The sequence below is a fragment of the Kitasatospora sp. NPDC059803 genome (assembly GCF_042732255.1).
Classification (GTDB): domain Bacteria; phylum Actinomycetota; class Actinomycetes; order Streptomycetales; family Streptomycetaceae; genus Kitasatospora.
On sequence record NZ_JBHWIJ010000022.1, the window covers coordinates 1 to 51,045 of the forward strand.

Annotated in this window: 33 protein-coding genes and 1 pseudogene; 8 read left to right on the plus strand and 26 right to left on the minus strand. The window is 72.6% G+C overall.

From position 1 onward, the window contains the following. Positions 1-213: 213 nt before the first annotated feature. The 4 genes from ACFV6I_RS05840 (at position 214) to ACFV6I_RS05855 (ending at position 4,195) form a co-directional block, all read left to right on the plus strand. Positions 214-2,043, plus strand: a complete 1,830-nt coding sequence (locus ACFV6I_RS05840; protein ID WP_063346311.1) for a glycoside hydrolase family 15 protein — start codon at positions 214-216, stop codon at positions 2,041-2,043. Between the two features lie 250 nt (positions 2,044-2,293). Continuing rightward, positions 2,294-3,112 carry a ricin-type beta-trefoil lectin domain protein gene (locus tag ACFV6I_RS05845; RefSeq protein WP_380338680.1) on the plus strand — a complete coding sequence of 273 codons (819 nt, stop codon included), beginning with the start codon at positions 2,294-2,296 and terminating at the stop codon, positions 3,110-3,112. Between the two features lie 411 nt (positions 3,113-3,523). Continuing rightward, on the plus strand, positions 3,524-3,691 hold the full coding sequence (locus tag ACFV6I_RS05850) for a hypothetical protein (protein WP_380338683.1): 168 nt from the start codon (positions 3,524-3,526) through the stop codon (positions 3,689-3,691). Between the two features lie 324 nt (positions 3,692-4,015). Beyond that, complete coding sequence (locus ACFV6I_RS05855; RefSeq protein ID WP_079136183.1) at positions 4,016-4,195, plus strand: helix-turn-helix domain-containing protein; 180 nt, start codon at positions 4,016-4,018, stop codon at positions 4,193-4,195. Between the two features lie 238 nt (positions 4,196-4,433). Here the strand turns inward: ACFV6I_RS05855 and ACFV6I_RS05860 are convergent, their stop codons facing one another. Further along, entirely contained in the window at positions 4,434-4,949 is a 516-nt protein-coding gene (locus tag ACFV6I_RS05860; protein WP_063346310.1) for a hypothetical protein, read from the minus strand. 671 nt (positions 4,950-5,620) lie between these two features. Between ACFV6I_RS05860 and ACFV6I_RS05865 the strand changes: the two genes are divergently transcribed. Beyond that, a complete protein-coding gene (locus ACFV6I_RS05865; RefSeq protein WP_380338686.1) occupies positions 5,621-6,379 on the plus strand; it encodes a GntR family transcriptional regulator in 759 nt (252 codons plus the stop codon). Positions 6,380-9,168: 2,789 nt separating this feature from the next. On the opposite strand, the gene ACFV6I_RS05870 is transcribed toward ACFV6I_RS05865, so the two are convergent. The 4 genes from ACFV6I_RS05870 to ACFV6I_RS05885 form a co-directional block, all read right to left on the minus strand. Then, positions 9,169-10,473, minus strand: a complete 1,305-nt coding sequence (locus ACFV6I_RS05870; RefSeq protein ID WP_380338688.1) for a cytochrome P450 — start codon at positions 10,471-10,473, stop codon at positions 9,169-9,171. 4 nt (positions 10,474-10,477) lie between these two features. Next, positions 10,478-11,536: a cytochrome P450 gene (locus ACFV6I_RS05875; RefSeq protein ID WP_063346307.1), complete on the minus strand. Its 1,059-nt coding sequence runs from the start codon at positions 11,534-11,536 to the stop codon at positions 10,478-10,480. 134 nt (positions 11,537-11,670) lie between these two features. Beyond that, on the minus strand, positions 11,671-11,751 hold the full coding sequence (locus tag ACFV6I_RS05880) for a tryptorubin family RiPP precursor (RefSeq protein ID WP_224285092.1): 81 nt from the start codon (positions 11,749-11,751) through the stop codon (positions 11,671-11,673). Positions 11,752-11,949: 198 nt separating this feature from the next. Next, complete coding sequence (locus ACFV6I_RS05885; protein WP_380423671.1) at positions 11,950-12,570, minus strand: TetR/AcrR family transcriptional regulator; 621 nt, start codon at positions 12,568-12,570, stop codon at positions 11,950-11,952. An 87-nt stretch (positions 12,571-12,657) separates the two neighbouring features. Here ACFV6I_RS05885 and ACFV6I_RS05890 point away from each other — a divergent pair, with 87 nt between their 5' ends. Continuing rightward, the gene (locus tag ACFV6I_RS05890; RefSeq protein WP_380423672.1) at positions 12,658-14,145 is read left to right on the plus strand and encodes an MFS transporter; all 1,488 of its coding nucleotides are present in this window, start codon (positions 12,658-12,660) and stop codon (positions 14,143-14,145) included. A gap of 377 nt (positions 14,146-14,522) precedes the next feature. Here ACFV6I_RS05890 and ACFV6I_RS05895 read toward each other — a convergent pair whose 3' ends face one another. From ACFV6I_RS05895 to ACFV6I_RS05910, 4 genes and pseudogenes are all read right to left on the minus strand, one after another. Further along, positions 14,523-15,566 carry a UDP-N-acetylmuramate dehydrogenase gene (locus ACFV6I_RS05895; RefSeq protein ID WP_380423673.1) on the minus strand — a complete coding sequence of 348 codons (1,044 nt, stop codon included), beginning with the start codon at positions 15,564-15,566 and terminating at the stop codon, positions 14,523-14,525. Positions 15,567-15,578: 12 nt separating this feature from the next. Then, positions 15,579-16,613, minus strand: a complete 1,035-nt coding sequence (locus ACFV6I_RS05900) for a serine hydrolase domain-containing protein (protein ID WP_380423674.1) — start codon at positions 16,611-16,613, stop codon at positions 15,579-15,581. Further along, entirely contained in the window at positions 16,610-17,986 is a 1,377-nt protein-coding gene (locus tag ACFV6I_RS05905; RefSeq protein ID WP_380423675.1) for a hypothetical protein, read from the minus strand. The genes ACFV6I_RS05900 and ACFV6I_RS05905 overlap by 4 nt, the downstream gene beginning before the upstream one ends. Before the next feature lie 413 nt (positions 17,987-18,399). Continuing rightward, positions 18,400-18,540: pseudogene (locus ACFV6I_RS05910) on the minus strand (helix-turn-helix domain-containing protein); the annotation flags it as partial. 117 nt (positions 18,541-18,657) lie between these two features. Between ACFV6I_RS05910 and ACFV6I_RS05915 the strand changes: the two are divergent. Then, a complete protein-coding gene (locus ACFV6I_RS05915) occupies positions 18,658-19,206 on the plus strand; it encodes a flavoprotein (RefSeq protein ID WP_380374287.1) in 549 nt (182 codons plus the stop codon). A gap of 132 nt (positions 19,207-19,338) precedes the next feature. Here ACFV6I_RS05915 and ACFV6I_RS05920 read toward each other — a convergent pair whose 3' ends face one another. The 3 genes from ACFV6I_RS05920 to ACFV6I_RS05930 are packed head-to-tail and all read right to left on the minus strand — an operon-like array spanning position 19,339 to position 30,080. Continuing rightward, on the minus strand, positions 19,339-26,661 hold the full coding sequence (locus ACFV6I_RS05920; RefSeq protein ID WP_380423676.1) for a thioester reductase domain-containing protein: 7,323 nt from the start codon (positions 26,659-26,661) through the stop codon (positions 19,339-19,341). Between the two features lie 57 nt (positions 26,662-26,718). Continuing rightward, positions 26,719-27,576: a class I SAM-dependent methyltransferase gene (locus ACFV6I_RS05925; RefSeq protein ID WP_063346298.1), complete on the minus strand. Its 858-nt coding sequence runs from the start codon at positions 27,574-27,576 to the stop codon at positions 26,719-26,721. Further along, complete coding sequence (locus tag ACFV6I_RS05930; RefSeq protein ID WP_380423677.1) at positions 27,573-30,080, minus strand: lantibiotic dehydratase; 2,508 nt, start codon at positions 30,078-30,080, stop codon at positions 27,573-27,575. Before ACFV6I_RS05930 ends, ACFV6I_RS05925 begins: the two co-directional genes overlap by 4 nt. A 188-nt stretch (positions 30,081-30,268) precedes the next feature. Here ACFV6I_RS05930 and ACFV6I_RS05935 point away from each other — a divergent pair, with 188 nt between their 5' ends. Beyond that, on the plus strand, positions 30,269-31,492 hold the full coding sequence (locus ACFV6I_RS05935; protein ID WP_380374278.1) for a M20 family metallopeptidase: 1,224 nt from the start codon (positions 30,269-30,271) through the stop codon (positions 31,490-31,492). 107 nt (positions 31,493-31,599) lie between these two features. On the opposite strand, the gene ACFV6I_RS05940 is transcribed toward ACFV6I_RS05935, so the two are convergent. The 14 genes from ACFV6I_RS05940 to ACFV6I_RS06005 form a co-directional block, all read right to left on the minus strand. After that, on the minus strand, positions 31,600-32,277 hold the full coding sequence (locus ACFV6I_RS05940) for a VOC family protein (protein ID WP_380423678.1): 678 nt from the start codon (positions 32,275-32,277) through the stop codon (positions 31,600-31,602). Beyond that, entirely contained in the window at positions 32,277-33,380 is a 1,104-nt protein-coding gene (locus ACFV6I_RS05945) for an NAD(P)/FAD-dependent oxidoreductase (protein WP_380423679.1), read from the minus strand. The genes ACFV6I_RS05940 and ACFV6I_RS05945 overlap by 1 nt, the downstream gene beginning before the upstream one ends. Further along, positions 33,352-34,524, minus strand: coding sequence for a hypothetical protein (locus ACFV6I_RS05950; protein WP_380423680.1), 1,173 nt, complete (start codon positions 34,522-34,524; stop codon positions 33,352-33,354). The genes ACFV6I_RS05945 and ACFV6I_RS05950 overlap by 29 nt, the downstream gene beginning before the upstream one ends. Further along, positions 34,517-35,782, minus strand: coding sequence for a metallopeptidase TldD-related protein (locus tag ACFV6I_RS05955; protein ID WP_380423681.1), 1,266 nt, complete (start codon positions 35,780-35,782; stop codon positions 34,517-34,519). The genes ACFV6I_RS05950 and ACFV6I_RS05955 overlap by 8 nt, the downstream gene beginning before the upstream one ends. Continuing rightward, positions 35,779-38,109 carry a lantibiotic dehydratase gene (locus ACFV6I_RS05960; RefSeq protein WP_380423682.1) on the minus strand — a complete coding sequence of 777 codons (2,331 nt, stop codon included), beginning with the start codon at positions 38,107-38,109 and terminating at the stop codon, positions 35,779-35,781. Before ACFV6I_RS05960 ends, ACFV6I_RS05955 begins: the two co-directional genes overlap by 4 nt. Continuing rightward, entirely contained in the window at positions 38,106-39,566 is a 1,461-nt protein-coding gene (locus tag ACFV6I_RS05965) for a hypothetical protein (RefSeq protein ID WP_380423683.1), read from the minus strand. Before ACFV6I_RS05965 ends, ACFV6I_RS05960 begins: the two co-directional genes overlap by 4 nt. Before the next feature lie 8 nt (positions 39,567-39,574). Beyond that, positions 39,575-41,890 (minus strand): lantibiotic dehydratase, encoded by a 2,316-nt coding sequence (locus ACFV6I_RS05970; RefSeq protein ID WP_380423684.1) that lies wholly within the window; start codon positions 41,888-41,890, stop codon positions 39,575-39,577. Next, a complete protein-coding gene (locus ACFV6I_RS05975; RefSeq protein WP_380423685.1) occupies positions 41,887-44,397 on the minus strand; it encodes a lantibiotic dehydratase in 2,511 nt (836 codons plus the stop codon). The genes ACFV6I_RS05970 and ACFV6I_RS05975 overlap by 4 nt, the downstream gene beginning before the upstream one ends. A gap of 4 nt (positions 44,398-44,401) precedes the next feature. Beyond that, positions 44,402-46,189: a hypothetical protein gene (locus tag ACFV6I_RS05980; protein ID WP_380423686.1), complete on the minus strand. Its 1,788-nt coding sequence runs from the start codon at positions 46,187-46,189 to the stop codon at positions 44,402-44,404. Positions 46,190-46,203: 14 nt separating this feature from the next. Beyond that, positions 46,204-46,410 (minus strand): ammosamide/lymphostin RiPP family protein, encoded by a 207-nt coding sequence (locus ACFV6I_RS05985; RefSeq protein ID WP_380423687.1) that lies wholly within the window; start codon positions 46,408-46,410, stop codon positions 46,204-46,206. A 158-nt stretch (positions 46,411-46,568) separates the two neighbouring features. Continuing rightward, entirely contained in the window at positions 46,569-47,210 is a 642-nt protein-coding gene (locus tag ACFV6I_RS05990; RefSeq protein WP_380423688.1) for an NADPH-dependent FMN reductase, read from the minus strand. 86 nt (positions 47,211-47,296) lie between these two features. Further along, complete coding sequence (locus ACFV6I_RS05995; protein WP_063346287.1) at positions 47,297-48,127, minus strand: BTAD domain-containing putative transcriptional regulator; 831 nt, start codon at positions 48,125-48,127, stop codon at positions 47,297-47,299. Between the two features lie 1,075 nt (positions 48,128-49,202). Continuing rightward, on the minus strand, positions 49,203-49,604 hold the full coding sequence (locus ACFV6I_RS06000; RefSeq protein ID WP_380423689.1) for a helix-turn-helix domain-containing protein: 402 nt from the start codon (positions 49,602-49,604) through the stop codon (positions 49,203-49,205). 191 nt (positions 49,605-49,795) lie between these two features. Then, entirely contained in the window at positions 49,796-50,845 is a 1,050-nt protein-coding gene (locus ACFV6I_RS06005; RefSeq protein ID WP_380423690.1) for a LacI family DNA-binding transcriptional regulator, read from the minus strand. Positions 50,846-51,045: the final 200 nt, after the last annotated feature.

The window sequence follows — 51,045 nt, forward strand, 5'->3', positions numbered from 1 at the left end:
GCGCCGCCCGGGCTTGGGGGCGGGCGCTCTCGCGGTCGGGGGCGGGGGGGCGGCCCCCACACCCACGGCGGAAGCCGCATCGGCGGGGGCCCGCTCCGGTTGGGGCCCGCGAGGCCCGGCCGGTGCTCGGCCCGGCCCTCACGCCGACGGCGATCTACCATGGCTGGGAAGGCTTCGTCTCCAAGCCCGCGCCACAGCGGCGGGGAGGTCGGCATGGCGTTCGACACGACGGGGTTCGAGCAGGCGGACAGCGGCCGGTACCTGCCGATCTCCGAGCACGGCCTGATCGGCGACCTCCGGACGACCGCCCTGGTCGGCACGAACGGCACCATCGACTGGTACTGCTGTCCGCGCTTCGATGCGCCCAGCGTGTTCGGGGCCATCCTCGACGCGGAGCGGGGCGGATCGTTCGAGCTGGCCGCGGACGTCCCGACCCGCACCCGGCAGTTCTACTTCCCCGACACGAACGTGCTGATCACACGCTTCTTCGCCGCGGACGGCGTGGCGGAGATCCAGGACTTCATGCCCGTGGCCGAGGGGTCGCCCGAGGTCGCCCGGCACCGGCTGATCCGGCGGCTCATCTGCGTCCGGGGAATCCTCCCGTTCCGGGCGCGGATCGCCCCGCGTTTCGGCTACGGCGCCGAGGCGCACACCGTGTCCCTCGAAGGCCACGTCGCGGTGTTCCGCTCCCCGTCGCTGACGCTCGCGCTGACCGCCACCGCGCCGCTGGAGACCGACGGCCTGGACGTGTGGTCGCACTTCAAGCTCCTGGAGGGCGACTCCGTCGTGTTCGCCCTCGACCAGATCGGCGACGACGTCCCGGCCCGGTCGTGTCCGCGCGCCGAGGCGGAGGAACAGTTCGAGGCGACCGTCCGGTTCTGGCGCCACTGGCTGGCCGGGTCGCGCTACCAGGGGCGGTGGCGGGAGATGGTGCACCGCTCCGCCCTGCTGCTCAAGCTGCTCACCTACGCGCCGACCGGCGCGATCGTCGCCGCACCCACCACCAGCCTGCCCGAGCAGGTCGGCGGCGAGCGCAACTGGGACTACCGGTACATGTGGGTCCGCGACGCCGCCTTCTGCGTCTACGCCATGCTGCGCCTCGGGTTCACCTCGGAGGCCGAGGCGTTCATGGGCTTCCTCTTCGAGCGCATGCGCGACACCGCCGCGAACGGCCCGTTGCAGATCATGTACGGCATCGACGGTCGCACCGAGCTGCCCGAGTACGCGCTGCCGCACCTGGAGGGCCACCTGGGCTCCGCACCCGTCCGGGTCGGCAACGCCGCCACCGGCCAGCTCCAGCTGGACATCTACGGAGCCATGATCGACTCCATCTACCTGTACGACAAGTGGGGGCAGCCGATCAGCAGCGCCGGCTGGGAGGACGTCGGCATGGTGGCGGACTGGCTCTGCGAGAACTGGGACCAGCCCGACGAGGGCATCTGGGAGACCCGCGGCGGCCGCAGGAACTACGTGTACTCGCGGCTGATGTGCTGGGTGGCGCTGGAACGCGCGATCCGGATGGCGAACCGCCGCGGCCTGCCGGCCGACCTGCCCCGCTGGCGGCAGACCCGGGACGCGATCTACCACCAGATCATGCGGCGCGGCTGGTCGAGCGAGCTGGGCGCGTTCGTCCAGTCCCTGGACGACGGCGAACTGGACGCCTCGCTGCTGATGATGCCGATGGCCAAGTTCATCTCGCCCACCGACCCCAAGTGGCTCTCCACCCTGGACGCACTCACCAAGGGCCTGGTCTCCGACTCCCTGGTCTACCGCTACAACCCGGCCACCAGCCCGGACGGCCTGAGCGGCTCCGAGGGCACCTTCTCGATCTGCTCCTTCTGGTACGTCGAGGCACTGGCCCGCGCCGGCCGCCTGGAGGAGGCCCGGCTCGCCTTCGAGAAGATGCTCACCTACGCCAACCACCTCGGGCTGTTCGCCGAGGAGATCGGCCCGACCGGCGAGCAACTCGGCAACTTCCCACAGGCCTTCACCCACCTCTCGCTGATCAGCGCGGCCTTCAACCTCGACCGCGCGCTGGGCTGAGATCGCGTCAATTCGGCTGAATCCAGCCCCTGTTCGGCTCCCGTCCGACTCCTTTCAGACTCCCGTCCGGCGGGAACGAGCAGGTCGCGGATGAGCTGAGGTGAATGGCGACATCTTGTCGGCCCACATCCGTTGACGGCCCCAGGCGGCACTGCAATGCTCATGACCAAACCTGCGCAACATCTGAGCAGTGCCATCACCCTGTCATCACGGAAAGGGCCCAACCCTTATGCGCCGTACCGCTGTTGTCATGATGACCACGCTGCTGGCCTCCGCCGCGGCACTCACCGTCCCCGCCGCCGCCGCCCAGGCCGCATCCGCCGCCGCGCGCCAGGCCGCGCCCGCCACCGCCCAGGCCGCATCCGCCGCCGCGCGCCAGGCCGCGCCCGCCACCGCCCAGGCGGAGCAGGCGAGTTCGAGTGCGGCGCTGGCCGGCGGGTGTAACGCCATCGCCGCCGGCGGCGGCCAGGTCATCGGAACCTGTTCGGGCATCAGCCCCCTGCAGATCTGGCGCGTGCAGGCGCAGTGCCAGTACTACGTCAACAACACCGGCCCGTACATGCGCATGGCGATCGGCGGAGCCGTCGTCGGGAGCGGGATGAGCACCGCCATGTGCAACTTCGGCGACACCATCATGTTCCCGCAGGTCGTCTTCCTCGGGACGGTGCCGCCGCCGGTCGCCGGGCCGCAGGGCCAGATCAGCGGCTACGCGAGCAAGTGCATCGACGTCCAGGGCGGCGAGAACAAGAACGGCACCGCGGTCCAGATCTACGACTGCAACGGCACGAACGCCCAGAAGTGGACCGTCGGCGTGGACGGGACGCTGCGCGCCCTCGGCAAGTGCATGGACGTACAGGGCGGCAACACCGCCAACCACACCATGGTCCAGCTCTACGACTGCAACGGCAGCGGCGCCCAGCAGTGGAAGGCCCAGTCCGACGGCTCGCTGCTCAACCCGCAGTCCGGCCGCTGCCTGGACGACCTGGGCTTCGCCACCAACAACGGCAACCAGCTCGGCATCTGGGACTGCAACGGCGCCGACAACCAGAAGTGGAACCTCCCGCACTGATCCCCCCGGTCCCTCGGCCCGGCCGTGATCGCCCCCCACGGCCGGCCCGACGGGCCCCTCGAATCCCACCTCCGGAGCGACGGGGTCCGGAGGCGGGATTCCCGCCGGCAGCCCGGCTACTGCCGGCCGGTGGTCCAAATAGTTTCGCCTATAGGGCAGTTGCCTATGCCGGCGACGGCGGTGGTCGAACCCCGACCTGGAGGTCGACACCTTTTCGAAGGAGAAAGAAGCACGCGTTCGATTGAGCCCGTGCGGGCACCATGACGGTTTCCGAAGACCCGGATGTCTCCCCAGAGATCACGCCATGAGCCCGGATCCGGGCCCGTGACTGACCGAGCACCAGAACCAGCGGGATAGACGGCATGCCCCAAGGTCAACCGGGCGTTCCCGTCAACCAAGGACCACGCGAACGTGGCACACGGGACGAAGGAGCAGCACCACAAAGTCCTGGCCTCCACCGACGACGGCATCCCCCTCGACTACTGGGAGGACTGGGAGCTGTCGCCCAGGCAGCAAGCCGACCAAGATCCCCCTGATGCCGGCAACCCCCGCCCGGAGGCACGAGGCCGAAAGGCCTGATTCTCCTCCTGGGCCGTCGCCCCGGAACAATCCCCACGACCGCGGGCCGATATCAGCGTCATCCGGTCAAAAGGCAAGGACCGGGAGCAATCCCCGCGAGCGCGGGGCCGACCCTCGGCTACAACTACCAGGTCACCTCGGTCAGGAGCGATCCCCGCGAGCGCGGGGCCGACTACCAGGTCAGGAACCAGGTCATCGCCGCCGCGGAGCGATCCCCGCGAGCGCGGGGCCGACACTTCCTGACCTGCGGCGATTCGTGTCAGGGACCGTCAGTAGATTCAGTTCGATTGGGCAGGCGGCGTGTGAAGGAGTTCATGGGCCCGGATCCTCTCGCTCAGGCGACAGGCGGACCTCACGCAGGAGCGGCTTGGGCAGCGCGCCGGGCTTGGCCGGCGCACGATCGGGTGGATCGAGAACGGCCTCGCACCTGCGACGCTCGACCAACTCGGCGCCATCGCGCGGGCAATCGGCGTGCCACTCTGGCGTCTGGTCCGCGACGAGTAGCCCTGGCCGGCCATCGGGCCGGCCAGGGCCTTGACCTGCTGCTACTCGCCTCGAAGCGGCTCCATGACGAACCCGAGCCGCGGGGGCACAGGCTCGCCGTCGGGACGTTCGAGCAATGGCCCGAAAGCTTCGAAGTCCTGCTGCCGGTAGCACGCGACCAGGTCTGCGTACCGCGGATCGATCCACTCCATCGGATGCCTCCTACTCGTGTGCCGGCAGCGTACGCGTTCCGAGTCCGCTATTCAGCGGGCTTGGTGCAGGGCTTCTCCGGTTTCTTCATCGGCCTGATTGAACAGCTGGGCGAGTGCTGACAGCTCGCCGCTACGGTCACCAGGCTGTCGTCCGTCGGCGGCCGCCACAGTTCCTGGTCGACCTCGAAGCCCGCCTCCCGGATGGCAGCCTGGGTCTGCTCCATGATGTCCTGGTCGAAGTTGCCCGGGTCGAATCCCGGGCTGTGGTGCACGAACCGGCCCTCGCGCTCGCACAACTCGGCGTACGCCTCGGTGTGGACGAGGAACGCGTGCCAGCCCTCGTCCACGATCCTGGACGGCGCCATGGCCAGGTGGGGGCGGCGGGCGCCCACGACCACGAACGCGATGGCTTCCCGGGTGATCCGGGTGGCCATCGCGACGTTCATGCCCTCGTTGTTGGAGAGCACGGTGGAGATGACGGAGTCGAACGTTGCCGCGCTCACGAACTGGTCCGGAGCGGTCGGGGGCGGCGCCTGTGCCGGGGTGGGTTCGGGAGTGATCATGGTAGTGCTCCTCTCGGTGTGTCGAGTGGTGCAACCTCCTGGGCCGACGTCGTCGTCAGGCCCGCGAGGAGGCGGAGGGTTGATCAGGGCGTTTCGACCTGATCGCGAGGGGGATGGTTCGGGCCACCGGTGGGAGATCCGCTCGGCAGGTTGCGAACGCAGGGGCACCCCGACTGGCCGCAGAGGCATACCAGCACCCGAGCACCGCACTCGTCCCACAGGCCGCCGGGACACCCGTGGTGGGCGTTGAGTTGGCACTCGGCGCTGACGTAGCGCCCGGCCTGGGCTGTGTCCAGAGTGATGACGATGCCGGACGGGACGTCCGGTCTGGAGATCATTGCGGCTCCTCCAGTTCGGCCCAAACGACCACCGCGCCAGTTGCGTCCGTGGATCCCCATGAGGTGCAGGACTGCACGATGGCCAGGACATCAGCCCAGCGTTCGACTGATTCGTCGACAGGCGCGGGGACGCTCAGGCGCACTACTCCAGCGGTGGGGCGCGTAACGCGTACGTGGGCGCCTGTGGCCTGACCGAGCGCAGCCTTCACGGCTCCTGCGCACATGCCGATCTGCACCGATCCCCCAGTACATGTAAGGATTAGCTCTACACATACAGTAGGGCCTGGCCGCATACTCTGTCACCCACCGAGCACGGAACGTAGGAGGACATGCATGGCAGGCGACGCCGAATCCCCCTACCTCCGCATCGCAGACCACATCCGCGAACGGATCCTCACCGGCCAGCTCGCAGCCGGAGCCCAGTTGCCATCTCTCGCTGCACTGCGTGAGGAATTCGGCTACTCCCACGGCGTCGGCCAGAACGCCTACCGGCTACTCGAATCCGAGGGCCTGGTCGTCGCCCGCCATGGCCGCGGCTACTACGTCCGCAGCCAGGAACCGCCCACCGTCCTGGTACGCCGTCAACGCGTACCCTGCGGCGACGGCAGCCCGACGGAGGCCACCCTCGCCAGACAGGGTGTCGCCGGTACTTGGCGGCACGAATCTCAGCCTCGTGCCGCCGAGGCCCGCATCGCGGCCCGGCTGGAAATCCAGTCCGGCGATCCGGTGATGCACACGACCTACGTGTACCTGGCCGACGGAGACCCGGTGCAGCTCGCAGAGAGCTGGGAACCGATGGCCACCACTGGCGGCAGCTTGATCGTCCTGCCCGAGGCCGGTCCACACGCTGGTATCGGCGTCGCCGACCGCATGGCGATCATCGGTATCGACGTGGGCGTGCCCGTTGAGCGCGTGAGTGCCAGGGCTGCCACGCGACCTGAGGCTCAGACCCTCGGTGTTGCACCCGCTGTCCCGGTGATGGCAATCGAACGGACCTACTACGACCAGGCCACCGGGCGCCCAGTTGAGACCGCAGACATCGTGCTCACCTCGCGCTGGGTTGCTGAGTACGGGCGCGCCCCACGTTCCTGACCTGCATGGTCCGATGCCGGTCGCACGATGGCGGCATGGCCGGTACGCCGACGGACGGTCCTGGTGCGAGCCGGACGCGGACAGCGTGTGGCGGTGGACGCACGACACCCCGTAACGACGAAGCGCCCCCGCCCGGCCGAAGCCGAGGGGGGGCGGAGCGATCCCCGCGGGCGCGGGGCCGATAGGAGACCGGGATCGACGTCGAGGTGGCCACGGGAGCGATCCCCACGAGCGCGAGACCGATCAGGCGTCGACGGAGCTGCACCGGGCTGCCCGGGAGCGATCCCTGTGGGCGCGGGGCCGATGGCAGCGACCACGGCCGGAACGCGGAAGCCTGAGAGCGATCCCCGCGAGCGCGGGGCCGACCCCTGGAAGGTGCCGGTCGACTTCCGCAGCTCGGAGCAATCCCCGCGTGTGCGGGGCCGACACCGCGGCCTTCGCCTTGATGGTGCCGAAGGTGGAGCAATCCCTGCGGGCGCGGGGCCGACTGGGCCGCACTGTTCCCTGGAGAGCCGGTGCTGGAGCAATCCCCGCGAGCGCGAGGCCGGTTCCTTCTCGCTCGTGCAGCTCGGGTCGGGCCCGGAGCAATCCCCCGCGAGCGCGGGGCCGATATGTAGATGACGTACGCCCTCTTCCTCTACGGGGAGCAATCCCGCGAGCGCGGGGCCGATCCCCGCCTCCCCATGGGTCGGGGTGGCGGGGGTGGGGGAGCAATCCCCGCGAGTGCGGGGTCGACACTGCGTCAAGGACGCACCCGGGGACGTACCCCGAGTAATCCCCGCGCGTGCGGGGCCGACTCCTTGTGAAGCCGCTCACCGAACCCGCTGAAGGAGCAATCCCCGCGAGTGCGGGGCCGACCGCGTCACCGACCGGACGGGCGGCCCTGTGGAAGGAGCAATCCCCGCGCGTGCGGGGCCGACGTGATTCTCGGTGGTGACGCGGACGTGGACAAGGAGCAATCCCCGCGCGTGCGGGGCCGATCGCCACCAGGGCGGTGCCGGGTTCAGGGGTGCTGTCCGCTGTCCTGGAGGCCGTTCCGGTCGGTGGTGCAGGTGACGATTGCGGGGCGTTGGTAGACGGTTCGGCGAACTCGACGGTGTCGCGGCGGGCGTCGGGCAGCACCGTGGTGTGTTGCCAGTGGCGCGGGCCCGTGTGCCGGTCGAAGGCGGTTGGACACCGTCTTCGACCAGCCCTGGCAGGCTCGTGTCCACCTTGCTCGCACCCTCGACGAGACCAACTCCCGGTGGTCACCGGTGCGATGGGCTGGTCTCCTGAACCATCCCCGCGAGCGCGGGGCCGGTGATCGAGTGGGCATGTGGATCGGGCGGCCCGGGGAGCAACCCCTGCGGGCGCGGGGCCGATTTGTTGCTGCTCGTGGTGCTCGCGCTCGATCAGGAGCGATCCCCGCGAGCGCGGGGCCGATACTTCCTGACCTGCGGTGATTAGCGGCTGAGGGGCTTGATTGATTCAGTTCGATCGGTAGAAGTCCCGTCGAACAGTCGATGCGTTATTGTCATCTCTCCTTGCCCCAGGGCTGGTTGTCAGTGTCGTGGCCTGACTCCCCGAAGCGTACCCGCACGTGGAGATTGAGACGATGATTGAGGACCGCTGCCATCGGTACCTGTTCGAGGCCAGGGGCTGGCTGGGTGCGCTGTGGGGAAAGTCCGCCGGGCGGGCCTGGGGATCTGCCACGGATCAATCCCCACAAGTGTTTGGCCAACAGCGTGAGTTCGGCGATGGTGATGTGCTCCGCGGATCAATCCCCGCGAGCGCTGGGCCGACGAGACTGCGAGCAGCTGGGGCTGGGTCAGGTCGGAGCGATCCCCGCGACGCGGGGCCGACCACGCTGACGGCCACGAAGCAGAGTTCCGCCGGGAGCAATCCCCGCGTGGGCGGGGCCGACAGCGTCGCACAACTGGCCCCGGGGGACCTGCTTGAGCAATCCCCGCGAGCGCGGGGCCGATCTTCTCGGACGGGAACTCGGCGCCGACGCCGAGGAGCAATCCCCGCGGGCGCGGGGCCGGTGTGGGCGCGACCGGAACCAGGTGGTCGCCGACGGAGCAATCCCTGCGGGCGCGGGGCCGATCCGTACGGGGCGTCCGGATCGGTAAGAACCGGGGAGCAATCCCTGCGGGCGCGGGGCCGATGCTTTTTGACCTGGGGTGATTAGCCGCTGAGGGGCTTGATTGAATTAGTTTGATTGGTAGAGGCCCCGTCGAACGGCCGATTTGTTGTTGCTATCTCTCCTTGACCCAGGGCTGGTTGTCGGCGTCGTGGCCTGAGTTCTCGAAGCGTACCCGCGTGTGGAGGTTGAGGACCGTCGGCAGTGGTAGCCGTCCGAGGTTAGGGGCAGCCTGTTGCTGTCGTACAGGCTGGACACTGGGGCAGTGGCTGAGATTGTCCGGGGCCGCTGCCTGACGCTGGTGACGTGGCGGCGTCTGAATGGTCTTGCGGGGCCAGGTCTGTTCGGCTGGTTGTGCGGGATGCGCGGCTGAGGAGGTTGTCCGCTGGGCGGTGTTCTTGTGGGACAGGTGCGCGGTGGGCGCTGCCGGGCGAAGTGAAGTGGGGCGGGGCAGGTCGCCGGCTGCTACGGAGTGTTCCATGGGGAAGGTCGTAGAGCCTCAGCGCCGCCGCAGTGAGTCCTGGAAGTCGGCGCGTGGGAGCACGGTTATCAGGGGAGTTGCCACTTGCCGCGGTGGAGACCGTTCTGGTGTGTGGAGTTGGTCCTCGACGGGGTGCGGAGGATGGGCGGCCCCCACCGGCTTTGGGCGGGTGGGGGCCTGGCGGCGTCAGTGCAGCAGCACTCGCAGGCTGAGCAGCCCGCGGTGCCTCGGGTTCTCCTGCCACTGTGCGGGCTCGGCCGGGTCGGCCAGGCGTAGGGCGGGGAAGCGGCGCAGCAGTTCGGTGAACGCTACTTCGGCCTGGAGGCGGCCCAGTTGGGCGCCGAGGCAGTGGTGGATGCCGTGGCCGAATGCGAGGTGTCGGGTGGCGTCCGGGCGGGTGATGTCGAAGCGGTCGGGGTCGGTGAAGACGGCCGGGTCGCGGTTGGCGGCGAGCAGGGCGATCTGGACGAACTCGCCGGCCGGGATCGCGGTGCCCGCGATGGTCACCGGCTCGGTCGTGCGGCGCAGCGAGGCGATGCTGAACGGGCTCTCGTAGCGCAGGACTTCCTCGATCGTGCCGGAAAGCAGCGCCGGATCCGCGCGCAGCGCCGCGAGTTGCTCGGGGTGGCGGAGCAGCGCGTGGATGCCGTTGGTGATCAGGTTGACGGTGCTCTGGTGGCCGGCGATCGCGAGCAGGAACGCCATCGAGGTGATCTCGGCCTCGGTCAGCCGGTCGCCGTCCGCCTGGGCGGCGAGGAGTTCGGAGATCAGGTCGTCGCCCGGGTGGGTGCGCTTGTGGTCGACCAGGGCGCGCAGGTAGTCCGCCATGCCTTCGGCGGTCTCCACCGAGACTTCGCCGTCTGCTCCGCCGTCCGCTCCGCCGTCCGCCTCGCCGTCGTCCTCCGGGTCGGCATCGACGGCGTTGCCGCGGACTTGGAGGTTCTCCCGTTCGGCCTGCGGCGCGCCGAACAGTTCGAAGACGACCGCGAGTGGCAGCGGCAGTGCGAACTCGCTGATCAGCTCGACCGGGTCGGGCCCGTCGAGCTGGTCGAGCAGTGCGCCGACGTGGCGCTCGACCATCGGTCGTAGGGTCGCCACCTGCCGTGCGGTGTAGGCCTGTTGGACCAGCTTGCGCAGCCGGGTGTGCTCCGGGGGGTCGGAGTTGAGCATGTGCGACATCAGGTCGCGGCCCGGGCCGCCTTCGGAGTTCCCGACGTGTCGGGCGAACGCCTCGGTGACGGCCTTCTTGCTCAGCCGGGGGTCGGCGAGGGCGGCCCGGCACTCGGCGTGGCCGGTGACGACCCAGCCTTCGAGTCCGGCCGCGCCGCCGAACCGGACCTTGCGGGCGCCGCCCTCGGTGCGCCAGCGGCGGTATGCGGCGTGCGGGTCGGCGTAGAACTGGCCGTCGGCGAACTCCGGTTCGGCGGCGCTGTGTTCGGTAGCCCCGGGCTCGGAATCCCCGCGCTCGGTTTGTATGTGATCATCGTGCATGTGATCAGTGTGCACCGCGTGGCTTCAGGACGCGGATCTCGCTGACGCCGAGCAGGCCGAGCAGTGGCACCTTGGCGGTCCGCTGTTCGGGGTCGACGACCAGGCCGGCCGTACGGATCTGGTCCAGCAGCAGCTCGGCGAGCGGCATCACCATGTGCCGGCCCCAGCAGCGTTCGGAGGTGTGCCCGAACGGCAGGTAGCCGGGAGTGTTGTCCGGGTCGAGGTGGTCCCAGCGCTCCGGGCGGAACTCGTGCGGGTCCTCCCACAGGGCCGGGTCGCGGTGCGAGAGCAGCGGCAGGACGAGGACGTCGTCGCCGGCGCCGATCCGCGGGTCGATCGCGGGGTACTCGGGCGAGGCGCGGCGCAGGATGTTCCAGGACGGCGGCAGCAGGCGCAGCGACTCGAAGATGATGTTCCGGTTCGGCGTGCTGTCGTCGAACGGCGCGCCGAGCCAGAGCGCGTTCGCGACCAGGGTGGAGATGGTGAAGCAGACCGGTGCGGCGGCTCGGCGGTACATGCCGAGCGCGTACCGTCGGTCCTGGTAGTTGGCCGCTTTCGCGGTGAGCTTGCCGAGTTCGGTGAGGTCGTCGCCGGGCTTGGGCCTGCCGGGCAGTGCGGCGCCGGCCGAGATCACCAACCAGGTGAGCAGGGGCGTAAGTTCGAGGTTGCGGCTCATCAGGATCCGCAGCCGGCGCGGGTCCCGGCCGAGGATGAGGTCGCGCAGGAAGAGGTGTCCGGTGAGCGGCCACGGACCGGACAGGTCGATGTTCGGCGGCAGCGGAGCCTTCAGTGCCTCGCGCACGTCGCTGCCGATCGTCCGGGTCACCGAGGATGCCTCGGTGCGGGTGATCGAACGTCCGTGCAGCGGTTTGAAGGTGGGCCGTTCGATCTCGGTGGCGCGCCGGGCGGCGAGGATCCGGTCGGTGAGCTCGGGCCCGGCGACCCCGATTGTGTCGGGTTCGAGCCGGACGGCGTCCTTGCCCAGATGGTCCCTGAGCAGGGCCTCAAGTCGGGGGGAGAGCACGGTGGTTCGCGAACGGGCGGAGGCGGGGGAGAGGGCCATGTGATGTCTCCGAGACTTTGCCGGGAGCGGTCTCCGCCCCCGCCCCGGGCCCGATCTCCCGGCGGAGGCCGCGAGGGGGGGCAGGGGCGGGGGCGGATCAGCTGTTCAGGTACCGGAGGTACCGATCAGCCGGCTTAGTACCAGATGTACCAAGCGCTGGCCTTCAGGCTCTTCTTGGCGAAGGACGCGTCACGGATGGCGAACAGGATCTTCATCTTTGGGTCTCCCTTTCGTTACCAGGTGGCTGAGCGAATGTAAGGCCACTCTGCAGTCGCCCTACAGACGTAGACACGCAGCCGACTCCCCATCGGGTTCACGTTCGGGGGGAGTTCTTGTCGAGGGAGTTGGAGAGGTGGGGGGTTTGCCGGTGGATCTCCTGATTCGCCCCCCCCGGCGGCGGGCGATGGACGGTGTCAGTCGCGGGAGCAGTCCGCGCACCGCCGCGGGCGCAGCCCGTCGAGGATGATGGCCAGGTAGCGGCGCCAGTCGGTGACCCCGGCCTGTACGACGTGGCAGAGGCCGATGTAGAGCGGTGACACGTCAGCGACGGTCAGGTCCTCTCGCACCGAGCCCTCGGCCTGGGCGCGTTTGAGCACCTTGTCGGTGAGCTCGTTGAGTTCGGCGATCGCCGCCGCGTCGAACGTGCTGCCGCCGATCATCGCGGTGACCGTCTCCGCGTAGCCCCGGTCCTGTTCCTGCATGATTCCGCAGAACTCCAGGGAGCGGGCGAGGCCGTGCCAGGGGTCGGGGTCGGGGAGCACCTCGTTCCTGAGGAAGTCCAGGGTCTGCTGGAACCGGTGTTCCACGATCGCTTCAGCCAGCGATTCCTTGGTGGGGAAGTGGCGGTACACCGTCCCGACGCCCACCCCGGCCCTGCGGGCGATGTCGCCCATCTGGGCGTCCCGGCCGGACTCGGAGAAGGCGGCTCGGGCGGCGTCGAGCACCTTGAGCCGGTTGCGGGCGGCGTCGGAGCGCAGCTTGCCGCCGGTGGGTGTGCTGGAGCGGGAAGGGGGAGGGGAAGGGGTGTTTGACAAGGGGAACCGCGCCTCCGTATCGTCGCCATCCGGAACCGTGAGTCCGATTCCGGTTACCACTTTAACCCACAGGAGCGTATCCCTCCCATGGCCATGCCTCCCACTTCCTCCTTATCGACCTCGACCTCGACCCCCTCCCCGGATCCGCTCCGCTGGAAGGCGCTCGTCGTCCTGGCCGTCGCCCAGTTGACGGTGGTGCTCGACGCCTCGATCGTGAACGTCGCGCTGCCCTCGATCCAGCGGGACCTGCACTTCGCCGACTCCGACGTCCAGTGGATCGTCAACGCCTACGCACTCGCCTTCGGCGGCTTCCTGCTGCTCGGCGGCCGGACCGCGGATCTGCTCGGACGGCGGCGGGTGTTCATGACCGGACTCGGCCTGTTCGCCGCCACGTCGCTGCTCGGCGGTCTCGCCCCGACCGCGGGCCTGCTGATCGCCGCGCGGGTCGGGCAGGGCCTCGGCGCCGCGATCATCGCGCCAGCCGCCCTGTCCATCGTCACCACGACCTTCATCGAAGGCGCCGAACGCAACAAGGCCCTCGGTATCTGGGGCGCGCTCGCCGGAGCAGGCGGGGCCATCGGCGTGCTGCTCGGCGGTGTGCTCACCCAGTGGGCGGGCTGGGAGTGGGTGATGTTCGTCAACGTGCCGATCTGCGTCGTCGCCGCCGTCCTCACACCGAGGTTCGTCCGCGAGAGCCGCGGCCACGAACGCACCGGCATCGACTTCGCCGGCGCCGCACTGGTCACCGGCGGTCTCAGCGTGCTGGTCTACGCGCTCGTGGACGCCGAGCGGGCGGGCTGGGGCTCGGCCAGGACCATCGGGCTACTGGGCCTCGCGGCCGTCCTGCTGCTGGTCTTCGCCCTGGTCGAACTGCGCCTCGTCAAGCACCCGGTGATGCCGTTGCGGATCTTCCGCAACCGCAACCTCTCCAGCGCCAACGCGGTGTCCCTGCTGGTGGGCGCCGCGCTGCTGTCGATGTTCTTCTTCATCTCCCTCTACCTCCAGCAGGTGCTCGGCTTCTCCGCACTGGAGGCCGGACTGTCCTACCTGCCCTTCTCGGTGGCGAGCATCGTCGCCGCCGGCGCCGCCTCCCAGCTGGTGACCAAGGTCGGGCCCAGGCCCGTCCTCGCCTGCGGTCTGGCGCTCACCGCGGTGGGCCTCCTGCTGTTCACCCGCATCCCCGCCGACGGCACGTTCGCCGGGGACGTGCTCCTGCCCTCGGTGGTCGCGGCGCTCGGGCTCGGGTTCTCGTTCGTGCCCGTGACCATCGTCGCCGTCTCCGGTGTGACACCGCAGGAGTCGGGCCTCGCCTCCGGGCTCATCAACACCACCCAGCAGATCGGCGGCGCGCTCGGGCTCGCCGTGCTCTCCTCGGTGGCCAACGCCCGTATCAGGGAGCTCCTTGAGGGCAAGCAGGCCGGCGGCCCGGCCATGGCCGGCGCGATGACGGAGGGCTTCCGGCTCGCGTTCGCGGTCGGGGCGGGCTTCGCCGTGCTCGGCGTGCTGATCACCCTGCTGGCCGTACCCAGGGGCGAACGGACCGCACACGACGACCTTCCGGTCACGCTGGTCTGACGAACGGCGACGTCCGGACTCGCCACGGCGCTCACCCCGCCTCCACGGCCACGGGGTGAGCGCCCTGCGGACTTCCCGTAGCCGGGGGACAACTCCTCAGTCGTGAAGAAGGTCAGCGAAAGGCTGTAGGCCTAAAGCCTGTTCGTCGATCCTTCACCCCGATGGGCAGCAATCCGGCCTGCGACCTCGGTCAACCGGGACACTCGGACGATGTAGCTGACGGTAAGCCTGCTGATCAGATTCCAGCCCTCAGTGGAGGATCGCACTGCCTCATTTCGCGGGCCAAGAGCTGTTCGGCAATGTGCGCTCGGCCAGCCCAGCCACCTTGATCGACCGGCGTGTGACGGAGGTGGCAAGTAGCTGAGGCCAGCGGGAGATCAGGGGCCGGTGACCCACTGGCCGACGCGCGTCGGCTCGGGCTGGAGGATGATCCCGGTTGCAGCTGCGACCTGGGCGGTGAGGTCAGCGAGCGCCCGGACGAACGCTGCCGCTGTGGCCTCTCCGTGAGCGGTGACCGTGAGGGTCCGGCGTTCCGAGCAGCGCACGCCGTCGGCGACGGCTTGGCCGGGCCGGCAGCCGACATGCTCCAGGAGCCACCCGGCGCTGGCTCGGAGGCCGCCATCGCTGTCCTGGTGGACCGGGCAGCCGCGGTCGGACCAGCGCGTGGCCTGGGCGGTGGTGATTCGAGGGTTGAGGAAGACGGATCCGACCTGCCGGGAGTCCTGGTCGCTCGGGTCGAGGAAGAGGCCGCGCCGACGGCGGTTGGCGAGTACGGCCGCGGTGACCTCCGGAACGGTCGGGCGCGCGCCGACGGGCACGCCGAGCTCGTCCGCGAGCGGCTGGTAGGTGATCGGGGCCGCCGGCGTGTGGGTCAGGTGGAGCGAGGCGGCGAGGATGGTCCAGCGGCCGGGGGTTCGCTTGAAGCGGCTGCTGCGGTAGCGCAGGCGGCAGGACTGGGCCGGGAAGGTCCGCAGGCAGCCCATGCCCCAGTCCCAGACCGTGACGCTGTGGAGGGAGTCGGCGATCTGCTGGCCGTATGCGCCGGCGTTCTGGACCGGCGCGGCGCCGACGGTGCCCGGGATCCCGGCCAGGCACTCGATGCCGGCAAGCCGTTCGGCAGCGGCCCATTGGACGAGGTCGGTGAGCGGCTGGCCGGCCTGGACGGTGACGGCCACCGTGGTGTCGTCGAGCTTCTTGGCGGTGATGCCGCGGGTGTTCATGACCACGACGGTGCCGGGGTGGCCGGCATCCGCCGCGATCACGTTGCTGCCGTGCCCCAGGACGACGGGACCGTTCTGCTCCTGGGCGCTGAGCGCACGGGCGGCGTCGAGCCAGTCCGCGGGGTCGGACAGGTTGAGCACGGCGCCGGCGGGCCCGCCGAGCCGGAGGGTGGTCAGCGACGCGAGCGTGGCCTGGGGCACGGCAGGGTCCTCTCAGTCGGCGGCGACGGCCTTGAGCGCGAGGTTGCGGAGCGGGGCGAGCCGGGTGCGGTTGTTCTGGTGCTGGTAGACGGCGTTGGTGCAGATGGCCAGGTAGCGGCCGGTGTCCGGGGCGAGGTAGAGGCTGGTGCCGGTGAAGCCGTGGTGGTAGGCGACCCGGCCGTCGTCGGCGAGGATCCAGGCCAGGCCGCGGTGGAGCCCGGGCTCGATCTCGGCCTTCGGTTCCATGCTGGTGCGGAGCCAGGCACCCAGTCCGTGGCTGGAGGTGTACGCGGTGAGGAGCCGGTCGGCGAAGGTGGCCAGGTCGGCCGGGGTGGTGAAGACGCCGGCGTGGCCGGCGACGCCGCCGAGCAGGGTGGCGTTGTCGTCGTGCGGGATGCCCCACAGCCGCGGGCCGCCGGGGAGGCGCTGCTCGGTCGGGGCGACGTCGGCGGAGCGGCTGACGGGTCCGTAGGCGGTGTGGGTCATGCCGAGGGACTGCCAGAGGTCGGCGGCGAGCTCGTCCAGGCGGCGGCCGTGGAGGTGGGCGAGCGCGAGGCCGAGGAGGATGAACCCGCGGTTGATGTACCGGTGGCCGGCGCCGGGTTCGGCGATCAGCGGTTCGCCGCAGATCAGCTCCGCGAGGGGTTCGGTGCGGCCCCGGTACTGGTCGAGGCGGGTCTCGGGCTGCAGGCCGGAGGTGTGCGCGAGGATCTGCCCGACCGTGACGTTCGCGCCGGGCACCTGGTCCGGCAGGTCGGGCAGCAGGTGCCGCACCGGTGTCTCGGCTGTGATGCCGTCGGTGAGTCCGATCAGCGGCCAGGTGGCCAACACCTTGGTCAGCGACGCGGCGTCGTAGAGCGTGCCCGGGCCGGGCCCGGCGTTCCCGCACTCGGGCGCGATGACGCCGGAGGAGACGAACGCGGGCCGGCCGTTCCGGGCGCCGTGGGCGAGGACGCCGCCGGGCAGGGCGCCGTCGTCGACCAGCAGGTCGAGGCACTGCTGCAGCTCGGCGACGGTGTCGGGGCTCAACGGCTTGGTGCTGGTCACGGCATCTCCTGGTCGATCGTCAGGCTGGCACCGAGCGCGGCGAGTTTGGGCAGCAGGTCGCCGTAGCCGCGCCGGAGGTGGTACATGCCCCGGATCGTAGAGGTGCCCTCGGCCGCCAGCGCGGCGAGCACGAGCGCGGTCGCGGCCCGGATGTCCTCGCCCGCCACGTCAGCGGCGGCGAGCCCGGAGGGCCCCTCGACGGTGATCAGCTGGCCCTCCGCGTTGACGACCGCGCCGAACTTGCGCAGCGCGGCGAGGTGGGTGTCGCGTCGGCTGTAGATCCGCTCCTCGATCCGGGACGTTCCGGCGGCCTGGGTGAGGACCGCGGTCAGCTGGGGCTGGACGTCGGTCGGGTAACCCGGGTGGGGGCCGGTGGCCATCTCCGTCGCATGCAGCCCGGCCGGTACGGTGACCGTCGTTCCGCCGCGCTCGGCGGTCAGGAGGATCCCGGTGTCGGCGAAGACCGAGACCAGGCCTGGCGGGAAGCCGCAGGGCGGGAAGGCGTCGAGGTGGACGGTGCCGCCGGTGATCGCGGCGGCGAGCGCCAGTGTGGCGGCCTCCAGCCGGTCGGACGGGACCGGGAAGACGCCGCCGGCGATGTGGTCGGTGCCGGTGACGTGCAGGGCGTCCGCGCCTTGCCAGGTGATGCCGACGCCGGAGCGAGCCAGGAGGTCGGCGGATACGGTGACCTCGGGCTCGATGCTCGGCCCGAGGATGGACGACGTGCCGGGCGTGCGGGCGGCCAGCAGCATCGCGGTGACCGTCGCGCCCAGGCTCGGGCCCCACTTCTTGGTGCTGACGTTGGTGATGAACGGAAGGCGCTTCGTTCCGGGGAAGCGGGCGCGCACACGGCCCCGGTTGACCTCGGCGTCGGCGCCGGCGGCCTCCATGGCGGCCAGGTGCAGGTCGATGTACCGGGCGCAGAAGGCGTCGCCGCCGGGCAGTGGGAAGGTGACCTTGCCGGAGCGGGCCAGCAGGGCGGCGGCGATGACCGCGGTGGTCCGGATGCACCGTCCGAGGCCGTCGGGGGATGACCGGGAAGTAGGAGTCGGCGGGCCGGGTCTCGAACTCGCCCTCGGCGATGGTGGCTCGGGTGCCGGTGCGGTGAAGGATCTCCGCGCACACGCCGGTGTCGAGGATCGCGGGGGCGCCGGTGAGGGTGAGCGGCTGGTCGGCGAGGATCGCGGCAGCGTACAGGTGCAGGGCGATGTTCTTGCTGCCCTGGACGGTCGTCGTACCGTGCAGCGGGTGGCCGCCGGTGATCCGGAGGGTGAGCCGGTCGGGGGTACTGGCCGGCGCGCAGGTAGGCCAGCGCCCGGCTGTACTGCCTGATCGCCGCGGTCACGGCGTCGGACGCCCGCTCCGCCGCCCATCCCATGCGGTCGAGGGAGATCGACCCGAGGTCCTGGAACCCGAGCTTGCTCGCGAGGTCGTAGCCGGAGCGGTACTGCATGGCGAGGGCCTGCCAGAGACGTCGATCACCGCTACTGTGCGCCGCGGTCGTGGTCTCGGTGATCAGGCCGGGCAGTTCTGTCGCCGCGCTCCGCAGATCCGACGCCCGGATCAGGCGGCAGACCAGGTCGGTGTGGTCGACGAGTTCCTCGGTCGGACGCGGTGCCACGTCCGGGTCGGCTCCGAGGTCGAAGATGTCGAGGGATTCCCGGATCGGCTGGATCAGCCCGTCGAGCTGGTCGCGCCGCAACTCCTCGATGTACGGGCGTCCTTCGAGATCGGCGACGGGTACGGACAACGCCCTGGCGATGGAGGCGAGGACAGCCGGGCCGGCCTGCCGCTTGCCCTGCTCGATCTGAGCCATGTGGGACGCCGAGATCCGCGCCTTCAGGGCGAGTCCGGTCTGGGTCATGTGCCGGAGCTTGCGGGTCTGCTTGATCCGCTTGCCTACGGTGTCAGGCGTGAAGTCGGTCATGGCGCGTTCCTTGAGGAGTTCGGCCCGGTGGTCCGACGGTAGCGCCAAGTAGTCAGGCGCATCATCGAATTCGGCAGGGTTTGCCGCCGGCCATCCCCACGGGGTTCGATGACTGCCATGTCCACCACGCGCCCGGTCCTGTACCTCTTCGGCTCCGCCGCCCCGCCGGTCCTGAACATGGCGCAGGTCGTCCGCCACGCCCAGTTCAGGGGGTGGGAGGTCGCGCTCGGGCTCACCCCGACCGCGGCGAGCTGGCTCCAGGACGAGCTTCCCAAGCTGAACCGTCTGACCGGCCACCCGGTGAAGTCCACGTACCGTCGGCCGGGCGAGCCGGACGTGCTTCCGCCCGCCGACGCGGTTCTGTTCGCTCCCGCGACGATGAACAGCATCAACAGCCTGGCGCTCGGCCTCACGACCTCCTGGGTCATAGGGTTCGCGGCCGAGGCGATCGGCAAGGGAATCCCGCTGTCGGTGATGCCGTGTACGAACACGGCGCTCACCGGGCACCCTCAGTTCCCCCGGAGCGTCGCCACCCTGCGTGACTCCGGCGTCCGAGTGCTGCTCGGCGAAGGAGGCTTCGTCCCGAACGATCCGGGCCAGGGGAGACCGGAGGCTTACCCGTGGGAGGCCGCACTCGGGGCTGCCGAGGAGTCCATCGGGCGGTGACACCCGGCTGCGGAGCCCGGCCGCCGTGACCGCTGGGGCCGTTGGCCAGAGATTTCTCCCGGCCAACGGCCTTCCGACTCGCGTCGGGACGACAGGGCTTGGACCAACGTGCCCCTCGCCTGCGGCGGTGCCTCAGTAGGACAGTCCCGGGCAGTACACCCCCTGCTGCGGCGCCGTGTACGAGCCGCGTGCCACCAGGGTCTCCAGTCGCTCCAGGGTGATGCCCCGGGTGTGGAAGGCCCAGCTCAGGGTCTCGGGCAGCAGCCGGCCCGGGATGCGCAGCCGGGGCGGCGGGCCGTCGGGGACGGCCCGGCGCATCAGCTCGCCGGCGCCCGTGTACAGCGCCCGTGCCGCGGCCTCCGAGGCCGCCGTCAGGTGGCCCAGGTCGGACAGGCCCGTGGTGTAGCCGGCGAGTGCACCGCTCGACCGGTCCAGGACCACGTACGGCTGCGACCAGCCGAAGGCCCGCTTGGCCGCCATGTGGATCTCGCCGTCCCGCGCATGGCCGTTGACCGAGCGGTACAGCTCCTGGCACGCGGGCACGTCGTCCTCGGTCATCGCGCGCACCGTGAAGCCGGCCATGTTCGCCGGGGTGGGCGGTGCGTACCCGGCGACCAGGGACAGCTGCTCGTGCGGGACGAAGCCGAGCGAGGAGTAGAGCCGGTACGCGCCCAGGTTGTTGGTCACCTGGACGGCCCGGACCGAGCCGCGGTCGTGCCGGGCGGCCGCGCCGATCACCTCGTCCATCAGCAGTCGGCCCACGCCGCCGCCCTGCGCGCCGGGCGCGACGCTGAGCGGGCCGAAGGCGGCGACGGACTCGCCCAGGACCAGGAAGTTGGAGCCCGTCACGGAGTCCGCGCCGTCGACCGCCACGTAGGCGAGGCAGCCCGGGGCCGCGAGCCGGTCCCGGAACATCTCCGTCACCTCGTCCACCGACGACCACTCCGGGGCGAGGCCGAGCGAGGCGTTGAGGGTGTTGAAGGCCTCGAAGCAGATGGCCGCCATCGCCGGAAGGTCCTCCCACGCCGCCTCCCGGACCCGGAGGGCCTGCGCACCGCTGTCCACGGCGTCGCCGCCGGGAAAGCGGCCGGCGCCCGGTTCGGGGAAGTAGCCGACGCGGACGAAGAACCCGACGTACTTCTCGAAGAGTTCACGCGTCATCGGCGGGCAGTCGACGCCGGTACCGGTCAGCAGCTCGCGGGTCTGCGAGGTGTCGACGGACAGGTAGTGGTTGCGTCCGCTGTAGATGGTCGATTCGAACGCGTCGATCATCGGGACCATCGCGTTGTCGCGGTCGGCGCGGATGCGTCGCACCCAGGCGTCCCAGCGGAGTTCGTCCAGCCGGTAGCCGAGGGAGCGGAGGGATTCCGTCATCGCGGAGAACGGGAGGTGCGTCCCGTTGGCGAGGTGGTGGTTGCGGCCCGCCGCCCGGTCGTCGCGGGACAGCCGCAGGATCGCCGCGCTGACGTGGTCGACCGGCACCAGGTGGAAGATGCCGGCGGGATCCTGCGGGACGGCACCGGCCTGCACGATGCCCTTCATGCTCAGCCAGACGAAGTCGTGGGTCTGGCAGAAGCCGCGCTCCGAGTCGCCGGAGATCTCGTCCACCCGGTAGACCGAGACCGGCAGGCCCCGTCCCCTGGCGAGTTCGATGATCTGCTCCGCCACCAGCTTCGTCTGCCGGTAACCGGACGACAGAGCCTCGGCGGGGCCCGGCGGGTCGGTCACCTGGAGCGCCTGCCCGGGGACCGCCTCCGCGGCGAACACGCCGGTGGACGAGACGTGGTGGACGGGCACGGTGCGGTGCCGTGCGGCCAGGCGCAGGATCTCCGCGGTGCCCGTGACGTTCGCGTCCTTCAACGCCGAGTACGGGTAGAGGCCGTTGACGGTCGCGGCGGCGTGGTAGACGCTGTCCACGCTGCGGGCGAGGGCGTCGAAGCGTTCGGGGGCCAGCCCCAGCAGCGGCCGGGCGAGATCGCCGACGACCACGGACAACCGGTCCGGGTCGATGGCGTCCCAGAACTCGTACCACTCAAGGTTCTTGCGCAGCCGCGCCCACGCGTCCGCCTCGTCGGCCCCGCGGACCAGGCAGTGCACGGTCGCACGGGTCGTCCGCAGCAGGTCGCGCAGCAGGTACGCGCCCAGGAACCCGGTCGCACCGGTGAGGAGCACCTCCCGCGGGTCGTCCGCGACCCGGATCACCTCGTCGGCGGGGGAGATGTCCGCCGCCAGGACGACCTCGGCGGCGAAGTCCACCGCGTCCTCGTCGACGCCCGGGGTGGCGGACACCGCGGCCAGCACCTTCGCGAGCAGGTGGTCGGCGAGCACCGCCGGGGTCGGGTGCTCGAAGACGAGCGTCGGGCGCAGGCTCACCCCGCAGAAGTCGCTGAACTGGTTGCGCATCTCCACGGCCATGAGGGAGTCGACGCCGAGTTCGAGGAACGGCACGTCGGGGTCGATGGCGTCCGCGCTGTCGTGGCCGAGCACCGCCGCGACCCGCGTGGCGATCCGGTCGATCATGTGGAGGAGCTGCTTCTCCTCGTCCAGGCCGGCGAGCACGCCGGCCAGGCGGGCGGCGACCTCCGGGCGCTCACCCGGCTTGAGCACCCGCCCGGACGGGGCCGCCTCCTCGGCTGCGGCCTCCGCCTCCGCCTCCGCGATCGCGGCCGGTACCGGTGCCGGAGTGGGGGCGGCGAGTGCGGGCAGCCAGTAGCGCTTGCGCTGGAAGGCGTAGGTCGGCAGCGTGACGTGGCGGGCGGCGGTGCCGTCGAAGAACGCCGCCCAGTCGACCGGGACACCGGCGGTGTGGAGCGCGGCGGCGACTGCGACGGCGGTCGCCGCGCCGGGCCGGTCGCGCCGGGAGACCGGCAGCGCGCGGTGGTCGTTCGGCCGGCCACCTCCATCACCTCCGTCGGCGTCGTCGGCGATCTGGCGCACCAGGGCCGTCAGGGACGCGTCCGGGCCCAGTTCGACGAAGGTGTCGGTGCCCCGCTCCCGCAGGGTCCGCACCGCGGCGGCGAACCGGACGGCCGAGCGCAGCTGCCCGGTCCAGTACGCGGGTGTCAGCAGTTCCGCACCGGAGAGGGCGCCGGTGACCGTGGAGACGATCGGCAGGTCCGGCGCACGGTAGGTGACGGTCCGGGCCACGGCCTCGAACTCCTCCAGCACCGCGTCCATCCGGGGCGAGTGGAAAGCATGACTGACCGTCAGGCGCTTGGTCCTGCCGCCTAGTTCGGCCACTAGCTGGGCGACCTCCGCCGCGGCGTCCTCGTCGCCCGAGACCACGATGGACCGGGGTGCGTTCACGGCGGCGATCCCCAGCCGGGACTCCCGGCCGGCGAGCAGCGGCAGGACCTCGTCCTCCGTGGCCTCCAGCGCGATCATGGCGCCGCCTTCGGGCAGCGCCTGCATCAGCTCGCCCCGGGCGGTGACCAGCCTGGCCGCGTCCGCCAGTGAGAACACCCCGGCGACGTGTGCGGCGGCCAGCTCGCCGAGGGAGTGGCCGGCGAGCGCGTCGGGACGCACACCCCAGGACCGCAGCAGCGCGAACTGCGCGACCTCCAGTGCGAACAGGGCGGGTTGGGCGATACCGGTGCGATGGATCCGCCCGTCCTTCGCCGCGTCACCGGCGGCGAGGAGCAACTGCCGTACCTGCGGCTCCAGATGGTCGCACACCGCGTCCAGCGCTTCGGCGAACACCGGGAACGCCTCGTACAGTTCACGGGCCATGCCCGCCCACTGGGAGCCCTGGCCGGTGAAGAGGAACGCCGTGGTCCGGGCGGCACCGGCGTGATCGGTGGTCAGTCCGGCCGCGGGCTCGCCCTCCGCGAGCGCGCCGAGTGCGCGCAGCAGACCCTCCGCGCCGTTCGCCCCGCGACCGAGGTCCGCGACGACGGCGGCCCGGTGTTCGAGCCCGGCCCGGGACAGTGCCAGGGTGAGCCCCACGTCCACGGCATCCCGGTCGGGCTCCGCGCGCAGGAACGACTCCAGCCGGCGGGCCTGGTCGCGCAGCGCGGCCGGGGACTTCGCGGACAGTAGCCACGGTACGGCGCTGAGCGCCCGGACCGGGGCCGGGGTCCCCTCGGCCGAGACCGGGGCCGGGGTCTCCTCAGGCGAGACCGGGGCCGGGGCCTCCTCCGGCGCGGGGGAGTGCGGCGCCTCCTCCAGGACGACATGGGCGTTGGTGCCGCTGATGGCGAAGGAGGACACCCCGGCGCGCCGGGGCCGTCCGTCGGCGGCCGTCCACGGCCGCGCCTCGTCGAGCAGCCGTACGTTCCCCGACGACCAGTCGACGTGCGGCGACGGACGGTCCACGTGCAGGGTCGCCGGGAGGACGGCGTGCCGCATCGCCTCCACCAGCTTGATGACACCGGCCATGCCCGCGGCGGCCTGGGTGTGGGCGATGTTGGACTTGACCGAGCCGAGCCACAGCGGCCGTTGAGGATCCCGGCCGCGCCCGTACGCGGCGAGGATCGCCTCGGCCTCGATCGGGTCGCCGAGCATGGTCCCCGTGCCGTGGGCCTCGACCAGGTCGACCTCGTGCGCGGCCACCCGGGCGTTGGCGAGCGCCCGGCGGATCACCCGCTGCTGCGCCCGGCCGTTGGGCGCGGTGAGCCCGTTGGACGCGCCGTCCTGGTTGACGGCGCTGCCCCGGATCACGGCGAGCACCCGGTGGCCCGCCCGCTGCGCGTCCGAGAGCCGTTCGAGCAGCAGCACCCCCGCGCCCTCGCCGAAGGCGGTGCCGTCCGCCGCGCCGGCGAAGGCCTTCACCCGGCCGTCCGGGGCGAGGCCCCGGTGCCTGCTGAAGGTGATCATGTCGTCCGGGGTGGACATCACCGTGACCCCGCCCGCGAGCGCGAGCCGCGACTCACCGGAGCGCAGGGAGCCGCAGGCCAGGTGGAGGGCGACCAGGGACGCGGAGCAGGCCGTGTCGACGGTGACGGCGGGGCCGTGCAGACCGAGGGTGTAGGCCACCCGGCCGGACATCACGCTGCCCGAGGTGGCGAAGCCGAGATGGCCCTCGTACTCGGACCCGGGCGCGGCGAGCGTGCTGTACGTCTGTCCCTTGGTGCCGACGAAGACGCCGGTCTCCGAGCCGGCCAGGCCGGTCGGGTCGAGGCCCGCCCGTTCGAAGACCTCCCACGCGATCTCCAGCATCAGTCGCTGCTGCGGGTCCATCGCGGTCGCCTCGCGCGGGGCTATGCCGAAGAATCCGGCGTCGAACGCGGACGGGTCGGTGAGGAAGCCGCCGCGCGAGACGTAGCTGGTGCCGGGGTGGTCGGGGTCGGGGTCGAACAGGGTGTCGAGTGCCCAGCCCCGGTCGGCGGGGAAGTCCGAGGTGGCGTCCCGGCCTGCGGCGACGAGGTCCCACAGCTGCTCGGGTGACTCCACCCCGCCGGGGAAGCGGCAGGCCATGCCGATGATGGCGATCGGCTCGGCGCCGTCCGGGCCGGGCCCCGCGGGGGCCGTACGCCCGTCCGGGAACGCTTCGGCGGCCGTGGAGCTGTCCGACGGCCCCGTCAGCTCGGCGACCAGCCGGTCCGCGAACGCGGCGGGCGTCGGGTGGTCGAACACCGCCGTCGCCGGGAGTCGCAGCCCGACCAGCGCGCACAGCCGCCGCCCGACCGCCACGACGGCGAGGGAGCCGAGGCCGAGATCCACGAACGGCCGTGTGGGCGCGACCCGTTCGGATTCGACGCCGAGCGCGAGCGCCACCTCGGCGCGGACCAGGTCCAGCACCGTCCGGGCCCGCTCGGCCGCGGTGAGCGCCGCGAGACGGCCCGCCCACTCGCCCCGGTCGGGCTCGGGCCCGAGGCCCCCGTGCTCCCCGGGCCCGCCGGTGGACGCCGTACCGAGCAACCGGGGGTCCGCGTCCGCCAGCAGATGCCGGGTGACCTTGCCGGACGCGGTGCGCGGAACGTGCTCGACGGCGTACACCTTCTCCGGCACCTTGAAGAAGGACAGCCGCGTCCGGCAGTGCTCGAACAGCGCCTGGACGTCGACGCCTTCGGGACCGGGCACCACGTACGCGACGGGCACCTCGCCGAGCACCTCGTGGGGCTCCCCGCCCACCGCCGCGTCGGCCACGCCCGGCGCCGTGCGCACCACGTCCTCGATCTCGACGGGGTGGATGTTCTCGCCGCCCCGGATGATCAGCTCCTTGAGACGGCCGGTCAGGGTCACCTGCCCGAGGGCGTCCCGGCGGGCCAGATCGCCCGTGCGGTACCAGCCGTCCCGCAGCACCTGCGCCGTGGCGTCGGGCTGCCCGTGGTAGCCCAGCATCAGGTTGGGGCCGCTGACCCAGACCTCGCCCTGCTCGCCGTCGGGCACCTCGGCGCCGGAACCGTTGTCCATCAGGCGGATGTCCACCCCTGGGACGGGCGGCCCGGCCGCCCCGGCGACCCGGTCGCCCGTCGGCCGGTTCGAGGTGATCGCGCCGGTCTCGGTCGATCCGTACTGGTCCACCAGCGGGACCCCGAACGCCTCCTCGAAACGGCTGCCGAGGGAGGCGCCGCTGGCCGAACCGGCGACGAACCCGAGCCGCAGCGAAGGCAGCCGGGTGTGCTCCTGGCGGGCACGGTCCAGCAGGTAGTGGTACGTCGTCGGCACCCCGGCGAGGAAGGTCACCCCGTCCTCGCGCAGGGCGTCCAGCACCTCGGAAGGGGCGAAGCCGCTCATCAGCCGGGCGCCGGCGCCCACGGCCACGACCGCCATGACGCACAGGTTCTGGCCCAGGCCGTGGAACAGCGGCATCGGCCACAGCAGTCGGTCGTCCTGCGTCATCCCGAGCACACCCACGTGGCAGGCCTCCACCAGCCACAGCGAGCTGCGCAGGGAGTAGAGCACCCCCTTGGGGCGGCCGGTGGTGCCCGAGGTGTAGAGCATCCAGGCCGGAGCGTCGAGCGGGCTCTCCTCGGGCGCCGGCCCGTCGTAGGGGGTGGCCGCGAGCGTCTCGTACGCGGTGATGTCGTACCCGGTGGTGTCCGAGGTGGTGTCGCACGCGGCGGTGTCGGAAGCAGTGGCGCCGGGGGAGTCGCCGGTGAGCACGATCGAGGGCCGGGACGGGCCGGACGCGGCCACCGCGCGCAGCAGCACGTCGAGCCGCGCCGGGTCGCACAGCACCACCGACGCCCCGGAGTCCCGCAGGAAGTGGACCAGTTCGGCCTCGGACGCCTGCGGATTCAGCGGCACGGTGATGCCGCCCGCCCGGATGACGGCGAGGCAGCTCTCCACCATCTCCACGCTGTTGCCCATGAGGACGGCGGCGCGGCCGCCCTTCTCCAGTCCCAGCGCGGCGAGCCGGCCGGCGAGCCGAGAGGTCCGCAGATCCAGTTCCCGGTAGCCGACGCCCCGCCGGGCGTCGGCGAAGGCCACCTTGTCCCCGATCCGGGCGGCGTGTCCGCCGAGCAGTTCGGACAGCGGACGGATCAGCGAAGGGGTCGTGTCAGGAGCCATGTCATCGCACCTCTCGGCTCTGTGTTCAGCGCTTGGTAGACGGTTGCGGTCGTGCCGTCAGCGGACGGCCAGCACGGTCCTGGTCGGGCAGGAGAACTCCAGGGAGCCGTCCGGCCCCGCGAGCACCCGCAGTGCCTCGCGCGCCTCGTCGGTCGCTTCGGCCACCCGCTCCGCGGGCACCAGGTCCCACTGCACGCGGGTGGTCACGGTCCTGGTCCACGCCAGGTAGTCGTCGATGGTCTCGAAGCGGGAGTCCGCCGGGACGTGGCGGATCCGTACATCGCTGAAGCCGGCGGTGAGGAAGGCGGCGGCCGTGGACTCCTCACCGGCCAGCGGGCCGCCGAGGCCCAGGACCACCTGCCACGGGTCGTCCACACCCTCGGGGAGGTACTTGGCGAGCACCCCGGAGAGGATCTCGGCGGACTCCCAGCCGGCGGCCAGCCTGCCGTTCTCGGTGGGGAAGGTGGTCGCGGCGAACCTGCCGCCGGGGCGCAGCGCCGCGGCGGCGCAGGACAGGGCCTTCTCCGCCTCGGGCAGCAGGAACAGGACCATCCCGGCGCTCGCCGCGTCGAACGGCTCGGCGAAGGCGAAGTCCTGGGCGTTGCCCAGCTCCGCGCGGGCCCGGCCGGCGACCCCGCGGGCCGTGATGTCGGCCGTGCAGGCGTCGACCATGCCCTGGGCCTGGTCGATGCCGAGCACGAAGCCCTCCGGGCCCACCGCGTGGGCGATCGGGAACAGGCAGGCGCCGCGCCCGCAGCCGATGTCGAGCACCCGTTCGCCCGGCGAGAGCTCCAGGGTGTCGGCGATCATCTTCCCCAGCGGGTGGAAGATCATCTGACCGGCGGACTCGTACTGCTCGGCGGCCTTGTCGTAAGCGTCCCTCACCAGCGAGGTGATGCGGAGGTCCTCGGTCATGACGCGCTCTCTTCCTGTTGTTCCGGGGTCGGCGGATTGTCGGATGTCACCGGCCGCACGATGCAGCCGAGACGGAATTCGGCACAATGCGTTTCGTCCGCCACGCGCCACCACAACTGGTCCGGGGTGGGCAGCATTTCGGACACGACGACTTCCCCTTCGGGAAGTCGCGCGATATCGATCACCGACAGCGGATCGGCGAAATCGACGTACAGCGGCTTGGGTTCGGCCGGATGCTTCACGTAGACGTGGCGCGGAATTCCCTGGGCGGCCCGCAGCCGCTGCACGGACAACCACTGGGCGACGGTGTCCGCGGCCTTCTCCGGAGCCCTTTCCGGAATGCTCAGCCGCCAGCGGGCACGCTGGACCACGACACCGTCCACCACGATCCTGGGGGTGTACGCGCCGAGGTCGACCGGCACCGGGACCAGCGCGGGCCTGGACACCGCGCGGTGCAGCGTCGACGACAGGTCACCGGGGTAGAGCAGCCGGCGCCGGCCGCCCACCACCACCGCGTCGGCCGAAGCGGGCACGACGGCGTCCGCGATCGGCACCACGTCGGCCCGGTCCTTGCCCGAGAGGCCGCTCAGTTCGATGGCGGCACCGGGGAGTTCGGGGGTCACATGGGCGCTGCGCCGGCGCGAGACGATGGTCGCGGCGGTCCCGGGCGGCACGGCTCGTGCCACCCGCTCGGTGAAGCCGGCCCACAGCCCGTCCGGGTCGCTGTGCAGTGGACGCTCCAGCCCCCCGAAGATCGAGCTGCAGTCGTCGTGCAGCTCCGAGAGCACCCAGTCGGCGGTGGCCGGGTCGGGGCCCGCCACCATCAGGTCGGGGCTGGGCAGGCACGCGTCGTCGGGGCCGTACGTCACGGTGTCCCACAGCGGCGCCAGCGCTTCGGCCAGTTCGCTGCCGCTCAGCTCCACGACCGGGGGGCGGCCGTCGGCCGTTCCCGCGGCCTCCACGGCCCGCCCGACCAGTCGGCGCAGCACCGCGTCCAGCCCGTCGCGGCGCGGTGAACGAGCGGGTACGTCCCGTGCGGCCAGTGCGGCGAGCGGAGCTGGGGCGCCCCCCAGTTCGGCGCGCAGGGCGTCGCGGGCGTCCTCCCTGGCCAGCAGCGCCGCGAGGAACACCAGCGGGAACACCGCCTCGGTGACCTCCCGGATGCGCTCCACGACCGGCGCCCCGAAGCCGACCCGCTCGCTCAGTGGACTCGACCTGTCCTCGTGGAACAGCTCGCGGTCGGCGTAGTGCCGTCCGCTGTCCTGCGAGACCCGACCGCCGTCCGCCGCGCGGGCCGCCCGCACGGCGAGGAGGTGCGCCGCCCGCTCGGGCCAGGGCGCCCGCGCGTACGTGTCGCGGACCTCCGCCAGGTTCACCGCCGTGTCCGTGGGGTGCTCGGCCGCGAGCCTGGTCAGCGCGTGCAGTTCGGTCGCCGGCAGCCGCCAGGGGGAGACGACCAGGGCCGGCCCGAGTGCCTTCACCAGCCCGGCGGCGTACGCGTCGTCAGCCCCCGCCCGGTACGGCGGCGGCACGGGGCCGGCGGCGCTGACGAGCGAGTCGAGCCGGCTCCCCGGCGCCGCGGCGGCGGCACTCCACAGCGCCAGCGCGGGCCCCGCGACCTTGAACCTGCGCCCGTCCACGGCCCGTTCCAGCACCGGGGACGAGCCGGGCCGGCGGAACAGCGGACTGGGCCACACGCGCTGCCGCGTCAGCGGCACCTCGCGGGCGGCCTGCTCCCGCAGCTCCTCCACCAGCCAGGCGCTCGCCTCCACCACGACCCTCTCGCGGCCGGGCGCGCCGACCAGCAGGGTCTCCTCCTGCTCCGGCGCCAGGCGGCCGAACAGCACCGGGCCGAAGAACGAGACGGTCTCGCACTTGGTGGCGAACCGGCGCAGATAGCGGTGCAGGGTGTCGACCCGGCGACGCAGGGTCTGCGGCAGGGCGCCGCCCTCGTCCCGCGCCTGCGCCCAGCCCGGGTGCGTCAGCGGCGGCGTCTCCAGGGCGGTGTGGTGGAACGAGGGGTTCGACACGAACACGGCGTGCCCGAAGTCCTCGCGGCCGGCGGCCCGTGCGGTGTGCAGCCGGGCCCGCAGCAGGGCCGCCTCCAGCTCGGCTCCGGCCGCGGCCAGCCGCTCGTCGAGCGCGGCGACCAGGGCGTTCCAGCGGGGCGCCCAGTCCGGCGCGCCGGTCGCCGCGAGGACCGCTGCGCACCGCTCGTCCAGGGGCGCGCCGTCGTCCACCAGCCGGCGGCAGCTCTGGAGGGCCCGCAGCGACCGCTGGCGCGGTTCGACCGTCCGTACGGCCTTCCGCAGCCCCGGCCACAGCGCGTCCAGGAAGTGCGTACGTTCGGCGGCGACAGCCTGCTCCGCCGCGAGCACCCCGGCGGCGGTGCCGAGCAGTTCCTCGGACGCGAGCCCGTCCAGGAGCCCGGAGGGGAAGCCGGTCGCGCGCAGCAGCGACCAGGGCATCATCTCGACCGAGAGTTCCCCGTTGCCCGCCCGCACGTTCCAGGTCAGTGACGCTGTCAGTGGATATTTCAGTGAATCTGTCAGTGAATCTGTCGGTGACGCCATGTCAATTCTCCAGACTGGTCTCGCTTTTCGTCGGAGACTCCGGTAGGAAGGAAAAGGCCAGGGAATTGTCCGGCCATCCGGCCGACGGAGATCCCGGTCATGCGGAGGGGAAAGAGAAGATGCGAATCTCGTCTCGGATCATGCGCGGTTGTCGCGAAAGCGTCGAACGCGCCGAACACGAACTGATCGCGCTGTCCAGGAGTATTCACGCCGAGCCGGAGACCGCGTTCAAGGAGCACCGCAGCGCCGCCAAGGTGAGCGGCCTGCTGCGGGACGAGGGGTTCGAGGTGGTGCCCGGCGCCGGCGGCCTGGACACCGCGTTCACCGCCCGCTACGGCAGCGGCCCGCTCACGGTCGGGCTGTGTGCGGAGTACGACGCGCTGCCGGGCCTCGGCCACGCCTGCGGCCACAACATCATCGCCGCCTCGTCGGTGGGCGCGGCCCTGGCGCTGAGGGACGTGGCCGACGACCTCGGCATCACCGTCATGGTGCTGGGCACCCCGGCCGAGGAGGAGGGCGGCGGCAAGATCGCCATGCTGGAGGCCGGCGTCTTCGACGAGGTGTCGATGGCGATGCTCGTCCACCCGGCCCCCGAGGACAACTGCGCTCCCCGCCCCCTCGCCCTGGTCGAGCTCGAAGTCCGCTACACCGGGCGGGAGTCGCACTCCGCACTCGCCCCGCACCTGGGCGTCAACGCCGCCGACGCCCTGACCGTGGCGGAGGTCGCCGTCGGCGTGGGCCGCCAGCACTTCGAGCCGCGGCAGCAGGTGCACGGCATCGTGACCCGGGGCGGCGAGGTGCCCAACGTGGTCCCCGCGCACACCAGCGCCCTGTACAACCTGCGGGCCGGCGACATGGAGTCCCTGGGGCGCCTCGAAGCACGCGTCAGGGCCTGCTTCGAGGGCGGCGCCGTCGCCACCGGCTGCACCCACGAGGTCCGCTCGACACCTGCGTACGCCGAACTGGCCCACGATCCGTTCCTGGTGGCGGCCTACCGGGCGGCGGCGACCGAACTGGGCCGCCCCCTGGTGTCCCCGGAGGAGGAGCGCGCGATGCCCACCGGCAGCACCGACATGGGCAACGTCAGCCGGGTCCTGCCCAGCGTGCACCCCAGCATCGGCATCGACAGCGGCGGTGCGGTCAACCACCAGCCGGAGTTCGCCCGGGCCTGCGTGGCCCCGGCCGCCGACCGGGCGCTGCTCCAGGCGTCCGTCGCGCTGGCCTGGACGGCGGTGCAGGCCGCCGAGGACGACCAGGCCCGGGAGCGGCTGCTCACGGCCCACGCGGCTCGTCGGGACGCGGGCCGCACTGCTCGTCTTGACGCGGGCCGCACGGCCGGCTGACCGCCGCCGTCCGGACCTGCCCGGCCGGGCAGGCCCGGACGCCCCGGCCGCGGCGGTGCTGCGGCAAAGGCCGCCCGGTGCCCCCGCGGGTGCGGGGCGTGCGGGGGTCACGGAAGCCGCACCACCGTCTCGCCCTCGGCGGTGTCGATGTGCACCGCCGAGATGCGGGGACCGGCCGCGGGGTCGACCAGGACGTCGAGCGCGGCGAGTCCGGGCCACCGGTCCGCCCAAGCCCGCTCCGGCTCCCGCGCCGGGCCCGTCTCAAGGCGCCGCAGCGCCTTCGGGCAGACCCGGTGCCCGGCCGCCTTGAGATCGCCCGGCACCCGTGCCGCGCGCGCCTGCGGGTCGCCGTAGCTCAGGAAGAACGGCAGCACCCGGCTGCGCCACGACAGGTCGAACGCCGCCTCCGCCCACGGCACGCTCCCTCCGTCGGCCCGGACGGACTCGCCGCGGAAGAGGTCCGGATCCGCTCCGGTGACCGTCTCCACCGCGCGTGCGGTGGACTCGATGTCGTCGGTCAGCGCCGCCCAGTTGAGGAAGTCCGGCCCGTCCGCCGTCCGTTCGAGGAACAGTCGGCCGAAGTCCTCGCCCGCCAGCCGCCGTTCGTCGTGGGTGACGAGCAGCTCCAGGTACTGCACGTCGGGCGTGTCGAAGGGCACCACCCAGCTCGCCGTGCCGTCCGGGTTGGGGCTGCCGTCGGTGATGCCGAACCCGTACTCGTCCCACAGCAGTTCGCGCAGCGGCTCGATGGTGCGCGCGCCGAGGATCACGTGGTCGATGCGCATCAGGAGGCACCGCCCAGGGCGTGCGAGGGGCACATGCTGTACGGCAGGGCCTCCCAGTCGTCGCCGACCAGGCCGGCCGCCATGCCCTTGCCGGTGGCGCGCGCCGAGAGCAGCCCGTGCCCGGCGTGGCCGGCCGACAGGAAGATCCGCTCGTGGCCGGGCAGCGCGCCCGCCAGCGGCCGTCCGGTGCCGGACACCGGGCGCAGTCCGGCGCGGAGTTCCACGGGCACCGAGTCCGCGAGCCCCGGCATGACGGTCGTGGCGAACCGCAGCAGGTTGGCGATGCCCTGGGTGGTCACGTGCTCGGCGAAGCCCGTGTCCTCCTCCGTCGCACCGACGATCACGTCGTCACCGACCCCGGGCGCGAGGTAGTAGGCGGAGGACAGGATGCAGTTCAGCTCCTCGTCGGTCCGCAGCACCGCCATCTGCCCGCGCTGCGGCCGGACTCCGGTCGCCTCGGCCAGGCCCTTGCCCGAGCTCCAGGCGCCGGCGGTGATCACCACCCGGTCCGCGCGGAGCGTTCCGTCGGAGGTCAGCACCGAGACGGCCGCGCCCTCCTCGCGTACTTCCCGGACCGTGACGCCCTGTTGCCAGTCGACGCCCCGGGCCAGGCACCGGCGCCGTACGGCGTCCAGGTAGCGGCGGCCGTCGATCATCAGCCCGTCCGGGTCGAGGAGGTAGCGCCTGCTGGTCGGCAGCTTGAGCCCGGGCGCGGCCTGCGCGAGGGCGTCGCCCTCCACCCAGTCGCCGACGCCGAGCCCGCTCAGCACGTCGCCGTGGGCCTCGACGTCCGTCTCGCGCAGGGCGCGCAGGATGGGCCTGGCCACGCTGAACGCGCCGTACTCCGGCTCCAGCCGGGCGACGTCGGCGTCCAGGTCCCGCTTGGCGGTCCGCAGCCAGTCGTAGAACTCCCGGTCGGTGAGGTAGCGCAGCGAGGGGACCGCCACCCCCGCCGCGCGGTTGGTCGAGTGCCCGGGTTCGGCGCCGGCGTCGAGCACCCGGACGGACGCCCCGCTGTCGCTCAACTCCTCGGCGAGGCAGGCGCCGACGATCCCTCCGCCGATGAGCGTGAAGTCAGGGGGTGATGACGGTGACGACGGCATGTCCTGCACCTTCCATTTCGGCCGCGCCGGCGAGTACCAGCGAGCGGGTGGTCACGTCGCTGTCGCTGTGGACAGCCATGGGTGGGCCGGCCAGGCCGCGGGCCTGGCGCAGCAGATGGACGGGTTTGCCCCGCAGGGCGAGGCGGAACCAGCCGCCGGGCCGGTCCGCGACCCTGGCCAGGCACTGGAGCCGGACGGTGCCGTCGCCGTGGTAGCGCTGGAGGCCTTCCACGCACCAGACGAGTTCCACCGCGTCCGGGGGCACCTCGGCCCGGGGCCCGTCGAGTTCGAGCCTGGCCAGCGGCGGCGGGCCGAACCCGCCGGTGTCGTGGTCCCACACGGCCCGGCCGCGCGCGATGCCCTCGGCGAGCGGGGGCGGCGGGCAGATCCGGCCGCCGTCGACCAGGACGGTGGGCAGCGCCGGGTCGCCCCGGTCGTCCAGCCCCGAAGCGCCCAGCGCCGAAGCGTCCAGCCCCGACCCGTTCAGCGCCGACCCGTTCAGCGCCGACCCGTTCAGCGCCGACCCGTCCAGCGCCGACCCGGGCGGCGCCGACGGCAGGTCGGTCAGGGTCAGCTGCGGCAGGATGCGCCGCCCCGCCAGCCGGGCGGCGGTCGCGCGCCCCCCGCGCGAGGTCAGCGAGAAGGCCGCACCGGCCACCAGCACCGACGCCGCGGACGGCCGCAGCAGCAGCGGCCGCTCGCGCCAGTCGTCCGGCGGGTCGGCCGGTACGAACGGCTCCGAGAGCGCCCCGAGTTCGTCCCAGGGCAGCGCCTCCACGAGCCCGGCCGGATCCCCGGGGCCGCTGGTGCCGAGCAGCACGGGACCGCCGGGGGTCTCGACGCGGGCCAGCAACTCGGCCCGCCGGGACACCGGCAGGCCGTCGCCGTCACGCCACTCGTGGATCTGCGCCACCGCGCTCTGGAGCCCGGCGACGGCCGACGCCGTCCGTTCGGCCGCCTCGGTGAGCAGCAGCCCGGTCTCCTTGCCCGCGTCCTGGTCCGCCGATCCGGCGACCCGCCGGGAGCCGGTGACCCGGCCCGTCGCGTCCCGTTCGAGGCGCAGGGTGTCGAGCGAGACGGTCAGCCGCGCCGCGCCGCGGGTGGGCGTGACGATTCCGGAGGCACGGATCCTGGTCTCAGCCACGGGCCACCGCCCGCAGCCCGACGAGCCCGGCCGGCAGCCGGAATCCGGCGTTGGCGAACGACACCGGCACCGGGTACTGCCCCAGCTTCCCGCAGCCCCCGGTGGCCCGCAGATAGGCGGCGACCCGGTGCTCGTAGGGCCGCAGACCCGCGAGCACCCGCGCTCCGTCACCGGTCACCGTCAGCGGGCCCAGCCGGGCGGTGCTGCCGTCGACGCGGTGCAGCAAGGAGAACGGGGCGTGGAAGACGAAGGCGCCCGAGGCGATGTTCATCATGTCCAGCCGCAGCCCGTACGGGGCGATCCAGTCGCCCGAGGGCGGCTCCGGCTCGGCCGCGGGCTCGATCAGGGCCACGGTGTGGGTCATCCGGGGGATCGCCGGGTGCCGGTAGCTCTGTTTGCGCCCGTGGCCCGTGCCGGGGCCGCCGCCGAGCAGGGCGGCGAGCGCCCGGTCGGTCATCGGCCGCCCCACCGTGCCCCGGTCGATCAGCCGCAGGGTGCGGCACGGGGTGCCCTCGTCGTCGAACGGACTGCGGTAGCCCGGCCCGTCGTGCGCACCGCCGTCGAGCACCGACAGCCACGCGGGTGCGACCCGCCGCCCGGCGCGCGCCCCGAGGTAGCTCGTCCCGGACGCGACCACGTCGGCCTCCATCGGGTGTCCGACGATCTCGTGGAAGAACGCCCCGGCGAGGCCGGGCAGCAGCACGAGGTCGGCGCCGTCCGGGAGTTCGGCGGCGAGCGGCAGTGCGAGGCGTTCGCGCACCGCCTCGGCCGTCCGCACGGCCGCGTCCCGCAGCCCGCCCGGGTCGGAGCCCGCAGGAGCGCACAGCAGCGACCGGGAGTGGACGGTGCCGTCGTCACCGGTCAGCCTGGTCTCCAGGGTCGTGACGATCCGCTCGGTGGTGGCGACGCGGTCCGCGCCGCCGGCGGCGACGTGCTGCTGGGCCACCCCCAGGGTCAGCTCCGCGCCGGTCTCGGCGGCGATCCCGGCGAGCTCGGCGCGCAGCTCGGGGGTCAGCTCGAACAGCGGCCGTTCCTGCACCTCGCGCAGCGCGTCGGCGGCCTCCGGGCCCGCTCCGGCGGCGCCAGAGGCCAGCAGGTCGTCGCCGTCGGCGAAGCGGTGCTCGGTGAAGCCCCGGTCGAGGTGCCGTTCGACGCTCATTCCGCGCACCGAGGTCCGCTCGGTGGAGACGGTGCCGTCCGGGAGCACGTCGGCCCGCATCCGCAGCGAGTGCTCGGCGAAGAGCGTGGTGTGCGTCATCGCGTGCTGCTCCCGTCGCTGTTGGTGCTGCCGTCGCTGTTCCTGCTGCCGCTGCTGCTGTCGTCGCTGCCGATGATCTGCATCCGCAGCTCGCTGGTGTAGCGCCGGCCTTCGCCGTCGCGCAGCCACAGCTCGTCCGGTCCCGGTGCCATCCGCTCCACGCCCAACTGCTCGGCACCGCGCGCCACATGGCTGATCAGGTCCGCCGCGAGCGGCGAGGCCAGGTCGATCAGGTACGGCTTGCGCTCATGGGCGCTGCGGCAGAAGACGAACCGCGTTCCGGTGTCCCGGGCCAGCCTGCGCAGCGCGAGGAACCGCGCCTCGGGCTCCGGTGCCGCGAGCGCCGCAGTGGGCACCTGCCACCGGGACCGCTGCAGGACGACCGATCCCAGGGCCACTTCGGGCTGTGCGTCCTCGGTGGTGAAGGTGGGGTGGAGCACCTGCGGATGCGAAAGGGCGGCGATCGGGGCGTACTTGACGAAGTCGCTCAGCGGGACGTACGCGCTGACCGCCTTGCCGTCCGGATCGTGCAGGGTGACGTCGTGCGGCCCGATGCGGACGGTGAGGTCCTCCGGCTTCAGCAGCTCCGGCTGGTCGTGGTCGGTCCAGGTCAGCGGGCGCATCGCGACCTCACGGCCGGGGAAGCGGTAGTAGCCCTTGTTGCGGCGCCCGAAGTCGAGGCCGACGACCGCGCCGTCCTGCGCCGCCGTCCAGGCGGCGGCGTCCGCGCCGAGCCGGTCCGGATCCGGGTGCATCGTGCCCAGCCAGCTGCGCACCAGCAGGTGGTGGTGGGCGCGGGAGAGGACGAGCGGGGCGTCCGCGCCGAGCCCGGCGGCCTCCGGCGCCGCGGGGCACAGGTCGATGACCGCGTACCGGTCGCCGTCCAGCGCCCCGGCCTCCTCGGTCAGCCGCTCGACCTCGGCCCGCCAGTCGGCGCCGGGGTAGACGGGGGCGTGGGCCGCCTGGAAGGTGCTGGTCGAGTCGGACCGGCTCGCGGCCGCTCGGGTCGCGTACGTGAGGAGGTCCAACTCCGTGGCCGGCGCCCCGGTTGGGCCCGTTTCTCCTGCGGCGCCGTCCGTGAAGGCGTCGCGCACTGCGGCCGCCGCGGCGCGCTGGGCGGCCTGCCCGTGCGCGGCGCACACCTCCAGTACGGGGGCGAGCTGCCGCTCCCAGTCGCCGACCAGCCCGGCTCCGAGGGTCAGCGCGAAGGGTGACGCGCACTCCTCGAAGAACACGGCGCGGTCGGCGTACGCCGCACCGGCGCCCCGCCTGGCCGGCCTGCCGGTGAACTCGGTGAACCGCTCCTCCAGGGCGGCGACGGCGGCCGCCTTGCGCTCCAGCGGCGCCTGCGCCAACTCGTCGATGAGGGAGGCGAGTTCAGCTACCCGGTCGAGCCACAGCTCGCGGGCCGGTGAGGCGGGCAGCGCGGAGAGCTGGTCCCGCAGCGTCGCGAGGGGCTCCAGGTCGTAGTCGCCGCCGCCGAGGCCGATGGTGACGGCCTCCTCGGCCACCAGCCGCATCAGCGTCCTGGCCACGTCGCGGGCCGGCTGCCCGGCGGCGCGCACCACGTCGCGGAACACCGTTCCGTCCGGGGCCACGAGCGGCAGCAGCGGCTCCCGCGCCGCGTCACCCCGGCCGGTGGAGTGGAACGCGAGATGCGGAAGGACCCTGGGGTCCCGGGCGATCGCCGTGGCCAGCGCACGCGCCGCCCAGTGCGAGAAGAACACCCGGCGGACGCGGGGCACGTCGTCGCGCAGCACGGCACCCTCGCCCTCGCCCACCGTGCCGTACGCCATGGGCCCGAAGAAGCTCACCGTCTCGTTCTTCGCGCAGAACCGCTGCACGTACGTGAACATCTGCCGGCGCACCCGGCGCCAGCGCGAGGTCAGCGGGCCTTCGTACGCCAGCAGCGGGAGCAGCATGTTGCGGTACGCGTCCGGGTTGGACAGGAACACGGCCTCGGAGACCCCCGGATCCGCCAGCAGATCCCGCAGCCGCTTTCCGGCCTCGTCGTCGGCCTGCCGGCAGGCGAGCGCGTAGCGTTCCCAGGCGTCGGCCCAGGCGCTCACCGCCCGGCTCCACTGCGGCCCGCCGGACGACGCCGGCAGCTGCCGCGCCCGTCCGCGCAGCACGTCGGAGCGCAGCGACTCGGCGCGGGGCCCGCTGAACTGCGTCTCCACCAACTCCAGGACGGTCCGCTCGCGGTCGAGCAGCTCGTCCGCGAGTTCCAGCAGGGAGTGGGGCGCGCCCAGCTCCTCCAGCCAGTCGAACGGCATTCCCGCATGGCGCAGGATGAACTCCCGCCCGATGCGCCACTGTCGGCTCACTGGCTCCTCCGCATCACACCGGCCTGGACCAGCCGGTCGGTCAGTTTCCTTCGGGCACCATCGCTGATCCGGTCCAGGACGGCGGTGTCGCCGGACGAGAGCCGCTCCACGACCGGCGTCAGCTTCGGATGCAGCCGGAACGCGCTGCCCGTCCGCAGGTTCACCACGAATGAACCCGGGCCCTGGCCGTCCGGGCCGGGCCCCTCCCCGGCGACGACGGCGGCCGACGGCTCCCACACCGCCGTCCCGTCCGGTGCGGCGAGCACGCAGCAGGCGAACCGGCCGGGGAACAGGTCGGCCACGGCGCCGAGTTCGGCGTTGAGTGCGCCGATCGCCGCGGTGCGCGCCGTTTCGTCGAGTGTCCCGGGCCCGCTGAACCGGTCCCAGCGGGGCAGGTCGTTGCCCGGGGTCGTGTGCCGGATCAGCGGCACGCCGCCCCAGGCCTGCGGTGCCGCGCCGCCCCGGGCCGTCGGCAGCCGGAACGGGCTGAGCCCCGCGAGCCGGGGCCCCGGCCCGGACAGCAGGCTCCGCGCCGTGCCGGCCGTCTCCTCGGCACTCACCCCGGGCGCCCCGACGAGCAGTTCGACCCGGAGCAGGGCCCCGTCCACCGCGTCCAGGACGGTCCGCAGATCGGTACGGCGGCCGTCCGCCCCCGTCACCTCGGCCCAGGACTCCAGCCGTGCCACGGTCAGCGCCGCGCCCCGGCACTCGCGCCACGCCTCGGCGGGCAGCGCCGCCGCCTCGTCCGGGGCCAGCCAGCCCGCCCAGGGGGCGCCGGCCGGCCAGTCGGCCGCGCGGCGGACCCAGCGGGCCGGCGTGCCGTCCCCCGACCACTCCTTGCCCAGCCGCCAGGCCGGAGCCCAGTCGTCGAAGCCCGCCGCCGCCGAGAACGGGGCGAGCGCGCGCAGCGCCTTCCGGTGCGCGGTGGCGAAACGCCCGCACAGCACGACCCGTGCGGGGCCGAGCGCCTCCAGGAGCACCGCGGCCGCCGGGAGTTGCTGGTCGGTCTCGATCACCAGGTGCACCCGCCCGTCCGGGGCCGCCGTACGAGTCCACCGCGCCTCGGGCCCCAGCAGCTCGGTCCGCTGCGCGGCCAGCACCACGTCGGCCCCGCACTCGGTGGTGCCGCCGACGAGTTCCACGTCGTCCGCGGCCAGCCGCAGGGCCGGATCGGCCTCGCCCGCCAGCCGCAGCGCCATGCCCATGGCCCGCAGCCGGCCCGCGGCCTGGCCGCCCCGCGCGGTGATCAGTGCGGCGGCCCGCGCGAACAGCGCCCTGGTCCGGTTCTCCGCGGGGTCGGCCCCGCCGCGCCTGCCGAGGTCGTAGTCGTCGGCCAGCGCGGCGAGTGCCCCGGTGTCCGCGAGGCGTGCGACGAAGTGCGCGTTCACGTCGATCAGTTGGTCGTCCGGCCCGAGCTCCGGTTCCAGAGTCGGATCGAACAGGGGAGGGAGCACCACCCGGCGCGTCACCGCTCACCACCGCCCCGCAGATACACACAGCGCAGCTCGGAGGCGAAGCGCAGCTCGCCGTCCCGCAGCCAGGCGTCCTCGGGTGCGGGCAGCGTCTCGGACAGCAGGAGCTGTTCCGCCGTGCCCGCCAGCCGGGCCATGCCCTTGAGGAGTTCGGGGCTCGCGGTGTCCACGTACACCGGTTTGCGTTCGGCCGGTGACTTCGCGAAGAAGCGGTCGGGCAGGCCCCGTTCCCGGAGCAGCCGGGCCGTGGCGAGCAGCCGCTCGGCGTCGCGCTGGCTGCCGTGCGCCTCCAGCAGCGCCGCGCTCGGCAGCGCCCAACGCCGCCGCGAGAACACCACGTTGCCCCAGCGCAGCCGCGGCACGTGCGGCAGGTCCGGCAGCACCGGGCGGCGGATCCGGGGCAGTGCCAGCGCGGTGTGCACGGCGGTGTCGAGCTCGCCGTTGTGGAACAGCAGGCTCCGGCCGGGGTGGGTGTCGCCGCGCAGGACGACCCGTTCGCCGTCGCTCTCCAGCCACAGCTGGTCCAGGCCGATCCGCTCCCGGTCCGGGCCGGCGATGCCGCCCAGTTCGAGCACCACCCCGGGGAACTCCAGCGGCGGCAGCCCGGTCGTACGACGGGAGATCACATTGACGGCCACCTGGTCGCCCAGCGCCCTGCGCACCCCGGCGTCCCGCTCGGCGAGCAGCGCCGCGGCGTCCGGATGGAACTGCAGCGCCCACGGGGTGAGCAGCGCCGCGTCGTGGATGTCGCCGAGTATGAGCGGGGTCACCCCCGGCTCGTATCCGGCCAGGTCGGGAGCCGCGATCAGGACGTCGATGGAGCACAGCACCGGGGCGGCGGGCGGTGGCGGCGCGGCGAGCAGCCCCGCCACGTCGAGTTCGGCCCGGTCCGCGCCTTCGGCCCCGATCACCCGGCTCAGCTCGGCGCCGAGCTCTCCGCCCGGCTCGATGGCGAGGTCCGCGCACTCCCGCAGCGCCCGCAGCAGCGGGATGCGTCCCGCTCCCAGCCGGGCCGCGACCGCCCGGTTGGTGCGTACGCGGGTCGCCTCGGCCTCGTGGGCCAGCAGGTCGAGCACCGGCGCGACGGCGTCGCACATGTCGCGGGCCAGCGGTCCGCGGACCTCCAGCCGGGCTGTGCCGACGGCGGCCTCGTGGATGATGACCCGGTCGTTGTAGAAGCGGCCGCGTTCCGCCGAGCGGTCGGCGACGGGCAGCAGCGCCTCCAGTTCGGCCTGGACGGTCAGCTTCCGCTCGGGCGGCGCCGACGGGTAGCCGTCGAGCAGTGCGAGCACCTTCACCAGCAGGGCCCGCACCCCGGCCGCGCGGGCGGCCGTTTCGGTGTCCGAGGCGTCGATGCGTTCCAGGGTCCAGCGCAGCGGGTCGACCACGGTCGCCGGCGGGCACAGGGTGTGCGTCAGCGTCCCCTTCGCCACGGCGGCCGCGAACGCCTCCACCGCCTCCAGGGCGCCGGCACCGCACCCGGACGCGATCCGGGCCACCGTCCGTACGCCGTCGGCCTCCCGCAGCAGCGCCGCGCCGACGCCCGTGCCGCGGGGCGGCCCCGTCATCGTCTTGCGCACCGGCGCCAGCCGCTCGGCCAGCGCCGGATCGCCCAGCAGCAGGCCTTGCACGGCGTCGTTGACCCGGGCCGCGGTGTGCGCCTGGCGGACCGGGATCGCGGTGTGGCCCTCCCAGTCCAGCGCCGTGGCGGCGTCGGAGCCGGGGCTGAGCCTGCCGTAGTTGATGGGCCCGAAGAAGCTCATCGTCTCGCTCTTGGACGCCAGCCGCTGTGCGTAGGAGGCGAGTTGGCGCCGGATCCGGCCGCCGGCCGCACCCCGTGCGAGATCGCGGTGGACGGCGGGGGACGAGCAGACGATGGCGTCGTTGACCCGCGGATCGGTGCGGACGGCGGCGAGCGCCTCGTCGACCGCCGCCGTGTCGGCCTCGACGGTGGCGGCGAGCCGCTCCCGCACCGCGCTCACCTGCTCCGCCGCGGCGTTCCACTCGGCCAGCCAGTCGGCGGGCAGGTTGTCCGACGCGGGCAGCGGCCGCAGACCGCGCAACTTGGCCTGCTGGCCCCGGGACAGCCGCCCCGCCGGGTGCAGCCGTGACGCCACGTCGGCCGACCGGGCCTCCAGGGCGAACAGCTCCTCGATGAGCAGACGGGTCCGTTCACAGGCCAGTCGCTCGACCATCTGCCAGGGGAACCCGGCGCTGCGCAGGACGACCGTGGGCAGCAGCTCCCAGCCGTGCCGCCGCGCCGTCGATTCCTGTGGCGACAGGTCGGATCGGTCGGATCGGTGGGTCATGACGACGCTCGCTTCATGGCGATCCGGAACTCCGAGGTCACGGGGGCCCCGCCGTGGCGCAGCCACAGCGCGTCCGGGGCCGGCCTCATCTCGGCCAGCGACACCGTCGCGCTGTCACCGGCCAGCACCATCGCCACCAGTGCGTCGACGGCCAGCGGACTGTCCAGGTCGATCCCGACCGGTTTCGGCTCGTGCGCGAGGGAGGCGAAGCAGAACCGGGGCACTCCGTGCCGGGCCCGCAGCGACTGGACGGCGAGGAAGGCGGCGGCGGGGTCGCGTGCCGCGTCGACCCCGAGGTCGGCACGGTCGAACCACCAGCGGGCCCGCTGCACGAGCAGGTCGCCGACCACGATCCTCGGCGCGAAGTCCCCGATCCGCACCAGCGGCAGCCCCACTCCGGGTGCGGCGAAGGCCCGCAGGTGCACATGGTCGTCCTCGCCGGCGTACAGGGTCAGTTCACCGTCCGGGGTGCGCAGCCGGGGCGTGCCGTCCACCAGGGCGACGGTCAGATCGGTCAGCGGCACGGTCCGCTCCCGGTCGTCGGTGGCCACCGAGGTGATCTCGATGAAGCGGCCCGGGAACCAGTCGGCCACCAGGCCCTTGTGGCGCCTGCGGCGGATCACCGTGGCCAGCCGCTCGGGGCCGCCCCACGGTTCGAGACCCGCCTCGAAGTCGCTCAGCATCCGGTCCTGTTCGTCGCTGAACAGCCCCTGTGAACCCCAGGCGAAGACGTACGGGTGAAGCTCGCCCAGCACCAGCAGCTCGCCGCCGTCCTCCCGGTTCTCCAGCATCAGATCCGGGCTGACGAAACGGGGCCGGCCGGGCTCGGGCGCGAACCCCGCGAGCTCGGCGGGGGAGAGCCGGGCCTCCTGGCCCTGCACGGCGGACTCCACCAGCGCCGCGTAGTCCCGCTTGAACCCGATCAGCGGCCCGGCGAGCCGGTCCAGACCGCCCGCCTCGACGGAGGCGCGCATCCGGCGGATCAGCTCGTCGTACGGCATGGCGCCGCCGCCCGCCTCACGCAGGATCCCCGCGCACAGCTCGGCCGCCGCGTGCTGCTGGAGCTCGCCGTAGCGGGCGGCCACGTCCAGCACCGGGCTGAGCTCGGACTCCCAGCGCCCGGCCACGTCGCCACCGACCACCACCGGGCTCTGGTCGCCCTTGGCGTCCAGGGACACCACCAGCCGGTCCGCGTACATCCGGCCGCCGGCGCGACGTGCGTCGACCTCGGTGAGCCGGGTGAAGCACTCCTCGACGCGCTCGAGCGCGACCGCCCGGGCACGGTGGCCGTCGGCCGCCGCGTAGGCGTCGCCCAGGTCGCGCAGTTCCCGCAGCCGTGCCGGCCAGGCGGTGTCCTGCGCGTAGCGGTCGGCCCAGGAGACCAGCCAGTCCAGCGGCCGTGCCGCGGTGGACGGCGGCTCGGGCCAGAGCCGGACGGCCCCCGCCTGCCGCAGCCGGTCCAGGACCCGGCGCGTCTGCGCGAGGTCGAGTCCTGCCAGCGCCGCCAGTTCGGCGGGGGAACGCCGCCCGTCGACGGCCTCGGCGAGCTGCCACCGCACCCCGGACAGGGTGATCCGGCGGCCGTCGGCGGACTGGATCGTCCCCGACCCCGGTGCCCCGCCTGGTGTCCCGCCCGGCACCTCGCCCGGTGTCCGGCGGCAGGACGGTATCCAGGCCACCGGCGGGCGGTCCCGCACCTGCGGGTCCGTGCCGATGAGCTTGGCCAGCTCGCACACGGCCCAGAACGCGGTCTGCGCCTCCAGGAGGTGGTAGCCGCAGGCCGTCTCGGGGCCGAGGACGGTGCCCTCGGCGCCACGGTCGACCCGGCCGTGCACCAGCGGACCGAAGAAGCTGGTCGTCTCGTTCTTCGCGCCGAGCCGCTGGCCGTACAGGTAGACGCGGCGGTAGAAGGACCGGTCCTTGGCGCGGTTGCGGCCTGTCGTACTGTCCTGCTGCTGCCAGCCGTCGACCCAGCGCACCGCCTCGGTGTGGAAGGACGGCGACAGCTGGAGCAGTGCGTCGCACACCCGCTCGTCGCGGAGCACGTCGCGGACCCGCTCCGGCCGCCGCAGCACCTCCTCACCCAGGGCGGTGGTCAGCCGCTCGCCCGCCTGCTGCTGAGCGGAGTGCGCCGCGCGGTAGCCGTCGACCGCCGATGCCACCGCCGATGCCACCGCCGATGCCACGTCGCCGCCGCGCGGGTCGTGCTCCACCGGCAGCCGGCGGCCCACCCGGCCGCGCAGCTTCGACAGTTCGCGCAGTCCGGCCCGGTCCCGCTCGCGGTCGGCGCCGGTGACGACCTTGGCGATCGCCTCCTGGAGCCGGGCGCGGCTCTGCTCGAACCGCGCCACCGCCTCCCGGTACTCCGCGGCCGCGGCACCCGCCGGCCCGTCACCGAGAGCGGTCAGCAGGCCGATGCCGAAGCCCGCCCTGCGCAGCAGCAGCCGATCGTAGAGCTGCCACCTGGCCCGCTGTCCCGTCTCCCCCTGGGTCGCATGGTCCGTCATGGCCTCAGTCCTGAAAGTTGATCAGGTCGAACGGGCGGTTGAGCTTGGTCCGCGGCTTGGGCAGCAGCCCTTGCAGGTCACCGCCGTCGGCGACGGCCTTGGCGAGGGCGTCCGCCGCACCGGGACGGGTGAGGCTCAGCGGCGCCATGGCCGCCACCGACCCGGCCGCGGTCACGGAGCCGGTCGTCATCACCCGACCCGCCTGGGCCAGCGCGATGCGGTACGGGTCGCCCAGCAGCCGCGCCGCGGCCTCGGCGCGCTCGTACTGCTCGGCGCCCGTCCTCGCGTCACCGCCGGAGGCGTGCAGCATGCCCAGTTCGAGGCGCACCTCGGTCTCGTGGAAGCGGTCACCCAGCTCGGCCGCGTTCACCAGCGTGGTGTCCAGGTCCGCCAGGGCGGCGTCCCGCTCGCCGACGAGCAGCCGCAGCCCGGCGCTGCGGTACGCGTGGTGCTTGCGGAAGCCCGCGTTCGACGAGCCGGCGGCCTGCTTGAACTTCTCCCAGGTCGCCAGGGCCGAGGCGTGCTTGCCCGCCTTCTCCTGGAGCACGCTGATGTTCGAGTACAGGTTGATCCGCAGATGCGCGGCACTGGCGTCGGTCAGACCCGCCATGCAGGCCAGCGCCTGCTTCTCGTGCTCGAAGGCCGCCCCGAGACGCCGCTCCGCGAACAGGGTCAGCCCGCGCAGGTTGTGCAGCCAGCCGCGCTCGCGGCGTACGCTCTCGGGCTCGCCCGGACGTTCCCCGACGACCTCGAAGCCCTGCTCGACCTCGGCGACCGCCTCCGCCAGCCGGTTCTTGCGCTTGGACAGGGTGAGCGCGGAGTACAGGTGCGACTGGGCACGCAGCTCCGGGGACAGGCCGGCGGCGTCCTCCCGGATGGCCCGGAAGCAGGCGAGGGCCGTGTCCTGGTCCCCGCGGAAGCCCGCCTGGATGCCGAGCACCTTGAGCAGGAAACCGCGTACGTCGGCGGTGCCGCGCAGGATCGCCGTCTCGAACTCGATGGCGTGGACGAGCTCCTCCTCGCGCTCCGCCTCGGCGAGCAGCCCGGGTACGCCCGACTCGGGGATGCCGGCGAGCAGCCCGATCGCCTCGTCGGCGACGACCGCCATGCCCTCCCAGTTCGTGGAGAAGAACGCCCGGCGGCAGTAGGCCAGTGCGGCGGCCACCCGGTCCACGGCGGAGCCCTCGGAGTCCCTCGCCCGCAGGAACAGTTCGCCCTCCTCGGACACCGGCTCGAATCCGGCGTCGGGAGCCGTACCCAGGTCCACGGCCAGGTCGCCCTCGGTGACCGGCAGCCCCATGCGGCGCAGACAGCGCACCCGCTCCCCGCGGTAGTCGGCGTACCGGCCGACCGGCTCGCGCACGGAGGTCGGCGCGTCCAGCAGCAGTTCGGCGCCCTCGACGAGCTGCGCGTGCTCGAAGGCCCGCATGAAGCCGCGCAGCGAGGACAGGTCGGTGCCGCCCATCCCACTGAGCAGCAGGGGCCTGCCCAACTGCGCGGTGCCCGTGCACAGGGCGGTCGCGGCCACCGTCAGCACGCGGTAGACCTGCTCGCTCTCCCGGTGCAGCCGCCGCTCGGACGGCGCGAGCGCGATCTCCTCCAGCGGCGCGGTGCCGGGCGCGGTCTCGGCGGGGAAGAGCTCCGCCCATTCGGACGGGTGCCCGGCCGCGAGCCCGGTGAAGTCGGCGCCCTCGGCGCGCAGGGCGTCGATGCCCGCCCGCAGCCCGCTGTACGAGGCGGCCGGGCCGGTGTTCACGTCGACCAGGACGGAGGCGGTGGATGCGCGGCTCACCTCGGCCGCCCGCGTCACCATCGCGAGGGCTCGGTGGTGGCGAGGGCGAGCGGCGCGATCTTGTTCTCGACCTCGTCGAGGTCGAAGTCGACGTCGTCCAGCTCGTCCAGCGCGTCCAGTTCGGTGTCCTCGGCGGTTTCGGCCCCGGCGGTTTCCGCTTGGGGGGCTTCCGTCCCCTCGGCGGTCTGCTCGGGCTCTGTGGACTTCGCGGTGTCTTCCATGGCGCGCTCCATTCGGAATCACGGTCGGACGTGGGAATGCGGATGCGAAGGATCCGGCGTCAGGGCAGCCGGAACCAAAGGCGTGGGCGGGAATCGTGACGGCGGACGTACGGGGGACGTACGGTGGGCGGCCGCGGTGGGCGGCAGGCCCCGGGCGCTCAGCCGACCGGTGTGCGCATCCGGGCGAACTCGACCACTTGCCGTCCGACGGTGGCCAGTTGCGCGGTGAGATGCGGGTCGTCGGTGCTGTCGTCGGTGCTGTCGTCGGACGCCAGGGTGACGCTCTCCGTGTTGATGGCCACTCCCAGGGGAGTGGGCCAGCCCCTCAGGGCGTGCACGACGGAGCGCAGCCCCGCCAGCGTCGAAGCGGCCTGCGCCCCGCGCGCGGTGACGACACAGCCGACGGCGCGGCCGTGCAGATACGGGCGCGCGTCCTCGCGCAGGTCCTCCAGGTAGTCGAGGGCGTTCTTCACCAGACCGGAAACGCCCCCGTGGTACGCGGGCGTGCCGATCACCAGGCCGTCGGCGAGGGCGACGGCCTCGACCAGCCGCCGGGCCGCCGGGGTGCGCAGTGACTCCCCCGGTGTGTAGAGCGGCAGTTGAAGTTCCTCGGCACCCAGCAGCAGGGTCCGGGCCCCCGCCGAAGCGGAGGCCGCGAGTACCGCCCGGACCGCCCGTTCCGTCGAGGAACCGGAGCGGACGGTGCCCCCGATGCCGACGATCAGGGGCCCGGCATCGGCTGGGGCACCAACACCGGGATTCTCCACCGAAAGAACGGAACCCTGGTTCGTCTCCAGCACGGTTACCCCAATCTCCTTGACCGGTCGCGGTTTTCGGAGTCTAGACAGGGCGGTTATGCGCTGGTTATGAGCTGGTTATGCGTGGGTTATGCATTGGTTACGCGTGGGCCGGAAGTCTGGTCCACTGTCCGGGCGGACGCGTCCTGGGTGCGCAGAACCCGCTCCAGAAGCCGCTGGGTGTCAGGGCTGACATCGATGTCCAGACCATCCGACATCCGGGCCCGGCACAGCTTGTACCAGGACCTGGCCTGCCCTAACTGGCCCAGGTCGCCGTGAACTTGGATCAGAGTCCGGTAGACGTCCTCCTGGTACGGGTCGATGTCCAGCGTGCGGCGGCACATGTCGATGACCTTCGGCAGCTCGCCCCGGTCCAGTGCCTCCTGGAGGAGGAAGTCCGCCGCTCCCAGCGCGAGGGACCGTACCCAGTCCCGCTGCTCCCTGGCCCAGTCGGCGGTCTCACCGGGCAGGAAGTCCCCGGTGTGAAGATCCAGCGCCCTGCGGTAGTACTCCGCGGCCGCGCGCGGATCACTTCGGGCCGCCGCCCGGTGCCCTTCGTTGCACAGCCGCTCCAACTCCTCGAAGTCCAGCCAGGCGTCGTGGAGTTTGAGGGAGTACCCGTACTCGCTGCAGACGATCTCCGCGGCCGGCTGCTCCTCCGCGGCCTGCTGCCCGCTGAGTATCTGGTGCACCGCGTGCTTGGCGACCTTGAGCGAGCTGGAGCCCGCCGCCCGGGTGCGGTCGGGCCACAGCGCGGCGTGCAGTTCGTCGCGGTCGACCGTGCGGCCCCGGTTGATGAGGAGGTAAAGGAACAGTGTGCGCGCCTTGCCGGCCCGCCAGCGTCTGACCGGGAGTCCCCCCAAGTCCAGTGAAAAGCCGCCGAGGCAGCGTACGACGGCAAGCGTGGAAATCTCGGTCATGTGGAAACCCTCCTTCTTCGTGGGGGTAACAGGATGCGAACGCGCTGGCGCGGTCGGTCGGTTCAGGCCTGTGGGGGAGGCAACCCGGTCGACCGGTGGTACGACCGGGGTGAGGGCCGGTCGTCTTATCTGTGTTGACGTACGGGAACGGCGTGGCCGTTCGGAGAATGCCGGTCAGACGGACGGCGGGAAGCGGAGTCTCCGGTTCTGTCCGGCTCGCATCCGTGTCCCGGCCTCGGCTGTGACGCGACGGCTCGGCGATCGCCTCCGCCCGGGTCGGTGGTCGACCCCGGAAGCCCTCGTCTCACCAGAAGATGCTGATGGTGCACTCGCTCACGGCGAGCCGTCGCGGCATCCTGGAGGGGCCCTCATGCAACTCGGCCTGTTTTCCCCGAACTTCGGCGCACTTTCCGGCCTCGTCGATCGGCGACTTCACGAAGTCGATTCCGAGAAGGCGCCGCACATCACCACACCCGGGTCGGTGTACGCACGATCGGTGTGCTGATTCCGCTGACACGTCCCACCCCATGACGGCGGCGGCGGAGGCCCGGGCCGGTGTGACGAGCGTGAGCCCGACGGTCGCCCCAGCGGCGGCGACCAGGGTCCCAAGTGGCTTGCGCGGCATGATGTACGTTCTCCAGAGTTGCCTGCCAGGCACCGTCCGGCCGCCCGAGTCAGGAAGATCAGTAATGACTCTGGCTTCTCCGAATAAACAAGCAATGAACAGCAGATACGGCCCCGGCACCCGCTCGTTTCGGCTCTCCGGGTAGACGAACTACGACGCCCGAAAGTTGAATCAAATCCACCTACCGCTCGTCCCCACAGGATCACTCAGCGCCAGGCACCGCCCGTCACACTTCCGCGCCGCACCCAGAGGATGAAACCTCGCCAGAGTCCACCCCGGCACCCGCATGCCGAAGCGGCCCACACCCGCCCGACATGCCTCCGACACCGCCCACCCCACCGCCGGTGGCACGTCCCCAACCGGACGGCGCTGGTGGGGCGGGCGTACGCGTTCGGCGTCCTCGTGGCGGACGTGTGGCCGCCGGCGCCTGCCCGCCGCACGCGACGGCCGTCAACCGGCCCGGCGCAGGTGTCGGGGCCCGGCCGGGCGGGGTTTCGGACAGCGTCGGCGGCGCCGACAGCACGGACCGCTCTCGCCGATCGCGGTCAACGGCAGGACCATCACGACTACTGCGGACGGCTGTTCGTCCACCTCCCCGGCGGCCGGCGTCTCGCGACGGCTCCCGTCCGGCTGATCGAGCCCGCTGCCGGGAACGGCTCGCGCGGCACGGAGAAACCATTCCAATCGCGAGGTCCCCAGGCCGAGCGCCTCCGCGAGCTGCTGGACGGAGCGGCGCTGTGGTCGGCGCACCCGGCCCCGCTCGATGTCGCTGATCGTCCTCACACTGACCTGGGAACGCCGGGCGAGTTCCTCATGCGTGAATCCCACTTCATGACGAAGCGTCTTCAGCATGCCCCCGAATGCCGAATCCCCTTGTTGTGCCTTCGACACGTCACCCCCAGAATCTTGGCGCGTGGGAGCGCTCCCACACCCATCGGGAGCGTAGCAGCACCTCATGCCCAGGTCAGCCGCGACACGCGGCAGTGGCTCATACCGGAACAACGGAACGTGACGGCCGTTCAGTTCGAAGCCGTCCGAGGCCGTCAGGCCGAGGCGCGGACCGTCAGTTCGGTCGGAAGGATCACCTGGCGACGCGGCCGCCCGGGTTCGGCGATCTCCTCGAGCAGCAGCTGAACCATCAACCGCCCCATCGCCTCGGTCGGTTGGCGAACACTGGTGAGGGGCGGCTCGGTGCTACGGGCGATGACGGAGTCGTCGAAGCCGACGACGGCCACGTCTCCCGGCACGCGCCGCCCGGCCTCGCGCAGTGCCCGGAACGCGCCCACGGCCATCAGGTCGGAGGCGCAGAACACGGCATCGAGGGTGGGCATTTCGGCCAGGAGCTCGCACATCGCCGCGTAGCCGCCCGCCTCGGTGAAGTCGCCGTGGGCGACGAGCGCGTCCTCCGGGGCGAGGCCGGCCTCCGTGAGCGCCTCCCGGTACCCCGCCAGGCGTGCCCCGGCCGCCTCCATGGCGAGCGGCCCCGTGATGGTGGCCACTCTGGTGCGGCCGCGCCCGACCAGGTGCCGGACGGCCGCCCGGGCCCCGCCGGCGTTGTCGGCGTGGACGTAGCTCAGCGATTCGCGCTCGGACCGGCGACCGCCCAGTACGGCCGGCATCCCGAGCTGTTCGAGCAGGTCGGGCAACAGGTCGTCCTGGCGCACCGAGACCAGGAGCACCCCGTCGACCCGGCGCGCGGTGAGGTAGCGCGTCAGACGCTCGCGCTCGTCCTCGTTGCGGACCAGGGTCAGCAGCAACTGAAGGTCGGTCGACGCGAGTTCGTCGGAGATCCCGGTGATGACGTCCGCGAAGTACGGCTCCGACCTCAGCCGCGCCAGGCTCTCCGGGACGACCAGGGCGACGACGTCGGTGCGCGAGGTCACCAGGGACCGTGCCGCCTGGTTGGGTACGTAGCCGAGCTCGGCGACGGCGTGCTCCACGGCCTCCCTCGCCCTGGCGCTCACCTTGGGCGAACCGTTGATGACCCGGGACACCGTTCCCCGGCTGACTCCCGCGCGGGCGGCCACGTCCTCCACCGTCGGTCGCGCGGCAGACCGGGCCCTTCCGGGGCCCGGCCTGTCAGTTCGGGTCATGATCACACTCCGGTGTGGCTCACTCTCGGGAGTGGCCATCCTACACGGCGTGAGAGCGCTCCCACCGGCGCTTCCACCGGCGCTTCCACGGGCGCTCCCACGGGCGCTCCCACGGGCTCGGCCCGGGGGCCGGCGGGGGGCGGCGCGCCCGCCCGCGCCGCGCCCCCGCGGGACACCGGCGGCCCCCCGCGCGGCCGCCC

Bases quoted from the DNA above. Each gene is read 5' to 3' on its own strand.
- ACFV6I_RS05875 (WP_063346307.1), bottom strand. From the start codon at position 11,536: ATGGCCCTCTCCCCCGCCTCCGCCCGTTCGCGAACCACCGTGCTCTCC.
- ACFV6I_RS05935 (WP_380374278.1), top strand. From the start codon at position 30,269: ATGCGAATCTCGTCTCGGATCATGCGCGGTTGTCGCGAAAGCGTCGAA.
- ACFV6I_RS05945 (WP_380423679.1), bottom strand. From the start codon at position 33,380: ATGCCGTCGTCACCGTCATCACCCCCTGACTTCACGCTCATCGGCGGA.
- ACFV6I_RS05890 (WP_380423672.1), top strand. From the start codon at position 12,658: ATGGCCATGCCTCCCACTTCCTCCTTATCGACCTCGACCTCGACCCCC.
- ACFV6I_RS05970 (WP_380423684.1), bottom strand. From the start codon at position 41,890: ATGACCCACCGATCCGACCGATCCGACCTGTCGCCACAGGAATCGACG.
- ACFV6I_RS05955 (WP_380423681.1), bottom strand. From the start codon at position 35,782: ATGACGCACACCACGCTCTTCGCCGAGCACTCGCTGCGGATGCGGGCC.
- ACFV6I_RS05920 (WP_380423676.1), bottom strand. From the start codon at position 26,661: ATGGCTCCTGACACGACCCCTTCGCTGATCCGTCCGCTGTCCGAACTG.
- ACFV6I_RS05865 (WP_380338686.1), top strand. From the start codon at position 5,621: ATGGCAGGCGACGCCGAATCCCCCTACCTCCGCATCGCAGACCACATC.
- ACFV6I_RS06005 (WP_380423690.1), bottom strand. From the start codon at position 50,845: ATGACCCGAACTGACAGGCCGGGCCCCGGAAGGGCCCGGTCTGCCGCG.
- ACFV6I_RS05915 (WP_380374287.1), top strand. From the start codon at position 18,658: ATGTCCACCACGCGCCCGGTCCTGTACCTCTTCGGCTCCGCCGCCCCG.
- ACFV6I_RS05880 (WP_224285092.1), bottom strand. From the start codon at position 11,751: ATGAAGATCCTGTTCGCCATCCGTGACGCGTCCTTCGCCAAGAAGAGC.
- ACFV6I_RS05975 (WP_380423685.1), bottom strand. From the start codon at position 44,397: ATGACGGACCATGCGACCCAGGGGGAGACGGGACAGCGGGCCAGGTGG.
- ACFV6I_RS05940 (WP_380423678.1), bottom strand. From the start codon at position 32,277: ATGCGCATCGACCACGTGATCCTCGGCGCGCGCACCATCGAGCCGCTG.
- ACFV6I_RS05925 (WP_063346298.1), bottom strand. From the start codon at position 27,576: ATGACCGAGGACCTCCGCATCACCTCGCTGGTGAGGGACGCTTACGAC.
- ACFV6I_RS05985 (WP_380423687.1), bottom strand. From the start codon at position 46,410: ATGGAAGACACCGCGAAGTCCACAGAGCCCGAGCAGACCGCCGAGGGG.
- ACFV6I_RS05870 (WP_380338688.1), bottom strand. From the start codon at position 10,473: ATGCACGATGATCACATACAAACCGAGCGCGGGGATTCCGAGCCCGGG.
- ACFV6I_RS06000 (WP_380423689.1), bottom strand. From the start codon at position 49,604: ATGCTGAAGACGCTTCGTCATGAAGTGGGATTCACGCATGAGGAACTC.
- ACFV6I_RS05995 (WP_063346287.1), bottom strand. From the start codon at position 48,127: ATGACCGAGATTTCCACGCTTGCCGTCGTACGCTGCCTCGGCGGCTTT.
- ACFV6I_RS05840 (WP_063346311.1), top strand. From the start codon at position 214: ATGGCGTTCGACACGACGGGGTTCGAGCAGGCGGACAGCGGCCGGTAC.
- ACFV6I_RS05905 (WP_380423675.1), bottom strand. From the start codon at position 17,986: ATGGGCGGCGGAGCGGGCGTCCGACGCCGTGACCGCGGCGATCAGGCA.
- ACFV6I_RS05845 (WP_380338680.1), top strand. From the start codon at position 2,294: ATGATGACCACGCTGCTGGCCTCCGCCGCGGCACTCACCGTCCCCGCC.
- ACFV6I_RS05860 (WP_063346310.1), bottom strand. From the start codon at position 4,949: ATGATCACTCCCGAACCCACCCCGGCACAGGCGCCGCCCCCGACCGCT.